48 protein-coding genes (2 of these 48 only partly in view) are annotated in these 57,671 nt (G+C 69.5%); 20 read left to right on the top strand and 28 right to left on the bottom strand.

What is annotated here, in order from left to right:
- Positions 1-12 carry the 5' portion of an adenylate/guanylate cyclase domain-containing protein gene (locus DAT35_RS02885; RefSeq protein ID WP_199242778.1) on the bottom strand. It extends 1,677 nt beyond the left edge of the window, so 12 of the gene's 1,689 nt are visible here — the first part of the coding sequence; its start codon is at positions 10-12; its stop codon lies beyond the left edge, outside the window.
- 66 nt (positions 13-78) lie between these two features.
- Positions 79-1,038, bottom strand: a complete 960-nt coding sequence (locus tag DAT35_RS02880; protein ID WP_108065316.1) for a hypothetical protein — start codon at positions 1,036-1,038, stop codon at positions 79-81.
- Between the two features lie 96 nt (positions 1,039-1,134).
- Here DAT35_RS02880 and truD point away from each other — a divergent pair, with 96 nt between their 5' ends.
- From truD to DAT35_RS02860, 4 genes are all read left to right on the top strand, one after another.
- A complete protein-coding gene (gene truD / locus DAT35_RS02875; RefSeq protein ID WP_108065315.1) occupies positions 1,135-2,637 on the top strand; it encodes a tRNA pseudouridine(13) synthase TruD in 1,503 nt (500 codons plus the stop codon).
- Positions 2,638-2,754: 117 nt separating this feature from the next.
- Complete coding sequence (locus DAT35_RS02870; protein WP_199242803.1) at positions 2,755-3,327, top strand: RNA polymerase sigma factor; 573 nt, start codon at positions 2,755-2,757, stop codon at positions 3,325-3,327.
- Complete coding sequence (locus DAT35_RS02865) at positions 3,324-3,833, top strand: hypothetical protein (protein WP_108065313.1); 510 nt, start codon at positions 3,324-3,326, stop codon at positions 3,831-3,833. Before DAT35_RS02870 ends, DAT35_RS02865 begins: the two co-directional genes overlap by 4 nt.
- 8 nt (positions 3,834-3,841) lie before the next feature.
- On the top strand, positions 3,842-5,281 hold the full coding sequence (locus DAT35_RS02860) for a hypothetical protein (protein WP_108065312.1): 1,440 nt from the start codon (positions 3,842-3,844) through the stop codon (positions 5,279-5,281).
- A 126-nt stretch (positions 5,282-5,407) separates the two neighbouring features.
- Here DAT35_RS02860 and DAT35_RS02855 read toward each other — a convergent pair whose 3' ends face one another.
- Positions 5,408-6,289 (bottom strand): SDR family oxidoreductase, encoded by an 882-nt coding sequence (locus DAT35_RS02855; protein WP_233261268.1) that lies wholly within the window; start codon positions 6,287-6,289, stop codon positions 5,408-5,410.
- A gap of 384 nt (positions 6,290-6,673) precedes the next feature.
- Here DAT35_RS02855 and DAT35_RS02850 point away from each other — a divergent pair, with 384 nt between their 5' ends.
- The gene (locus tag DAT35_RS02850) at positions 6,674-7,480 is read left to right on the top strand and encodes a serine protease (protein WP_108065311.1); all 807 of its coding nucleotides are present in this window, start codon (positions 6,674-6,676) and stop codon (positions 7,478-7,480) included.
- Positions 7,481-7,737: 257 nt separating this feature from the next.
- On the top strand, positions 7,738-8,196 hold the full coding sequence (locus DAT35_RS02845; RefSeq protein ID WP_108065310.1) for a universal stress protein: 459 nt from the start codon (positions 7,738-7,740) through the stop codon (positions 8,194-8,196).
- A 40-nt stretch (positions 8,197-8,236) separates the two neighbouring features.
- Here DAT35_RS02845 and DAT35_RS02840 read toward each other — a convergent pair whose 3' ends face one another.
- Positions 8,237-9,310 carry a hypothetical protein gene (locus tag DAT35_RS02840; protein ID WP_233261267.1) on the bottom strand — a complete coding sequence of 358 codons (1,074 nt, stop codon included), beginning with the start codon at positions 9,308-9,310 and terminating at the stop codon, positions 8,237-8,239.
- Positions 9,311-9,437: 127 nt separating this feature from the next.
- Between DAT35_RS02840 and DAT35_RS02835 the strand changes: the two genes are divergently transcribed.
- From DAT35_RS02835 to DAT35_RS02825, 3 genes are all read left to right on the top strand, one after another.
- Positions 9,438-13,112, top strand: coding sequence for a lipopolysaccharide assembly protein LapB (locus DAT35_RS02835; RefSeq protein WP_108065309.1), 3,675 nt, complete (start codon positions 9,438-9,440; stop codon positions 13,110-13,112).
- 109 nt (positions 13,113-13,221) lie between these two features.
- Positions 13,222-15,024 carry a phospholipase D-like domain-containing protein gene (locus tag DAT35_RS02830; RefSeq protein WP_158501522.1) on the top strand — a complete coding sequence of 601 codons (1,803 nt, stop codon included), beginning with the start codon at positions 13,222-13,224 and terminating at the stop codon, positions 15,022-15,024.
- A 103-nt stretch (positions 15,025-15,127) separates the two neighbouring features.
- Positions 15,128-16,162 (top strand): low specificity L-threonine aldolase, encoded by a 1,035-nt coding sequence (locus DAT35_RS02825; protein ID WP_108065307.1) that lies wholly within the window; start codon positions 15,128-15,130, stop codon positions 16,160-16,162.
- Positions 16,163-16,199: 37 nt separating this feature from the next.
- On the opposite strand, the gene DAT35_RS02820 is transcribed toward DAT35_RS02825, so the two are convergent.
- Positions 16,200-17,348, bottom strand: a complete 1,149-nt coding sequence (locus DAT35_RS02820; protein ID WP_108065306.1) for a cyclopropane-fatty-acyl-phospholipid synthase family protein — start codon at positions 17,346-17,348, stop codon at positions 16,200-16,202.
- Between the two features lie 236 nt (positions 17,349-17,584).
- On the opposite strand from DAT35_RS02820, the gene DAT35_RS02815 reads away from it, so the two are divergent.
- Positions 17,585-18,109, top strand: a complete 525-nt coding sequence (locus DAT35_RS02815; RefSeq protein ID WP_108065305.1) for a polymer-forming cytoskeletal protein — start codon at positions 17,585-17,587, stop codon at positions 18,107-18,109.
- Here the strand turns inward: DAT35_RS02815 and DAT35_RS02810 are convergent.
- Positions 18,096-18,875, bottom strand: coding sequence for a 1-acyl-sn-glycerol-3-phosphate acyltransferase (locus tag DAT35_RS02810; protein ID WP_108065304.1), 780 nt, complete (start codon positions 18,873-18,875; stop codon positions 18,096-18,098). The genes DAT35_RS02815 and DAT35_RS02810 overlap by 14 nt on opposite strands.
- Before the next feature lie 18 nt (positions 18,876-18,893).
- Complete coding sequence (locus tag DAT35_RS02805) at positions 18,894-19,682, bottom strand: exodeoxyribonuclease III (protein WP_108065303.1); 789 nt, start codon at positions 19,680-19,682, stop codon at positions 18,894-18,896.
- A 589-nt stretch (positions 19,683-20,271) separates the two neighbouring features.
- Between DAT35_RS02805 and DAT35_RS02800 the strand changes: the two genes are divergently transcribed.
- The 4 genes from DAT35_RS02800 (at position 20,272) to DAT35_RS02785 (ending at position 30,185) form a co-directional block, all read left to right on the top strand.
- Positions 20,272-25,416, top strand: a complete 5,145-nt coding sequence (locus tag DAT35_RS02800) for a copper oxidase (protein ID WP_108065620.1) — start codon at positions 20,272-20,274, stop codon at positions 25,414-25,416.
- 77 nt (positions 25,417-25,493) lie between these two features.
- A complete protein-coding gene (locus DAT35_RS02795) occupies positions 25,494-27,482 on the top strand; it encodes a hypothetical protein (RefSeq protein WP_108065302.1) in 1,989 nt (662 codons plus the stop codon).
- Positions 27,479-28,594 carry an SCO family protein gene (locus tag DAT35_RS02790; RefSeq protein ID WP_233261266.1) on the top strand — a complete coding sequence of 372 codons (1,116 nt, stop codon included), beginning with the start codon at positions 27,479-27,481 and terminating at the stop codon, positions 28,592-28,594. Before DAT35_RS02795 ends, DAT35_RS02790 begins: the two co-directional genes overlap by 4 nt.
- Complete coding sequence (locus DAT35_RS02785) at positions 28,581-30,185, top strand: ABC transporter substrate-binding protein (protein WP_108065301.1); 1,605 nt, start codon at positions 28,581-28,583, stop codon at positions 30,183-30,185. The genes DAT35_RS02790 and DAT35_RS02785 overlap by 14 nt, the downstream gene beginning before the upstream one ends.
- Here the strand turns inward: DAT35_RS02785 and DAT35_RS02780 are convergent.
- The 3 genes from DAT35_RS02780 to DAT35_RS02770 form a co-directional block, all read right to left on the bottom strand.
- On the bottom strand, positions 30,182-31,549 hold the full coding sequence (locus DAT35_RS02780) for a HAMP domain-containing sensor histidine kinase (RefSeq protein ID WP_108065300.1): 1,368 nt from the start codon (positions 31,547-31,549) through the stop codon (positions 30,182-30,184). The two genes, DAT35_RS02785 and DAT35_RS02780, sit on opposite strands and share 4 nt — an antisense overlap.
- Complete coding sequence (locus DAT35_RS02775) at positions 31,546-32,235, bottom strand: response regulator transcription factor (RefSeq protein ID WP_108065299.1); 690 nt, start codon at positions 32,233-32,235, stop codon at positions 31,546-31,548. The genes DAT35_RS02780 and DAT35_RS02775 overlap by 4 nt, the downstream gene beginning before the upstream one ends.
- Positions 32,236-32,317: 82 nt before the next feature.
- On the bottom strand, positions 32,318-33,280 hold the full coding sequence (locus tag DAT35_RS02770; RefSeq protein ID WP_108065298.1) for an alpha/beta fold hydrolase: 963 nt from the start codon (positions 33,278-33,280) through the stop codon (positions 32,318-32,320).
- Between the two features lie 131 nt (positions 33,281-33,411).
- Between DAT35_RS02770 and DAT35_RS02765 the strand changes: the two genes are divergently transcribed.
- Both DAT35_RS02765 and DAT35_RS02760 read left to right on the top strand, forming a co-directional pair.
- Positions 33,412-34,413, top strand: coding sequence for an aldo/keto reductase (locus tag DAT35_RS02765; protein WP_108065297.1), 1,002 nt, complete (start codon positions 33,412-33,414; stop codon positions 34,411-34,413).
- Between the two features lie 2 nt (positions 34,414-34,415).
- Positions 34,416-35,207: a phytanoyl-CoA dioxygenase family protein gene (locus DAT35_RS02760; RefSeq protein WP_108065296.1), complete on the top strand. Its 792-nt coding sequence runs from the start codon at positions 34,416-34,418 to the stop codon at positions 35,205-35,207.
- 6 nt (positions 35,208-35,213) lie between these two features.
- Here the strand turns inward: DAT35_RS02760 and DAT35_RS02755 are convergent, their stop codons facing one another.
- Together DAT35_RS02755 and DAT35_RS61750 are read right to left on the bottom strand one after the other, a co-directional pair.
- Positions 35,214-37,424 carry an ATP-binding protein gene (locus tag DAT35_RS02755; RefSeq protein ID WP_199242777.1) on the bottom strand — a complete coding sequence of 737 codons (2,211 nt, stop codon included), beginning with the start codon at positions 37,422-37,424 and terminating at the stop codon, positions 35,214-35,216.
- A 24-nt stretch (positions 37,425-37,448) separates the two neighbouring features.
- Positions 37,449-37,571, bottom strand: coding sequence for a hypothetical protein (locus DAT35_RS61750; RefSeq protein WP_255415134.1), 123 nt, complete (start codon positions 37,569-37,571; stop codon positions 37,449-37,451).
- Between the two features lie 436 nt (positions 37,572-38,007).
- Here DAT35_RS61750 and DAT35_RS02745 point away from each other — a divergent pair, with 436 nt between their 5' ends.
- From DAT35_RS02745 to DAT35_RS02730, 4 genes are all read left to right on the top strand, one after another.
- On the top strand, positions 38,008-39,129 hold the full coding sequence (locus DAT35_RS02745; protein WP_108065294.1) for an endonuclease/exonuclease/phosphatase family protein: 1,122 nt from the start codon (positions 38,008-38,010) through the stop codon (positions 39,127-39,129).
- A gap of 17 nt (positions 39,130-39,146) precedes the next feature.
- Positions 39,147-39,920 (top strand): WbqC family protein, encoded by a 774-nt coding sequence (locus DAT35_RS02740; RefSeq protein WP_108065293.1) that lies wholly within the window; start codon positions 39,147-39,149, stop codon positions 39,918-39,920.
- An 89-nt stretch (positions 39,921-40,009) separates the two neighbouring features.
- The gene (locus tag DAT35_RS02735; protein WP_108065292.1) at positions 40,010-41,044 is read left to right on the top strand and encodes an aldo/keto reductase; all 1,035 of its coding nucleotides are present in this window, start codon (positions 40,010-40,012) and stop codon (positions 41,042-41,044) included.
- Positions 41,045-41,280: 236 nt separating this feature from the next.
- The gene (locus tag DAT35_RS02730) at positions 41,281-42,726 is read left to right on the top strand and encodes an ammonium transporter (protein WP_233261265.1); all 1,446 of its coding nucleotides are present in this window, start codon (positions 41,281-41,283) and stop codon (positions 42,724-42,726) included.
- A 1-nt stretch (position 42,727) separates the two neighbouring features.
- Here the strand turns inward: DAT35_RS02730 and DAT35_RS02725 are convergent, their stop codons facing one another.
- The 16 genes from DAT35_RS02725 to cbiE form a co-directional block, all read right to left on the bottom strand.
- Positions 42,728-43,690: a hypothetical protein gene (locus DAT35_RS02725; RefSeq protein ID WP_108065290.1), complete on the bottom strand. Its 963-nt coding sequence runs from the start codon at positions 43,688-43,690 to the stop codon at positions 42,728-42,730.
- Between the two features lie 88 nt (positions 43,691-43,778).
- On the bottom strand, positions 43,779-44,849 hold the full coding sequence (gene cobT, locus DAT35_RS02720; RefSeq protein WP_108065289.1) for a nicotinate-nucleotide--dimethylbenzimidazole phosphoribosyltransferase: 1,071 nt from the start codon (positions 44,847-44,849) through the stop codon (positions 43,779-43,781).
- 17 nt (positions 44,850-44,866) lie between these two features.
- Entirely contained in the window at positions 44,867-46,345 is a 1,479-nt protein-coding gene (locus tag DAT35_RS02715) for a cobyric acid synthase (protein WP_108065288.1), read from the bottom strand.
- A complete protein-coding gene (locus tag DAT35_RS02710; protein WP_158501521.1) occupies positions 46,342-47,391 on the bottom strand; it encodes a histidinol-phosphate transaminase in 1,050 nt (349 codons plus the stop codon). Before DAT35_RS02710 ends, DAT35_RS02715 begins: the two co-directional genes overlap by 4 nt.
- A complete protein-coding gene (gene cbiB, locus DAT35_RS02705) occupies positions 47,372-48,325 on the bottom strand; it encodes an adenosylcobinamide-phosphate synthase CbiB (RefSeq protein ID WP_233261264.1) in 954 nt (317 codons plus the stop codon). The genes DAT35_RS02710 and cbiB overlap by 20 nt, the downstream gene beginning before the upstream one ends.
- Positions 48,322-48,867, bottom strand: a complete 546-nt coding sequence (cobU, locus tag DAT35_RS02700; RefSeq protein WP_108065285.1) for a bifunctional adenosylcobinamide kinase/adenosylcobinamide-phosphate guanylyltransferase — start codon at positions 48,865-48,867, stop codon at positions 48,322-48,324. The genes cbiB and cobU overlap by 4 nt, the downstream gene beginning before the upstream one ends.
- Positions 48,864-49,553 (bottom strand): adenosylcobinamide amidohydrolase, encoded by a 690-nt coding sequence (locus DAT35_RS02695; protein WP_108065284.1) that lies wholly within the window; start codon positions 49,551-49,553, stop codon positions 48,864-48,866. Before DAT35_RS02695 ends, cobU begins: the two co-directional genes overlap by 4 nt.
- The gene (locus tag DAT35_RS02690) at positions 49,550-50,941 is read right to left on the bottom strand and encodes a cobyrinate a,c-diamide synthase (protein WP_108065283.1); all 1,392 of its coding nucleotides are present in this window, start codon (positions 50,939-50,941) and stop codon (positions 49,550-49,552) included. Before DAT35_RS02690 ends, DAT35_RS02695 begins: the two co-directional genes overlap by 4 nt.
- The gene (gene cobO / locus DAT35_RS02685; protein WP_108065282.1) at positions 50,941-51,471 is read right to left on the bottom strand and encodes a cob(I)yrinic acid a,c-diamide adenosyltransferase; all 531 of its coding nucleotides are present in this window, start codon (positions 51,469-51,471) and stop codon (positions 50,941-50,943) included. Before cobO ends, DAT35_RS02690 begins: the two co-directional genes overlap by 1 nt.
- Positions 51,468-52,796, bottom strand: coding sequence for a uroporphyrinogen-III C-methyltransferase (gene cobA, locus DAT35_RS02680; protein WP_108065281.1), 1,329 nt, complete (start codon positions 52,794-52,796; stop codon positions 51,468-51,470). The genes cobO and cobA overlap by 4 nt, the downstream gene beginning before the upstream one ends.
- Entirely contained in the window at positions 52,786-53,553 is a 768-nt protein-coding gene (gene cobM, locus DAT35_RS02675) for a precorrin-4 C(11)-methyltransferase (RefSeq protein ID WP_108065280.1), read from the bottom strand. The genes cobA and cobM overlap by 11 nt, the downstream gene beginning before the upstream one ends.
- A gap of 10 nt (positions 53,554-53,563) precedes the next feature.
- On the bottom strand, positions 53,564-53,959 hold the full coding sequence (locus DAT35_RS02670) for a precorrin-3B C(17)-methyltransferase (RefSeq protein ID WP_108065279.1): 396 nt from the start codon (positions 53,957-53,959) through the stop codon (positions 53,564-53,566).
- Positions 53,960-53,961: 2 nt separating this feature from the next.
- Positions 53,962-54,789, bottom strand: coding sequence for a precorrin-3B C(17)-methyltransferase (gene cobJ / locus DAT35_RS02665; RefSeq protein WP_108065278.1), 828 nt, complete (start codon positions 54,787-54,789; stop codon positions 53,962-53,964).
- Positions 54,782-55,921 carry a cobalt-precorrin 5A hydrolase gene (locus tag DAT35_RS02660; protein WP_108065277.1) on the bottom strand — a complete coding sequence of 380 codons (1,140 nt, stop codon included), beginning with the start codon at positions 55,919-55,921 and terminating at the stop codon, positions 54,782-54,784. Before DAT35_RS02660 ends, cobJ begins: the two co-directional genes overlap by 8 nt.
- A complete protein-coding gene (gene cobI, locus DAT35_RS02655; protein ID WP_108065276.1) occupies positions 55,918-56,682 on the bottom strand; it encodes a precorrin-2 C(20)-methyltransferase in 765 nt (254 codons plus the stop codon). Before cobI ends, DAT35_RS02660 begins: the two co-directional genes overlap by 4 nt.
- Positions 56,679-57,671: the 3' portion of a precorrin-6y C5,15-methyltransferase (decarboxylating) subunit CbiE gene (cbiE, locus tag DAT35_RS02650; protein ID WP_108065275.1), read on the bottom strand. It continues 258 nt past the right edge of the window; only the last 993 of its 1,251 coding nucleotides appear in the window; the start codon falls outside the window, past its right edge — the gene reads right to left on this strand; it ends in the stop codon at positions 56,679-56,681. Before cbiE ends, cobI begins: the two co-directional genes overlap by 4 nt.

The following is a 57,671-nucleotide window of genomic DNA, read 5'->3' as shown; positions in this document are numbered from 1 at the left end:
GGGGGTAGACACTGCGCGGACACTACCAAAGGCGATGGGGTACCGGAACGGCCACGGACGTCTGCCTGGAGGACGGGCTCACGGGATGGACACCGGGCTTTCCGGGCTTACCGGAGAATCCGGCCGGAATCCACCGGTGCCCAGAGGCAGGGGGTTCTTGATGGCAATCCCGATCGATGGGTACAGGGTGACCCCACCCAGGTCGCGCTGCTGGCCGAAGATGACCGGGCGGCAGTAGGAGTACCCGGCGGTGATTTCGGCGTAGACGTGGACGTACTTGTACCCCAGGGCAAGACCCATGCTGGCGCCGTAGAAATGGCTGGACACGCTGGCGGGCAGCGTCAGGTCGAAGCCCGACACGTCCTTGCCGGCCAATGAGTAGTCCACCAGCTTCGCGTCCAGGGAGGTGTGGCTGAAGATGTACTTGGGGGCCGCGTAGACCTTGAAGATGTCCCCCAGGTCCATGCTCAGGTAGACGGGGACCTCGACGTCCCAGCGGGAGAACTCGTCGATCTTCACGATCTCCAGGGCGTCCAGCACGTAGCTGTTGAAGATGTGCCGGGCGACGCCCACGCCAATGGCCAGGTCGTAGGAGTGGCGCCGGTAATCGGGCAGGAGCGAGTCGTCGGGATCGCCCCCATGCGCCAGGCGCAGCTTGGTGTCGAGCCGGACGGAGGTGGAGCTCAGACGCAGGCCCGCGTCCAGGCGGTTGGACTCCAGCAGGCCGGCGCGGACCATCAGCTCGTTGGCCGTGCCCGGCGGAGCCACCGCCAGCGCCATGCCCACCCCGAGCAGCCGCTGGGCGTCCTGCTCGGACAGCTCATAGCGCTGATCGTTGTCGATGCTCTTCTTGATGGCCTTGCCCTGCTGGATGCCCTCGTCAACCAGGGTGACGATCTGGCTGGCCGGGACGAAGACGCCCATGGCGCCGGACACCTGGAACTGGCCCCGGGCCAGCGGCTTCGCCGTCTGCATGGAGGAGAGCGTGGAGGCACAACCGGTCCCCATCAGCAGGGCGAGCAGGAGGAGCGATCTCATGGTGGGACGGCACGTTACGCCGCCGGCTGTCCGGTTGTCAGGCCCCCGGCCATTCGTTCCTTCCTCTGAGGCCGCTCTGGCTGTTAAGGGAGCCCCGTGCGAATCAAGCAGAAACCCGAGGATTTCTCCGTCAAGGAGTCCTACCGCTTCGACGAGGTGGCCAGCGGCCGCCACCGCGTCTATCTGATGGACAAGCAGAAGCTGTCCACCTTCGACGCGGCGGACCGCATCCGCGACGCGTTCGGCCTCAAGCCGGGCTCCATCTCCTACTGCGGCCTGAAGGACAAGCAGGGCCGCACCGAGCAGCTCATCGCGGTGGATGGCGCGGACGTGGACATGCAGGAGCCCGACCTGCGCCTGAAGTACCTGGGGCGCACGGACCAGCCCCTGTCCGCCGCCAACATCACCTCCAACCGCTTCGCCGTCACCGTGCGCATGCTGACGGAGGAGGCCGTCGGCCCCCTCAACCTGGCCGCCGCGGAGATCAACCGGCTGGGCGTGGTGAACTACTTCGACAGCCAGCGCTTCGGCTCGCTCAAGCACGGCCAGGGCTTCATCGCCAAGGATCTCATCCGCGGCGACTTCGAGGCCGCGCTGCGCAACTACCTGGCGCGCCCCTCGGAGCTGGACCGGTCCGAGGACGCCAAGGTGAAGGCCTTCTGGCGCGACAACTGGGGCCGGTGGGATGCGCGCGTGCCCTTCGAGGGCACCAAGAAGTACCACCGCATCCTCAAGTCCCTGCGCGAGCACCCCAGCGACTACCTGCGTGCCTTCCTGCAGATCGACGCGTCCTACCGCGCCATGCTGCTCTTCACCTACCAGAGCTACCTCTGGAACGAGGGCGTGCGGCGCTACCTCCAGCTACTGCTGTCTCGCGAGAACCTCTTCCCCCTGAAGTACCAGGCGGGCACCCTGCTCTTCCACCGCGACGCGGACCCGGAGGTGCTCCACACCCTGCGCGAGTCCACCTTCCCCCTGCTCGCCCCGGACACCCGCATTGAGGATCCGAAGGTGAAGCAGGCCGTGGACTGGGTGCTCGGCCGCGAGAAGCTGGCCCTGGAGGACCTCCGCGTCCCCGAGGCCCCGCGGATGCTCTACTTCAAGCACGAGGAGCGCCCCACCGTCGTCGTCCCCCACAAGCTCGTCGTCGGCCGCGTCCAGAACGACGACCTGAACCGGGGCTTCCTCAAGGTCAACGTCGCCTTCACCCTGCCCCCGGGGGCCTACGCCACGCTCGTCATCAAGCGGCTCTTCCACTTCGCCTACCAGGAGGAGAGCGCCCAGCAGATCCGCGACTCCTGGCGCGCCCCCGTGGAAGACCGGGAGGAGACCGGGGACACAGCCTTCGCCCCCCGGGGTCCCCGCAAGGCCCCCGCCCCCACGCCTCCCCTGCCCGCCCCCAAGGCAGCCCGCCGCTCCCCGGCCACCCCTGCCGCCCCCTCCCCGGGCAGGCGTCCCCAGGCGCGGGAAGTCGTCGATACCCGGCCCTCCCAGCCCTCCCCCGGCTTCCGCGAGCGCCAGCGCCAGAAAAAGGACGCCAAGGAGCAGGCCCGGCGCGACCAGGCAGCCAAACGCCCGGAATCACGGAAGAAGAAATGACGTTGCCCGCCGATTTTTCCGGCGGTGCAATGGGGAGGACCATGTTCCGTAGACCTGGGCGTGAACGCTCTCGCTCTCGACGCAGCAAACGTCACGGATCTCGCCCGGGCCATCGGCATGCTGGTGGCCGATGACGCCGTCGCCCCGCCCTGGAAGGCCAATGTCGTGGCCGCCCGGCGGGGAGATCCCTCGGCCTTCGAGTCGCTCGTGCGCAGTGTGCAGCGCCCGGTGTACGGCCTGGCGCTGCGCCTGCTCGGCAACGAGGCCGAGGCGTCCGAGGTGTCCCAGGAAGCCTTCCTGCGCGCCTACCAGAACCTGCACAAGTACGACGAGTCGCGTCCCTTCGACCTGTGGGTGATGGCCATCACCCGCAACCTGTGCCTGGACCTGCTGCGCCGGCGCACCAAGGTGAAGACGGAGGAGCTCGAGTCCATGAAGGAGGTGCTCCCCAGCGGGGAGGCCTCGCTCGAAGAGGGCGCCATCGCCCGCCAGGAGCGCCAGTCCCTGGAAGCGGCACTCGCCACCCTGTCCGCGGACGACCGGGAGGTGCTCGCGCTCTACTACGTGCAGAAGCGCACCACGAAGGAGATCGCCCAGGTCCTGGGCTGCGCGCCCGGCACCATCATGGCGCGCCTGTTCCGGGCCCGGGAGAAGCTCCGCAAGAAGATGAGCCCGGAGGAGCCGACATGACCCCCAACATCATCGAGTGCCCGGACCTCGAGGTGCTCTTCACCGAGCTGGAGACCGGCGAAGGCCCCGCCCTGGAGCACGCGAAGCACTGCCCGCTGTGCACCGCCATCATCGAGGAGCACCGGCTGCTGGAGAAGGACCTGTCCCGGCTGGCGGATCCGCTCCCCCCTCCGGACCTGGTGCACAAGGTGATGGCGCGGGTCGCCGCCGAGCCCACGCCCCTGCGCCGCGAGCTGTGGACGGGCGTGTCCATCCTGGCCGCCTCGCTCGCGGTGGGACTCGGAGTGCTGCTCTCCAGCGACGCGGCCCTGAGCGGGGCCGGCACCGCGCTGGCCCGGTTCGTGGTGGACGGCAAGGCCTTCTTCGACGCGCTGCTGAGTGGTGGGCGCGCCCTGTGGAGCACCGCCGCGGCTCCCGTCGCCGGTCTGCTCGCCGCCCTCCTTCTCTCGTCCCTGTTCGGCATCAAGCGGCTGGCCGGTAGCGGCCCCACCCCCTCGGAAGCGTGAGTGTCACCATGAAGCTCTCCAAGCGCCTGTTGCTCCCCGCCGTCCTCCTCGCCTCGCCCCTCGCCCTGGCCCAGACGCAGGCCCCCACCCCCAAGGCCGAGGCCCGCGCCCAGGACACCGTCAACATCCAGTTCCGCGGCTCGCTCCGGGATGCCATCCAGAAGATCGCCGAGGAGGGAGGCCTCAACGTCGTCGTCACCGGCGACCTGGACTCCCCCACCGAGGTCCGCCTCAAGAACATCAGCGCCGAGCAGGCCCTGCGCCAGGTGGCTCGCGCCTACTCGCTGAAGTTCGAGCAGGACAACGGCATCTACACCCTGCGCCCGCTGACGCCTGAGGAGAAGGCCCAGGGGATGTCCGGCGCCAAGCCTCCCACGGCTGACGTCCCGGCGCCTCCGCAGCCCGCCATCGCACCGCCGACGCCGCCCGCGCCTCCGGAGGTGAACGACGAGGTCGCCGAGAGCGCCCTGGACGAGGACGAGGTGAAGGAGCGCGTGCGCGAGAAGCTGAAGGAGGTGCGCCGCTCCAAACGGGGCTCGCACGACGCGGTGGCCAGCGGCCGCTCGCTCGAGGTGAAGGAAGGCGAGACGGTGGACAACGCGGTCGTCTACGGCGGCAACCTGACGGTGAAGGGGCACGTGGAGGAGGACGCGGTCGTCTTCGGCGGCAACCTGGAGGTCTCCGGCCACGTGGAAGGTGACGCGCATGCCTTCGGCGGCAACGTGGTGCTAGCCCCGGGCGCGGTGGTGGAGGGCGACGTGTCGTCCTTCGGCGGCACCGTCCTCAAGCAGGACGGGGCGCAAGTGGAGGGCAGCACCCAGTCCTTCGGCGGCGCCAACATCGGCCGACTGGTGGCGGGGGAAATCAAGGAGAGCCTCAAGAAGGCGAAGAAGCAGCCCTCCTCCGACAACGACAATGACGACGACGCCGAGAAGCACGAGGATCGGGACGGCCCCGGGTTCGCGGGCTTCCTCCTGACGTTCGCCATGCTCTTCGGCGCGGGCTTCCTGGGACAGCTCTTCTTCCCGGCGCGGATGAAGGAGCTGGGCGCGGAGGTGCGGGCGCAGCCGGTGAAGAGCGGCGTGGTGGGCCTGCTGGGAGCGCTCGCGTTGATCCCCACCCTCGTGGTGCTCACGGTGACCATCATCGGCATCCCGCTGGTGCTCGCCCTGACGGTGGTGGTGCCCCTGGTGACGGCGCTGGGCTTCGCGGCGGTGGCGAGCGAGCTGGGCGCGAAGCTGCCCATCCCGAGCAGCCGCAAGACGCAGGCGATGGTGCTGGCCGTGGGGCTGCTGATCCTCCTGGTGTTGGGCCGCATCCCGGTGCTGGGGCCGCTCGTGCTGACGATGGCGACGATGGTGGCCCTGGGCGCGGTCATCCGCACCCGCTTCGGCTACCGCCCTCGGGGCATCCCGGAGCCCATCATCTCCGACCGCATGCCCACCTGAGCGGCGGGCGTCCCTAGAAGACACGCAGCACCCCTCCGGGGGGAGAAACGAGGCGCGGGGGCGCTTCGGGTCGCCCCCCGGAGTCTTTCATCCCCACCTCGTCCTCACCTCAGCCGCATCCGAGGCTCATGTCCCCTCGGGTCCCCCGGCGAGCAGCACCCGCCGACCCGTATCCGGGTGCGCGGGCTCCAGCAGCGAGGTGCCGTAACGGAGCTGCTTCGCGGCCGGCAGGCCCGAGGCCCTCAACACCCCGCGCGGCATGAGCGATGACAGCCGCATCATCCACCGGTAGGCGAGACCCGGGTACACGAGGGGCGCGCCGCGCTCGAACCCCTCGATGGCCTCGCGGGCGCACTGCGCCGCGGAGATGCGCATCCACTTCGGAGGCCTGCCAGCGCGCTCCCGCGAGCCCGCCACATCGCGGAACTCGGTGTCCACCGGTCCGGGCGCCACCTGCGTCACCACCACCCCCGTCCCGTGCAGCTCCAACCGCAGCGACTCCGTGAAGCCATCCAGGAAGTACTTGGTGGCCGCGTAGACGGACATCCCCGGCACGAACGTCCGTGCCACCCCGGAGCTGATGTTGAGGATGCCGCCGCGCCCGTGCTCCACCATCCTCCGCATCAGCCGGTGGATCAGCAGCAGGGGCGCCGTCACGTTCACCTGCAACATCTGATGGATGCGTGACCAGCTCTCCTGCTCATAGAGGCTGTAGTCCCCCAGGCCGGCGTTGTTCACCAGCACGTCCACCCTCACCAGGTGCCGGTGCAGCGAGTCCAGCAGCGAGTCCACCTCTTCCACGTGCGCCAGATCGCACCGCTCCACCATCACCCCCAGGGTCGGGTTGTGCTGGAGCAGCTCGTCGCGCACCGCCTCCAGGCGCTCCTCCCGGCGCGCCACCAGCACCAGCGTCCGGGCCCTCCGGGCGAGCTGCCGTGCGAGCTCCCGCCCAATCCCCGAGGAGGCCCCCGTGATGAGGATGGTTCCGGCATCGATGGGTGGACGCATGGGCTCCTCCTTGCCTCGACGAACAGGAAAGCTAGGCACGCGCACCACCTCACACATGGCGCGCCGGGCCGGACGCCCTCCGGGCCACCTTCACTCCATGTGAACGCCAATCACCGTCCAGTTTCGCTACGATTCCAAGGATTCCCCTGTTCTAATCCAGGACAGGGAAGCGGGCCGGGCAACCGCCGGAACCAGCTCGGGTTTTCTCTCGGTTTGTGCAGTCCGTTTACATCTGCAATCCGGAGGCGGGAGCGTTCGTGCTCCACTCGCGGCGCATGACGCGGACAGTTCCAGAGGGAGGACGGTGAGGGCGGACCACTGGCACGGCATGTGCCATCGGGCATGCCCCGCGCACTCCCGCGCGAGTGAGAAACCCCCCTCCCTATGAACCTGAAGATTGTTCGTGCGTTTCTGGTGGTCGGTCTGACGGGCTGCGGTGCCGCCGAGCTGCCGATGGACGTTCCGAACGCGGAGCCCTCGGATCTGGCCTCCACCAAGTCCCCCGTCATCGTGGGCTCGGTGAACTGGAGCAGCGCCACCTCGCTGAGCTCCACCAGCACCGAGCGCGCCCGCTCCAAGGCGGTGGGATATCTGTCCATCCCCGCCGCGGGCACCCGCTGCACCGCGTGGCTCGTGGCCGATGACAAGGTCATCACCAACAACCACTGCATCGGCAGCAGCGCGGACGCGGTGGGCGCCAAGGTGTCCTTCAACTACGAGGACGGCGTCGCCTCCGCCGACCGCATCTGGTACGACTGCTCCACCTTCGTGAAGACCTGGACGGCCGAGGACATGACGGTCATCCAGTGCAAGGCGCTCAACGGCTACCTCCCCGGCCAGGTGTACGGGAAGCTCACGGTGGCCAGCGGCAACGCCTCCAACAGCTCCGCGATGTACATCGTCCACCAGAACTGCGACTACAACGCGACCCCGAGCTGCGTGCCCACGAAGAAGTACTCGCCGGGCTCGGTGCTCAACACCAACTACAGCAGCAACGAGCTGTCGTACAACGCGGACACCCTGGGCGGCTCGTCCGGCTCGCCGGTGCTGGGCGCCGCGGGCTCCACCTACGCGCACCAGGTGATCGGCCTGCACCACGTGGGCGTCGGCTCCAACTACAGCAGCAGCTCCTACAACACGGGCGTCGAGGCCTCCGCCATCAAGGCGCGCCTGGCGACCATCGGCCTGTAGTCCCGGGCATTCCACCTGACACGGACTCCCGCCCTCTTCCCAGTGAGGCGCGGGAGGAAACGGCGGCTCCTCACGGGGCCGCCGTTTCTTTTTCCCCTCACGCGCAAGGCTTGCGCCTGCTTGCTCGACCCTCGGAAGAGTTTGCGCACGGACACTCCCCCGCGCCTGAAGCGCCCCTGGCACGCATCTTCCAGAGATAAGGGCCCACAGAGCCCGCGTCCCGCTCCAGGGTCCGGGCGACAACGGAGGGAGCAGCCATGCCCACGCCTTCTCGCATCCTCGTCCCCCTGGATCTGATGGAAGGATCCCGGAACATCGTCGACTACGCCATCCAGCTCGCCAGGCCGTTCAATGCCTCCATCGAGGTGATGCACGCCTGGGAGCCGCCCCAGTACGTGGCGCCGGACCTCCTGGTGGCCGCGCCTGGCTGGAACCCCCAGTCCTTGGAGAAGACGGCGCTCGATGCGGCGCGCAAGGAGCTGGAGACACTCATCGGCTCGTTCAAGGGCCCCGTCCCCATCACCCATCGGCTGGAGGTGGGCGAGCCGGCCGGGGCCATCCTCCGCGTCGCCGAGCTCGGCGGGTTCGAGCTGATCGTCATGGGTACGCATGGCCGCCGGGGCCTGCCGAGGCTGCTGCTGGGCAGCGTGGCCCAGAAGGTCATCACCCGCGCGAAGTGCCCCGTCCTCACCCTGCACGTGACCGAGGAGAAGTAGCCCGCGGGCGCGGTGACCGGAGACCACTCGCGCCGCGCCCTCACCTCTCCGGAGCACCCATCCCGGACTCCGGGCCCGGGGTCCGTGAGGCCAGCTTCGCCGCCCGGCGGGCCTTCAGCACGGTGGGCAGGCCGAGCACCAGCATGGCCCCCATCACGAGCGCGGCCCCCAGCAGCTCCCGCTTCCCCGCGCCCGGCAGGCCCAACAGGACCGAGAGGAGCCCGGTGGCGACCACGCCCGCGAGGATGCTGGAGGCGCGGTTCACCGGGACGCTGAAGGAATTCTCCCGGTGGTCCAGCAGGATGAGGCCGCCGAAGACGCCCGTCCCCTGCGACAGCACCCCCACGAGCAGCTCCTCGAGCACCCGCCCGCGCACGAGCAACTCCGTGAAGCCATGGCGGATGTCGGAGAGCACCGGCCCCTCGCCGATGAGCGCCGCCCCCACCAGGGCCACCACGAGCGCGGGCGTGGCCACCATCTGCTCCTCGACGAAGTAGCGGATGCTGGCCGAGGCGTCATGTCCCTTCGCCAGGTGGCTCATGAAGCGCAGCCGGAAGAAATAGCCGAGCAGGTACACCCCCAGGTCCACCAGCGCCGCGACGGAGACCCGGGCGTCCACGCCCGGCGCGGTGGCCACGCCCACGGCGGCGAAGCTCAACCCGAGCGCCACCCACGAAGGCCACGCCACCCGGCGCTGGCTCAGCACGTCCACCAACGGAGCGAGGATGAGCACCCCTCCGCGCATGAGCAGCATCATGAAGACGATGGACGTCCCGCTGAAGGTGTAGGCGAGCGTGGTGGTGGCGATGATGGCGGCGGAGCACAGTCCCGAGAGGAACGTCCACGGGCCAGGGAAGGGAACTCGCACGCCGAGCACCGTGCGGGTGCTCGCGTACCGCCACCAGCCCCGCGCGGTGAGGAAGAGGAACATGCCCACCCCGGACGCGAGCGTGCTCCAGGGCAGCAGCTCGAAGCCGGAGACACCGCGAGGCATGCCCTCCAGAGCTCCGAGTGAAAGCGCCTTGGTGAGCGCGCTGTACGGCGCATAGCAGGCGAAGTAGCCCAGGGCGTACCCCCAGATGGCCAGGTCCCGCCGGTGGTTCGTCAGCTCCAAAAGGGGTCCTCCTCGAAGTCCATCCGCATTGTCCTGCAAGAGCAGCGCCCGGGATACCAGGGCTCGCCGCCTCGACCGCGAATCGCCTATGGTCCGGCGCGCACCTATCTCCTGGAGGGGGGAAGCAATGGAACGGCTGAACGCACTGGCCGAGAACCTCAAACACGTGGCCGGGCTGCTCGCCGAGGACGTGCTGGAGCCGGATCCGGCTCGCACGGACTGGAATGGCATGAAGGTCCGCGTGGACATGGCGCGCGAGGGCATGGACAAGGTCCTCGAAGGCCTGGCCGGCGCGCTGGAGGAGGCCGACGAAGCCGAGCTCAAGACGCTCGTCCGCAAGCGCGTGGCGGACATGGCCGCCCGGACCGCGGCGCTCCTGCACGCCGCGGGCAGCACCGAGGGCGCCCGCCGCATGCTGGAGAAGGCCTTCCGGATCACCGAGGACGCCGCACAACGCGCGGAGCTCGAGGCGGGGCTCGGGGAGCCGGAGCTCTTCTGTCTCTATCAGCACGCGGTGTGGCTGCTGGGCCATGGCCGCTTCGAGGCGGCGGACGTGGTCCTCAAGCGCGTGGGGAAGGAGGCCCGCCAGAAGACACTGAAGGACGCCGCCCAGAAGGCGCTGCGGGGCTCGCGGCCCCTGACGGGCGCCCCCGCCCTCTTCCGCATCAACGGCTGCGGCGTGGGGCTGTACGGCAAGCGCGACGAGGCCCCCGATGGCACCTACGTGGCCACGTACTTCATCAGCCTGCTCTTCATCCCCGTGTTCCCGCTCACCGCCTACCGGGTGCGAGAGGTGGACGGCAACGCGTACCAGTTCTTCGCCAAGGAGTCGCTCGGCCCGGTGACGCGCGCATGGCAGAGGCTGGTGCTCGCCGGCATCGCGGGGGCAGTCCTCTGGTCCGGCGTGAATGGCTACCTGCACTCGCCGGAGCGTCTGGCCCGGCTGGCGCTGGAGGAGGCCCAGGCGGCGGAGGCCACGCTCTCGCGCGAGGATGCGCTCGAGCGCTACCGCTCCGTCATCGACGCGCATTTCAATGACTCCGTGCGGACCAGCGCGGCGGACGCCGTGGTGCGCCTGAGCCTCGCGGGCCTGCCCACGCCCTGCACTCGGGACACGGTGGACGCCGTGGGCCGTGTGGTGACCGGCATCGACTCCCTGCCCGCCGGGTCCTACAAGGAAGCGCCCGCGACCCGGCTGGGGGATCGGCTCGACGGCTGCGCTCGGGAGATCGGCCAGGAGACGATGGAGGATGCACGGGCAGCGCTCGCGGTGGTGGAGTCGGCGCTGCGCGTGGCCACGCAGCATCCGGCGCTGAAGGAGCGGCAGGTGGAGCTGAAACGCTCCCTGGCGGATCGGCTCGTGAAGGAGCAACCGCTGCAGGCACTCGCGCTCTACGTCGAGCTCCCCGCCAAGGAGGCCCTGGATGCGGCCCAGGCCCTCATCGACACCTTCGGCGAGGCGCCCTCGCTGTGGTTGGAGGCCTCCAGCTCGGTGGAGAAGTGGATGGGCCACAAGGCCCAGGACAAGTCCCGGAAGGACAAGGTCGCCCTCTACCGCTCGCGGCTGGCGGCGGCCCGTACCGCACATGCGAACGACGAGGCGCTCATCACGGAAGGAGACGAGGCGAAGCTCGTCAAGGCCCTGAAGGCGTCCCCGGGCAACCAGGAGCTGGCGGTGGCGGTGGCCAGCCTGGCGCGCGGCCGGGGTGACGCGAAGGGCGCGCTGGCCACCCTGACGGCGCTCGGGCCCGTGGGGCGCCTCACGGGTGAGACCCGGATGATGCTCGGCATCTGCCATCGCGACCTGGGCCAGCTGGCCGAGGCGGATGCGGTGCTGTCTTCCTTCGTCGCCGAGCGCCTGGCGCCCTTCCAGCGCGTGCAGCGCCAGTACGAGGAGGAGGCGCAGGCAGTGCAGGAACGGCTCGTCTCGCGGGCCCGCGCGGGCCAGCTCCCCAAGGCGGTGGAGACCCGGATCGAGCAGGCCTCCGGTCAGGAGGAGGAGCAGAGGAAGATCTTCCGCGAGTGGATGTCCGAGCAGATGGAGTCGGACCCCCGCCTGGAGAAACTGCGCGGCGAGTACCTGCGCCACGAGTCGGTGGTGCCCGCGACGCTCATGCTGGGCATGGTGAAGCTGCAGCGGGCCAACGACGCGGAGGGCGAGGCGCGCCGCACGCTGCTCGGCGAGGCCGAGCGGGTCTTCCTCTCCATCCGCCAGGAGGCCGAGGGCAATCCGCGCTTCCACCTGGGACTGGGGCAGGTGTACCACCGGCTCGGCCGCGCCAAGGAGGGTGACAAGGAGCTGCGCGGCGTGGTGGAGCGCAAGGATCCGGAGCTCACGCTGGAGGTCGCCCACGTCTACCGGGATCTGGATCGGATCGACCAGGCCACGCCCCTGTGCGAGGAGGTGTACGCCACCGCAACGGACGAGGCCTCCAAGCACACCGCGGCCTCCCTCCTGTCGCGCATGGCCACGGACCCGGACGAGGAAGAGAAGTGGCTGCGCAAGAGCGATCTGAGCTCGCCGAGCATCCAGAATGAGCTGCTGGAGCTGGAGGCGCACCGGGCCCTGCGCGAGGGCCGGCTGGAGGATGCCGATCGGGCCCTGGCCAAGAGTGTGGCCTACCGGTCCCGGGAGGCGAAACACAACGCGGTGGCCGCCAACAACACGGCCACGACACTGATGTCCCGGTTCCAGGTGACGGCGGACATGGCGCACCTGCGCTCGGCGGTGCGGTACCTGGAGGACGCGGTGCGGCTGGCGCCGGACAACGCCCTCGTGGTGGGCAACCTCGCGGACGCGCAGGAGTTCCTGGGCACCGTCACCGTACTGGAGCGCTGGATACGCACGAAGCCTCTGCACCTGAGCAACAGAGATGCGGAGGAGCTGCTCGGCGTGCTGAGCAAAGGTCCGCTGCGCGAGGAGGTGCTGCGAGCCATGGACGCGGAGCCCTCGCTGCGCCGGAGCCAGGAGTTGAGCCAGCAGGAGCAGACGCTGGCACCGGGGAAGGCCTCGGCCTGGGAGCGTCAGCTGCAGTGGCTGCGGCGGCACCGGGACGAGCGAGGCCTGGCGGCGCTGGCGAAGCGGCTCGAGACGCTGCCGCCCTTCGAGGGAGGAGGGAAGGCGGTGGCACGCCGCAAGTGGGAGTCCGGGGAGATGGATGCACAGCTCGGCAAGTGGGCGGTCCAGAACGTGGCCCTGGCCGAGGCGGCGCTGAAGCGGGCGAAGCAGACGAACCACGCTCCGACGATCGCGGCGGCGTGGCACCTGCTGGGCGAGACGCTGGTGAGCAAGGACTACTTCGAGCAGAAGCCGGAGCAGCTCGACACCATGCTGGATGCCTACCGCCAGGCAGGGAAGCTCTGGCCGCAGCTCGGCGCGAGCGGAGACCTGGAGCAGGTGCTGGCCATCGCGGCGGTGGAGCGCGCGATGGCGAAGTCCGAGGCACTGGCGAAGGTGTGGAAGGAGGAGCGGCGCACCCAGAGCACGACGGCGTTGGTCCACCATGCGCTGACGGGTCCCGCGGGCGCGGAGGTGGCGGCGGTGCTGCGGACGCAGCCGGAGCTGAAGGAGGCCGCCGAGCACGCACGGGAGCGCATCAAGGGAGCGCCCGAAATGGACGACTGGGTGCTCGCGAAGGCCGCGGGGGACGTGGTGCTGGAGCAGGCCGCGGCGGCGGTGTTCTCGCGGCCAGAGGTGGAGCTGGGGCTGGCCATCGACATGCGGCTGGCGGGAGGCCACCCCCGCGAGAAGGCGGATCAGGAGCTCTTCCAGAGCGGCAAGGCCCAGAAGGGCCATCCCTAGCGGCCATGGACCGAGCGTCTGGCGGGCGCCTCACGCTCCCGCCAGGCCCGCTCGTGAGATGTCACATCTACCCCCTTCCACACTCCCTCCGTTCACGGAGAGGTGGACCATGAGGGTAAGCAAGAGCAGCGGCGGCCTGACCGTTCGCGCCATCGCGGGGACACACAACATCCTCCTGGGCATCGATCTGGAGGAGGGTCTGCGGAAGGGTTGTCTCGGATTCTCCATCCAGCGAGCACGGCTGGATCCGAAACAGAAGACCCCCCCTCAGTGGACGTGGCTCCCCAACCGGCTCCGGTTCCCGAAGGACAAGAGCACCGGCCCCATCAGCACCGAGCGCTCCCCCGTCCAGAAGTTCCGTTGGGGGGACTACACCGTCACGCCAGGGACCGCATACCGCTACCGGGTGGTGGCGCGCTATGGAAGCTGGGATCGGCTGACCTCCGGCGCAACGGTGGAGCTCGACCTGAAGACGGAGGATCCCTCCCAAACGAGCACGGCCGTCTTCTTCAACCGCGGCGCGGCGGCCAGCCAGGCCTACAACGACAAGTTCGGCAACAAGGACCCGGACAAGATGGATCCCCAGACGCGGCAGACGGCGCTGACATGGCTGTCGCGCGGCCTCGAGGAGGCACTGCTGGCATTCCTGGCCCAGGCCCGTGGCAAGGGCTACGCCCTCCACGCCGCCATCTACGAGTTCCAGAAGCCAGAGCTGTTGGCGGGGCTGGTGGAGGCGGCGAAGCGCGGCGTCGAGGTGAAGGCCGTCTACCATGACCGCAAGGCCACGGCGAAAGACACCACCTGGCAGAAGAACGAGGCGGCGGCCGCCGCGAGCAAGCTCGCCCAGAGCGGGGCACAGGTCCATCAGCGCAAGGCGGACCCGCAGGGCGCCATCAGCCACAACAAGTTCGTGGTCCTCCTGCGGAACGGAACGCCGAAGGCCATCTGGACCGGCTCCACCAACTGGACGGAGGGCGCCATCTACGGACAGCTCAACGTGGGACACGCCGTGTACGACGAGGAGGTCGCGGACACCTACGAGAAGTACTTCCAGCTCCTCTTCGCGGATGCACAGGCCCGGCAACTCAAGGCCGCTGCCCGCAAGCTCTCTCCGGTGCTGGACCAGAAGACGCTGCCCCCGGGCCCTGGCGTGTGGCCCATCCTCTCGCCCCAGGCGAACTCCGACATGCTCTCGCTATACGCCTCGCTCTGCGAGCAGGCCAACCACCTGATGGTGTGCGCTCCGTTCGCTCTGGCCCCGGTCCTGCTGGACACCTTCTCCAGCGAGCACACTCAGCCGGGAACCCTGCACTACCTCCTGGTGGACAAGGAGAGCAGCCTGGGCAAGCCCGAACAGGTCCGGATCATCGAAGGAGACCCCTCCAACGAGGTGGGAGCCGCCACCACCCTCAGCTCACCGCTCCACGACTTCCAGAAGCGGATCCTCATGACGCCGGAGCACTTCCACCACGCCGGCATCCACATCCACTCGAAGATCATCGCCGTGAATCCGCTCGGGCCAGATCCGATCATCATCACCGGCTCGGCCAACTACTCCAACAACTCCACCCTGGCCAACGACGAGAACAGCCTGATGATCCGCGGCGACCTCGCGGTCGCGGACATCTACGTCACGGAGTTCATGCGGATGTTCGAGCACTACCACTTCCGCGGAGCCGTGACGAAAGAGAACGCCAAGCGGACCCTCCACGGGCTGGCCGCCACGGACACGCCCCTCAGCCTGCGAGAGGACGACACCTGGACCGATCGATTCTACGTCGAGAAGAGCGCTGACGCGCTCGGCCGCCAACTCTTCGCGGGCACCGAAGCGCCGTCCGCCCCCGCGCACCCAGAGGAGGCGCACGGTGGCCACGCCGCGAGCAACCACACCTGGAATGGAGCTCACCACTGAGAAGTGGAGCACGCGCCCATCTGGGATGACCCGTCGACAAGGCGGCTGGACCTGGGTACACGGAGCGCTCGAAAGCGCACCGACCCCCAGGAGCGAACCGCCCATGAATCCCAAGCGAGGCTTTGCCAGCGACAACAACGCGGGCATCCACCCCACCCTGCTCGAGGCCATCGCCCGAGCCAACGTGGGCCATGCCCTGGCCTACGGCGGCGACCCGTGGACCGAGCGCGCCGTGGCGAAGTTCCGCGAGCACCTGGGCTCGCACGTGGACGTCCACTTCGTCTTCAACGGCACCGGCGCCAACGTGCTGGGCTTGAGCGCGCTCCTGCGGCCTTACCACGCCGTCCTCTGCGCGGAGACGGCCCACATCAACGTGGACGAGTGCGGCGCCCCGGAGAAGCTCACCGGCTGCAAGCTCGTGGACATCCCCACCCCGGACGGCAAGCTGACCCCGGCGCTGGTGGAGCCGCGCATCCGAGGACTCGGAGACCAGCACCACGTCCAGCCGCGCGTCATCTCCATCTCCCAGTCCACCGAGCTGGGCACCGTCTACACGCCCGGGGAGATCCGCGCGCTGGCGGACCTGGCACACCGCCACGGCCTGTACCTGCACATGGACGGCGCCCGCATCTCCAACGCCGCCGCCGCGCTCGGGCTCCCGCTGCGCGCCCTCACCACCGACTGCGGCGTGGACGTGCTCTCGTTCGGCGGCACGAAGATCGGCCTCATGGTGGGCGAGGCCGTGGTCGTCTTCGAGCCCAAGCTGGCGCCCGACTTCCGGTTCCTCCGCAAGCAGGGCATGCAGCTCGCCTCGAAGATGCGCTTCGTGGCCGCCCAGTTCGAGGCGCTCCTCACCGACGAGCTCTGGCTGAAGAGCGCGCGCCACGCCAACGCCATGGCGGCACTGCTCGCCCGGGAGGTCTCCTCCATCCCCGGGGTGCGCCTCACCCGGCCCACCCAGGCCAACGGCGTCTTCGCCACCCTCCCGGCCGAGCTCATCCCCCGGCTGCAGGAACACACGTTCTTCTACGTCTGGGACGAGTCCACCTCCGAGGTGCGCTGGATGACGTCCTTCGACACCACCGAGGAGGACGTGCGCGGCTTCGCCACCCGGCTGCGAGAGCTGGCGGGCAGCTGAGCCACGCACGTCCTACCGGCCGCGACCTCGGACGGGCTTAGAGGTCGCGCTCGCCGAGGTTCGTGGCCCCGACCCAGCGCATGCGGTTGAACTGGTCGAGGTTCTTGTTGGCGACGATCTGGAAGCAGGTCGACGAGCCCTGGGCGGCGATCTCCACGGACCAGCCGAGGAACATCTGCCACAGGCGGAACCACCACTCACCGTAGGTCTTCACGACGTCGGCGCGGTTCGCCATCCAGTTGTCGTACCAGCGCGAGATGGTGAGCGAGTAGTGGATGCCCACGTTCTCCACGCTGTGGATCTCGAAGCCCGCGGCCTCCAGGTTGCTGACCACGAACGACAGCGGCATGGAGGCATCCGCGCCCGGGAAGATGTACTTGTTCATGAACAGGCCCCACACGAGATCCTCGAGGTGGAAGCCCAGCACGCCCTGCTTGGCACGCAGCCCGGCGATCTGCAGGTAGAAGAGACCGTCGTCGGCGAGCATGCCGTAGACCTGCTTCATGAAGGCCTGGAAGTTCTTCACGCCCACGTGCTCGGCCATCTCCAGACAGGAGATCTTGTCGTACGGGCCCTGCGGGATGTCGCGGTAGTCCAGGGTGAGGATGCGGGCACGATCGCTCACGCCCATGCGCGCGATCTGCTCCGTGGCGTACGCCGCCCCCTTCTCCGCGATGGTGACGCCCGTGGAGTCGACGCCGTAGTCCTTGGCGGCGGTCGCCACCAGCGTTCCCCAGCCACAGCCGATGTCCAGGTAGCGCTCGCCCTTCTTCAGATGCAGCTTCTCGCCGACCAGCCGCATCTTCTGGTCCTGCGCCTCCTCGAGCGTCTGGTTGGGCGAGGTGAAGAAGCCCGACGTGTAGATCATCCTCGGCCCGAGGAACCAGCCGAAGAAGTCGTTGCCGCGATCATAGTGCTCGCGGGCGATGCGGACGTCCTGCGCCTGCGAGTGGATCGCCACCTCGGGCAGGAAGCGGGTGAAGAGGAACTTGAAGTGCTCGGCCACCGGCCTGTAGTCGACGACCTTCTGCCGCTCGCGAATGAACGCCAGGAAGTCACCTTCGATGTCGAGCCGCTGATGGATGTAGTCCTCAATCAGGGTGGCCATGGGAACCTTGCCAGCGCCATAACGCGCGTTGACGGAAGGGTCCTTCGGGTTCAGACGGAACGACGTGACAGCGTCCATGAATCCTCCTTGGAAAGCTCGCGCCGGGCCGAGTTTCCGGCATGACGCGAGAGGCCAAGCACTCTACGTGGGGAGGCGAGACCTCGATACCTCTTCGAGTCAGCTAACTGCGTGGCACTGCGCCGACGAGAAAGCTCGACACCGGGCCCGGACCATGCCTCGCAATCGTTCCGGCGGACGTCCGTAGAACCCGGTACGCCGCCCAGAGCGGCTTCTCCCGCCGGAGCCCACACGCCATGTCCAGGTCCCTCCTGTCCGCCCTCGCCGCCGTCTCGCTGCTCGCCGTGCCCGTCTCCGCTCGCGCGGATGACGACGCCAAGAAAGCGGACAAGCCCAACAAGTGCACCATCAGCGTCAAGAAGGGAGACCTGGTCGCCCAGGGCAAGGACCTGATCGTCGAGGGCGACAATGCAGCCCACGACGCGGTCGCCATCGACGGAGACGTGGTGGTCCGCGCGGGCACCACCGTGCATGACGTGGTGGCCCTCCGCGGCAAGGTAACGATCGAGTCGGGAGCCCGGGTGTCGGGCGACGTCACGGCGCTCGGCGGGGACGTCCGCATCAGGAAGGACGCCACCATCGAGGGAGATGTGAGCGCCTTGGGCGGCCGGGTCAAGACCGACGACGGTGCCTCCATCGCCGGCAAGAAGAACCAGCTCTCCATCAACTTCAACGGCGAGGAGCTCGTCCGCAGCGTGGTGGGCCACCTCATCTCCGGCACGGGCACCACCCACTGCGAGCTGCGCTTCAGCGAGGACTGACCGCCCGCTCCTCCTCGGAGGGCGCCGAGCCCTCACCGCTCGTGTGAGGCATCAGCGAGGCCCGGAGCGCGAGGATCTGCTCGCGGGCCATGCTCTTGAGCCGCTCCAGGTCCTCGAGCGTCATGCCCTTGGTGGAGATGGGCGTACCCACCGTCACCAGCGCGCGCGAGGTGGCGAAGCGCCACGAGTGCTTGGGCAGCGCCCGGCGCGTCCCGCTCACCGCCACGGGCAGCACGTCCGCCCCCGCCTCGATGGCCAGCCGGAAGGCGCCGTCCTTGAAGGGGAGCAGCTCGTCCGTCTTCGAGCGCGTGCCCTCGGGGAAGATCATCACCGGCATGCCCTTGTCCAGCCAGCGGGCGCAGGTGGCCATGGCGGCCTGGGCCGAGTCCTTCTCACCCCGGCGCACGGGGATGTCCCCGGCCAGCCACATGCTCCAGCCCACCACGGGAATCTTGAAGAGCGAGGACTTGCCCAGCCACTTCATCTCCCACGGCAGGAAGGAGATGAGGAACGGGTCCGCGTTGGACTCGTGGTTGCTCACCACCACCGTGCGTCCCGCGGGGGGCACCGGCTTGCCGTGCACGCCGAACTTCCAGAAGGGGTTGAGTTTGGCCGCGGTGACGCCGATGAGCCGGAAGGCGCGCCCCGTCACCACCTTCCGCCGGTCGAAGGGCCAGGTGACGATCAGCGGGGCCTGCACGCAGAAGCCCGTCAGGGCCACCACGCCGGTTTCCAGCCACGCATACATGGAGAGCAGTGCGTTCATGAGGTTCTTCCCGGCCTATCAGCGGCGGACCTTCGGGTCCAGATCCACACTCACCGGGCAGTGGTCCGAACCGAGGATGTGGGGGTGGATGGCTGCTCGCTTGACGTAGGGCATGGCCCCGGGCGAGGCCAGGACGTAGTCCAGCCGCCAGCCCACGTTGCGCTCGCGCACCCCGAAGCGCTGGCTCCACCAGCTGTAGTGCCCCGTCCCCTTCTCGAAGTGGCGGAAGGAGTCCACCCAGCCGGCGCGGAGCCACCGGTCGAACTCCTCGCGCTCCTCGGGGAGGAAGCCGCTCGTCTCCCGGTTGTCCTTGGGACGCGCCAGGTCGATCTCCTGGTGCGCCGTGTTGAAGTCCCCCATCACGAGGATGCGCTCGCCGTCGCGAAATCCCTTCTCCAGCTTCTTGAAGAGGCGGCGGTAGAACGCCAGCTTGAAGGGCACTCGGCTGTTGTCCCGCTCCTTGCCGTTGCCATTGGGGAAGTAGCAGTTGACGACCGTGAGGCGGCCAAAGCGCGCCACCTGCAGTCGGCCCTCGGCGTCCATCTCCTTCACGCCCAGTGCCGTCTCCACGTCATCCGGGGCCTTGCGCGCGAAGAGCCCCACCCCGCTGTAGCCGGGACGTACCGCCGAGACGAAGTGGGTGGTGCGCCAGCCCTCGGGCGTCCGCACCTCGTCCGGGAGCTGCTCCTCGCGGGCCCGCACCTCCTGCACGCCCACCACGTCCGCCTTCTCGGCCGCCAGCCAGTCCAGGAAGCCCTTCTTGTGGACCGACCTCAGCCCGTTCACGTTCCACGAGACGATTCGCACGGTACTGTCCTCCTTGCCTGACGGGCGCGCGTGAGTCCAGTCCCTCCTTACCTCAAAGGTGAGGCCGGACGCCTCCTCGGCCAGGCACCGCGCGGCCTGTGGGCGGACGTGGGCTTCGCCACCCAGGGAGGGCCAGGCGTGCGTCCGGGGGAAGCCCCAGGGTGTCCCGGGTGCCCGACTCCCCGCGAGGGCCACTCCTCAGAGAATTCTCAGACATGCCCACGCGCCGCGTTTCCCCGCCAGTGAGTTCGCGAGGTTGCGCACTGGCTTTACTTTCACATCGCACTCCTTCCTATTGGCTCCTGGAACGCAGTGTTTCTGATTGAAGATGCAAGCATTTCCCCGATGCAACACATTCCTGAGAGGACTCTCAGCCTGAGAAACCTCTCAGAAATGACAGACAGCATGACCCTTCAGGGAGGGAGACGTGTTGGCACGAACAAGACATGAAAGAACGAGGACGCCCGCGCGAGCGTCGGCACCGCGCCGCGCGCTCCTGACGGCGTTGCTCGCTTCGGGAGTGGCCTGCCAGAGCGGCGACGCACAGAAATCACCCCCCGCCGGCTCACAGACCGTGGCCTCCCAGGAGATGCCCCTGGTGGAGCCATCCATCCAGGCCGGCCTGGCGGTGGAGTGCAAGCGCACCATCACCGCCGACGTGGTGGCCTTGGATCAGGTCTACACCTACAACCGGTTCGGCTCGTACAACCCCACGGGAATGATGTATGCCCTGAGACGGGACGTGGAGCCCATCGATGGCTCCCGGCCGATCGGTCCGGGCAATGTACGTCTGAGATTGGACAAGCGCCCGCGCCCCCTCACGCTGCGCGCCAACGTGGGCGACTGCCTGCAGATCCACTTCACCAACTGGCTGGCGCCCACGCGCTCGGACATCCCCAGCCCCCACCAATCCCAGCCCACCGTCACCCAGGTGGGGGAACCGGGCTCGGGCTACTCGATGGTGCGCAAGCTCCTGCCCACCTGGGTGTTCACCCCTTCCTGGAACCGGGTGGCCTCGTTCCTGGAGGGGAAGGCCGTGGGAGGGATCTGGTTCTTCGAGGGCCAGGACAAGGAATTCGACAACAACCACAAGGACGACTCCCCCTACACCCGCCGGGCCTCGGTGCACGTGCAGGGCCTGCAGTACTGGAATGTCGCGAATGATGATGGCGCGTTCGTGGGCCAGAACCCCAGCTCGCTCGTCAAGGTCGGCGACAGCCACACGTACAACTTCTACGCGGACCACGAAGGCGCCTTCTTCATGTACAGCATGGGCGCCTCCTTTGGTGGCGAGGGCGACGGCGGCTCCACCGCCCAGGGGCTCTTTGGCGCCGTCAATGTGGAGCCCGCGGGCTCGAGCTGGTACCGCTCCAAGGTGTCCGCCGCGGTGCTGCAAACGGCCACCCGCAAGGACTCCAAGGGCCTGCCCTTGTCCAATCCGGACGGCACCCCGCTCATCGACTACGAGGCCCGGGACTCCAAGGGTCGACCCCTGCTGAACATCCTCGACACGGGGACGAACGAGATCGTGCACGGGGACCTGGAGGCCATCGTCACGGGCTACACCCGCACCAGCGTGGGCACCTTCACTTCGAAGGATCAGGGCCACTTCCGGGAGATCACCGCCCTCTACCACGACGAGATCAAGGCGGTGCAAGCCTTCGACGAGCTGGACTGGAACCCCACCTTCCACGGCGTGCGCGACGGCTTCGGCATCAACTACGGCGTGGCCGGCGCGGGCGCGGAGCTGCTCGCCAACCGGGCGAAGATCGGCCCCACGAAGGACTGCGCCGACTGCATGTACGAGGAGTTCTTCCTCGAGTCCTGGGCCAATGGAGACCCCGCCCTCAACGTGGAGAAGGACTGGAAGGGGCAGGCGGTGCGCGCGCTCTACCCGGATGATCCCTCCAACGTGCACCACAGCTACCTGGGGGATCCGGTCCGCATCCGCAACATCCACGCGGGCCCGGCGGAGACGCACGTCTTCCACCTCCACGCCCACCAGTGGAAGCTCTCTCCGGGCGAGGAGAACTCCAACTACCTGGACTCGCAGACGATCGGACCGGGCTCGAGCTTCACCTACGACATCAACTACGGCGGCTCCGGCAACCGCAACCTCACCCCGGGCGACTCCATCCACCACTGCCACCTCTACCCCCACTTCGCCCAGGGCATGTGGGCGCTGTGGCGCGTGCATGACGTCTTCGAGGCCGGCACGAAGGATCGCCTCCTGCCGGACGCGGAGATCACCGGAGGCACGCCCAACCCCGCCGTCATCCCCATCCCGGCGCGGGCCATGCCGCCCATGCCCACCTACGTGGACACGTTGGTGACGGACGCGAGCGGCGCCAAGGTGCTGCGGCCCGCCTTCCCGGGCTACCCCTTCTATGTCGCCGGCAAGGCCGGCCACCGCGCGCCCCAGCCCCCGTTGGATATCGAGGAGGACGGTGGACTGCCCCGCCACATCATCACCAAGGCGATCGGGCCCTCCACATACGGGCTGCCCGGCAAGCGCTTCTACGTGGACCACCACGCGCTGGACGTGAAGCTGCTGCCCCAGGACGGCACGCCCATGGAGAAGAAGGCCATGTCCTTCCATGGCGGAGAGTTCCCCAGCGCCAGCTTCGTGCCGAGGCCCTACTACACGACGGACATCGTCGCGGCCTATCCGTCCTACACGGCGACCGGCGCACCGGGCTTCTTCTACGTCAACGGCCGCAAGCCGGTGGCGGGCGCGCCCTTCGCGGATCCCTGCCCCACTTCCGCACCGCGCCGCGAGTACCGCGCCGCCTATCTGCAGATCGATCTGCAGAACATGAACCGGGCCGGCTGGCATGACCGGCAGGCGCGCCTCATGGTGCTCAACGACGACGTGACCGCGACCCAGAGCGGTGCCCGGCCCCCGGAGCCCTTTTTCTTCCGGGCCGAGTCCGGGGAGTGCATCACCTTCTACCCCACCAACCTCATCCCCAACGAGCTCGAGGCGGACGACTACCAAGTGTACACACCCACGGACACCATCGGGCAGCACATCCACCTGGTGAAGTTCGACGTGATGGCCGCGGACGGCGCGGGCAACGGGTGGAACTACGAGGACGGCACGTTCTCCTTCCAGGAGGTGTTGCACCGCATCGACAAGATCACCACCGCGGGCGGCGCCTATGCGGCCGATGGCACGGTGGATCCCAGTGGGCCGCGAGTCCAGCTCACGGCGAAGGTGCACCCACGCCTGGGCGTGATGGGCGCGCAGACCACCACCCAGCGCTGGTGGGCGGACCCGCTCACGGACGCCAAGGGCCAGGAGCGCACCATCGAGACGGTCTTCTCGCATGATCACTTCGGGCCCTCCAGCCACCAGCAGCACGGCTTCTACGGCGCGCTCATCGTGGAGCCCAAGGGCTCGAAGTGGAGGCATCCGCAGACGGGCGTCTACTACGGCACGCGCCCGAGCGACGGTGGCCCCACGAGCTGGCAGGCGGACATCCTCACGAAGGATCCCGCCAACAGCTTCCGCGAGTTCGCGCTCGCCTTCGGCGACTACGCCATCGCCTATGACGAGTGTGGTCAGCCGGTGAACCCGCCCAACTACAAGGAGACGTCGCTCCCGTGGGCGGTGGACTTCGAGGCGACGCCCCTCCCCGAGGCCATCAGCGCCGCGGACCCGGGCACCATGCTCATCAACTACCGCAACGAGCCCATCCCCCTGCGTATCAGCCAGCGCCCCACGCGCTGCGCCAACCGCGTGCAGCGCACGGATACCCGCGGTGACATGGCCAACGTCTTCCGCTCGGACCTGCACGGCGATCCCTACACCCCGCTGCTGCGCGGCTACGAGGGCGACAAGGTGAAGATCCGCCTCATCCAGGGCTCCCAGGAGGAGCAACACTCCTTCACCCTGCACGGCAACAAGTGGCTGCGCGAGGGCGCCAATCCTCACAGCGGCTACTTCAACGCGCAGCCGATCGGCATGTCCGAGCACTTCGAGTTCAACCTGACCAACGGTCTGCCCCCCATCGGCGGTACCTACGAGACCGCCGACTACATGTACCAGAGCGCCTCCAGCGGCGACCTGTGGAATGGCATGTGGGGCCTGATGCGCACGTACAAGAAGAAGCAGTCGGGTCTGAAGACGCTCGGCCACCTGGCGCTCCAGGCCGCGGACTACGTCACGCTGGACTCCTCTGCCCTCTCCTACAAGGAGCTGCTGCGCGCCTGGGAGCCGGTGCCCCTGCTGGAGATGCCCGTGGAGTCCGTGCTCGTGAAGCTGGACCCGGACAAGGAGGAGACGATCCAGGTGTCCGACGAGGTGGATGACGAGGGAAAGAAGGTCGCGACACGCACGCTGGAGTACGCCATGGCGTACCCCGAGGAGATGAAGAAGCTCGACCCGCGGCTCGTGGAGGAAGCGGAGGCCCTGGGGTGGTTCGGCATCAAGCCCGCGAAGGTGGATGCGTGCCCCCGTGGCAGCGTGGTGCGCATCTACCGGGTGTCCGCGATCGACGCTGCCAACTGGTTGCCGGGAGGCCGGCTCGTCTACAACAGCGAGTACGGAATCTTCGATCCCGATGCCATCCTGTTCGCAAGGGACGAGTACCTGACGGACCTCCGCAGTGGAGCACGCAAGCCGGAGCCGCTCATCCTCCGCGCCCGGGCCGGCGAGTGCGTCCAGGTGGTGCTCACCAACCGCCTGCCCACCCAGCTCAAGAAGACGCCGCAGTGGGCACACCACTCGGCCATCACCCGGTACTTCAACGTCAACCAGGTGCGGCCCTCCAACCACGTCTCGCTGCATCCGCAGCTCGTCAACTACGACGTGAACACGGACGACGGCGCCAACGTGGGCCTCAACGCCCTCCAGACGGTGCCCCCCGGCGGCAAGCGGGTCTACCGCTGGTACACCGGCGACTTCCGCAGCTACACCTACGCGTCGCCCATCCGCCGCGGCATCTACACGCCGGTGGAGTTCGGCATCGTCAACCTGCGCAACATGGCGGACGTGGTGAACCACGGCATGCACGGCGGCATCGGCGCGCTCATCATCGAGCCGCCCGACGCCACCTGGACCACCGACTCGGGCACCGACGCCCAGGCCCGTGTGAGGCACACGAACGTGGCTGGCCAGTCGGAGACGTTCCGCGAGCTCGTCCTCCTCTACCAGGATGACCTTGGCCTGCACTCGACCCAGTCGCAGTTCTGGGACACGGACGGACTCAACAGCGGCACCGCCTTGCGCAACATCAGCGGCATCGACGACTCCCAGGATACCGGCCTGAAGGCGTTCAACTACCGCACCGAGCCCCTCTGGGCCCGCCTGGGTGTGCCACCGCAGACGGATCCCGAGGACATCAACGACATGGAGTTGGGTGACATCCTCAGCTCCGCGGCGTACGGAGATCCCGCCACGCCCCTGTTCACCGCGAACGCGGGCGAGCTGCTCCGGATGCGCGTGGGCCACCCCTCGGGTCATTCGCGCCAGCACGCCTTCGCGCTCCACGGCGCCGAGTGGTACGCCAATGCGTGGGCCAATGGTGCCTCGTCCCTGCGCATGGGTCCCAACCCCACCTCGTACGTCATCGCCACCCAGGGCGGCATGTCCGTCATGCAGTCCTGGAACTTCATCCCCGAGTACGGCGCGGGTGGCGTGACCCGCGCTCCGGGTGACTACCTCTACCGCGACATGCCCAGCTTCCAGTGGAGCGGTGGAGGACTCTGGGGCGTGCTGCGCGTGAAGTAGTCCCTTCATCCCGAGGGCGGCGCGAGGCCCCTGCGTCCGCCGCGCCGCCCTCCCCCGACACGGAATCACTCCTTCTCATGAGAAAGCGTCTCCTCCTCGCCGCGAGCGCCATGCTCGCGGGGCTCCTGGCCACCGCGGGATGGCTGTTCCTTCCTCGCGGCGCGCCGTCCTCCGAGCCGCAGCTCGAGCCCGTGGCCCTGCCCGCGCAACCGCCCGTGACGGTGACGCGTCCGGACGTGGCCGTGCGCTTCGATCTGCAACTGCGTGCCCGGATACCCGGCGCCGAACGTGGCACTCCCCTGGAGGGCCCGGCGCGCTTCGCCCTCACGAATCCCCGCACCGGCGAGCCCCTGCGCGGAGTCCGTCCGCTCGGGTGGATCAGCCGTCGCCCGGAAGGGCAGGCGGCGCCCGACGAGGTGGCCTGCAAGGAGCGCATCCAGACGTACCTGGGCGGTCTGCTGGCGGCCCGCGCCGACGCCAACCTCAACTCCTATCTCTTCCTCACCCTCAACCATGATCACACGCTGTCGGTGATCGATCCGCAGATCGCCCTGAACCGCACCAAGCTCCAGAACCTGGTGTCGCTGGGAGGCGCGCCCGCGGACTGGGTACTGCCACCGGACATGAAGGCCCTCTTCCTCTCCATCCCCGTGCACGGAACGGTGTCCGTGGTGGACCTGCGCCGCTTCGTGGTGGTGCGCAACGTGCGCGTGGGGAAGCAGCCGGGAGCACTGGCCGTCAGCCCGGACGGGCGCACCGTCTGGGTGGCCAATGAAGGAGACGGCACCGTCTCCGTCATCGACACCGGCACCTACGAGGTGTTGCGCACACTCGAGGTCGGCGCTGGCAAGCACGCCTTCGCCTTTGGCGACGGAGGCCGGACGGCGTGGGTCTCCAGCTCCGAGGATGATGCGCTGGTGGCGGTGGACGTGGCCTCGCTCGAGGAGCTGGGCCGCGTGGAGGTGGGCAGCGGCGTGGGCGCCATCGCCTACAGCGAGGTGGCCAAGGCCCTCTACGCCGTGCAGGAGCGCACCGGTGAGGCGCTGGTGGTGGACACCACCCGGCGCGAAGTAGCGCGCCGCATCCCCCTGGCCCCCGCCCCTGGCGAGCTGCGCTTCGACCCCTCTGGCCGTTGGGCCTTCGTCCTCTACCCGCGCGGCGACCGCGTGGACGTCCTCGATGCCGCCTCCAGCCAGGTGGCCCATACCCTCAGCGGCTTCTCCGCGCCGGATCGGCTCGTCTTCACCAGCGCCTTCGCCTACGTGCGCAACACCGAGGACGCCCGCGTGACCCTCGTCGAGCTGGCCTCGCTGGAGAAGGAAGGCAAGCCCTCCCTCGTCCAGGTGACCATGGGCCAGAAGCGACCGTCGGCGGCGAAGGAGCTGGGCCGCTCGGCCCCCATCGCCGTGATGCCCGAAGGCAACAGCGTCATCGTCGCGGGCACCGCGGATCGCGCCCTCTTCCTCTACACCGAGGGCATGATGGCGCCACGCGGCACCCACCTGAACTACGGCCGCGAGCCCAAGGCAGTGCTGGTGCTGGACCGCTCGCTGCGCGAGGTGGAGCCCGGCGTCTTCACCTCCGAGGCCGTGGTGCGCGAGAACGGCATCCACGACGTGTTCCTCCTCCTGGACTCCCCGCGCACGGTGGCCTGTCTGGAGTGGGACGTGCGGGGAGTCCCCGAGGACGCCTCCGCCTTCCGCAAGCTGCCCGTCACCGTCACCCCCGAGTTCGATACGACCGCGCCGCTCATCGCCGGAGCTCCGGCCACGCTGCGCTTCCGGCTGACGCCCACGCCGCACGGAAAGGACTCGCGCCCGGTGCAGCCCGAAGAGGTGCAGGTGCTGATGTTCCGCCCGCCCTCGGGCCATTGGTTGCAGCGGCCCACGCCCCGGCTCGTGGAGGAGGGGCTCTTCGAGGTCGAGGTCTCCCCACCCGAGCCTGGTCAGTACCAGTTCCTCGTGGGCGTGGAAGGCCGCGGCGCCAGGCTCGGCTCGCTCCCCCACTTCACCCTTGGCGTCCAGCCCGCGTTGGCCGCCCTCCCCTCTCCCGAGGCCCACCGATGATGAACGTGCTCACCCGGGCCCTGGCCCTGCTGCTCCTGCTCGCCTCGCCCGCAGTTGCTTCCGCGCAGGAGACGGCACGTGTTCCCGCCCCAGCCCCCGCCCCTGACTCCCTCCGCATCCAGGTGCCCGATGTCCCCCTCGTGGATCAGCACGGCAACCAGGTACGGCTCTGGTCCGATCTCGTCCGCGGCCAGGTCGTGGCCATCAACTTCATCTTCACCCGCTGCAAGACCATCTGTTCGCCGATGACGGCCACCCTGGCGCGCGTGCAGAAGGAGCTGGGGCCCAACAGCCCCGTGCGCTTCATCTCCATCACCCTGGACGTGGCCAACGACACTCCCGACCGCCTCGCCCGCTTCGCCGAGCCCTTCTCCCCAGGGCCCCGCTGGTCCTTCCTCACTGGCGAGCCGGACAAGGTGAAGGAGGCCCTGGTGGCGCTCGGCGGCTACACCCCGGACAAGGAGGCCCACCGCCCCCTCGTCCTCGTGGGCAACGCCACCGCCGACAAGTGGGTGCGCGTGGATGGTCTCGGCTCGGCCGCCTCCATCCACGAGGCCATTCGCGAGGTGCGTGCCGCCTCCGCGCCTCCCGCCGAGCTGGACACCTCCTCCACCGCCGCCCAGGACGCCGCCGCCTCTCGCTACTTCACCAACACCGAGCTGGTGGATCAGCATGGCAAGACGCACCGCTTCTACGAGGACCTCATCCGCGGCCGGAAGGTCCTCATCAACTTCGCCTTCACCTCGTGCAAGGGGGTCTGCTCGCCCATGACGAAACACCTCGCCGAGGTCCAGAAGAAGCTCGGTGGCCGCGTGGGCAAGGACATCACCATGATCACCCTCTCCGTGGACGCCGCCAACGACACTCCGGAGACCCTCGCCCGCTTCACGAAGAAGTTCGGCGTCGGGCCTGGCTGGTACTTCCTCACCGGAGCCCGCGAGAATATCTCCCTCGTCCTCAAGAAGCTCGGTGGCTACACGGACGATCCCAATACCCACAGCTCCACCCTGCTCATTGGTAACGCGGCCACCGGCATGTGGGTGAAGGCGCCTGCCATGTCTCTCGTGGACAACCTCGTGTACGCCGTGGAGCACCTCGATGATCCCCGGTAGGGGCGTGCTCCGGGTGGCCGTCGTCGGGTTGTTGCTGTTGGGCGCTTGCCGCAAGGAGACACCCGCGGCCCCCGTGGATCCGGAGGCGGCCAGGAAGGGGCGCAGTCTCTTCCAGCGCGGCGAGAGCGTCCGAGGCGCACCTCTGGTGGGACTGCTCGGCCCCGAGCGGATAGAGATGAGCGGCTCCGTGGCCGCGTGCGCGCGCTGTCACACGCCGTCCGGACGCGGCAGCCAGGAAGGCGGCGTGGAGGTGCCGGACATCCGCCCCGAGGCCCTGCGCCACCCGCGTCCGCGCGCCTCCGTGGACGTGGAGGATCGCTCGCGTCCCGCCTATGGACGCGACACCCTGCTGCGCGCCATCACCGAGGGCGTGTCCGCCAGTGGGCGCCCCCTGGGGACGACCATGCCGCGCTATGTGCTCGGGCAGGCGGAAGGCGAAGAGCTGCTCGCCTATCTGGGGAAGTTGGGTGAGACGCCGGATCCGGGCATCTCCCCCACCACGCTCACGGTGGGTGCGGCGCTGCCGCTCAGGGGACGGCTGGGCGAGGCCGGAGAGGACGTGGCGCAGGTGCTTCGAGCCGCCTTCTCGGAGGTGAACGCGGGCGGAGGCATCTTCCGGCGGAAGCTGGAGCTGGTGGTGGAGGACGACTCGGCGCTCTACGAGCCGGGGCCCGCGGTGGTGGGCCCGGATGCCACCACGCGTTTGCTGGAGCGGGGCGTGCTCGCCCTGGTGGGCAACCTGCGCAAGGGCACGCCCGCCTCGGACGCACGGCTGCGGCGCGAGGGTGCTCCGCTCGTGCTCCCCATCGCGCTCGGCGAGGGTGCCGGGGACAGCGACAGTCCCATCTTCTTCCTCTACCCCGAGGAGCCCGTGCAGGCCCGTCTGGTGGTGCAACATCTGGCGCGCGCCGACGAGGAGCGGCGGGTGCTGCGCCGCCAGCCCCTGGTGGTGGTGCGGGCGGAGGATGCCGGAGGCCTCGCCTGGGCCCGTGCCGCGCGCGAGGAAGCCCTGCGGCGGGAGCTGCCCGAACCGGTGGAGCTGCCACTGGTGGACGGTGCTCCGGTGCCCGAGGCGCTCCAGAGGCTGCGCCGGACGCCACCTCCCGCCATCCTCTACGCCGGCCCTCCCTCGGGCCTGAAGGCGCTGCTGGAGACGTTGGAGCCCTGGAAGCTGGAGACGAGCGTGTATGCCCCGGCCAGTCTGGCCGAGCCCTCGGTGGTGGCGGGCAGCTCGCTCCCCGTCCTCTTCGTCTACCCACCGGGAGTGGAGGGACGCGAGGCCCACCTGCGCGCCTTCTCCTCTTTCCTCGAGCGCCACGGCCTGCGCCCACGCCATGTGGCGTTCCAGCTCGGCGCGTATGCGGCGTCGCGTGTGCTGGTGGAAGCCTTGCGGCGCTCGGGCGCGGACGTGACGCGCGCGGATCTGATGCTGCGGCTGGAGGAGCTGCGAGACTTCGATACCGGGGTGACTCCACCCGTGACCTTCGGCGTCAACCGCCGCGTGGGTGTGCAGGGCGCTCAGTTGGTACGTCTGGACACGGCGAGCGGCCGGCTGGAGTCCGCCTCCGCCTGGATTCCGCTCTCTCCCTAGATGGGCAGCTCCAGCACCAGCTCCGCGCCCCTCACCGTTGCCGGCTCCACCCAGACGCGGCCCCCGTGACGCCGCGCCACCTCGCGGACGATCGCCAACCCGAGCCCCGCGCCAGGCTCGGAGCCGGGCAACCTCCGGAAGGGGGCGAATACCGCTTCCCGCTCCGAGGGCGGAATGCCAGGGCCCTCGTCCGCCACGCTGATGCGCAACCGCTCCCGCTCCCGCCACAAGCGCACGCGGATCTCCCCTCCCTTCGGGGAGAACTTGAGGGCGTTGGCCAGCAGGTTGTCCACCGCCTGTCGCACGCCGCACGGATCGATCCAGGCCTCCTCGCTCGCGGGAGCCTCCAGGTGGATGAGCAGCCCACGCACCTCCGCCTCGGCGCGCGCCGCCTCCACCGAGTGGCTCACCACCGCGGCCAGATCCCACTTCTTCCGATCCCACTCCCCGCGCCCCGCCGCGGCCAGGTCCAACAACTCGCCCGCAAGCACCGTCAGCCGCTCCACCTCGCTCCGGGCCTCACGGAAGGAGACACGCAGCTCCTCGGCGCTCCGCTCGCGCCGCAGCGCCAGATCCATCCGCGTCCGCATGAGCGAGAGCGGGGTACGCAGCTCGTGGGCGGCATCGGCGATGAGCCGCTCCTGCGCGTCTCGAGCACCACGCAGCTTGTCCGTGGCCTCGGCGAGCACCTCCCGCAGCTGGCCAATCTCATCCGAGCCCCCGTCCACGGAGGGCGCCTGGGAGAAATCCCCCTCGCGCAAGAGCGTCAGGTGGCGGGTGATGGCGCTCAACCTGCGGCCCAGACGCCGGGCGAGGAACGTCTGCAGCACCAGCAGCATCAGCCCCATGAGCGCGGCCATGGAGAACGCCCTCCGGTAGTAGCCGCGCACCGAGCCATCCACCTGCGCCAGCGACGCCTCCAGGCGCAGCGCGTACAGCTCCCCATGCGGCGAGCGCACGCTCACCACCACCTCGCGCACACGCGTGCCATCCGGCAGCGTGTGGGTGGACAGCCGGGGCGGCACCCGGGGATCTCCCGGCATCAGCAGACCGGTGGCGAGCTCGCCCTCCAGCAACGGTGGATAGTGCATCACCAGCCGCCCGTCCGGGCCGAAGAGCTGGCCCCGGGGAGCAAAGGGGCGCACCTGCTCGATGAGGGGCGACACGGCCATGTGCAGGTGCACCTTCTGTCCGGGGCCATCGAAGAGGCTGACGCTCTCCACCGCGGCCTGGGCCAGCAGGGCCCGATCCAGCGAAGCCTCCAGATCGTACCGGAAGAGCTGCCCGGCGATGACGAGCGCCCCCAACGTGGCCAGAGCCGGAACCAGGGCGCCCAGCAACCACAGACGCCGGGTGAGCGTCATGAAGCGCGGTTCCCCTGCTCGACGCGCAGCGTGTAGCCCACGCCCCGCACCGCGCGGATGGACACGTCCTCGGCGCCCAACCGCTCCAGCTTCGCGCGCAGATAGCCCACGTACACTTCCAGCACGTTGGGGCTGCCCTCGAAGTCCGGGCCCCAGATCTGCACCATCAGCCTCGCCCGCACCTGGGGCTCGCCCGGCTGGCGCGACAGCGCGGAGATCAGGGAGAACTCACGCGCGGTGAGCGATTCCTCCCGGAGCCCCCGGCGCAGGACTCGGCGGCGAGGATCCAACAGCACCGAGCCCAGCCGCACCGGTCCGCCCTGCTGCTCGCCCCGGCGGTGCAGGGCCTCCAGACGCGCCAGCAGCTCGTCGAAGTCGAAGGGCTTCACCAGGTAGTCGTCCGCCCCGGCGCGCAGCCCCATCACCTTCTCCCCGGTGGTCCCCCGGGCCGTCAGCATCAGCACCGGCGTCTGCGTTCCCGCCTCGCGCCACTGGCGCAGCACCGAGACCCCGTCCATGTCCGGCAGGGTCCAGTCCAGGATGATGACGTCGTAGTCCTCGGGAGGCTCCTGACCCAGAGCGGCCCGGCCATTGGTGCAGACATGGACCTGGTGCCCCTCCTCCCCCAGGCCCTGCCGCAACAGGCTCACCATCTTCTCTTCATCCTCGACGAGCAGGCACTTCACGGTCGCCCCCTCTTCATGCTTCGGCGCCGCTCGCAATGATGAAGTGAATCGACGTTCTTAATCCATCAAATTGAATCAGCTACTAGGTTGAATGAGCCCGTGGGGACCCCTCTTGCTCCGCCAGGCCACAGCTCCGGCGGAAGAGGCGCACCGCCTCTGCGATCTCCGTGCCCGCCTCCACCATGCCCGCGTGACCCGCGTCCTCCACCAGCACCCACTCCGCGGAGGGCAGCCGCTCGCGCATCCGCGTCATCTCGCGCAGCGGCACCAGGAGATCGTTCTTCGCGGCGATGATCTGCGTGGGCACCCGCACTCCGGGCAGCACGTCCCAGCTCGGCGGAGCCTCCACCAGGCCGCGCATCATCATCCAGAAGGCCTGCGGATCCATCCGGCGCAAGGCCAGCAGGAACTCCACGATGTCCGCACGTGGGGCGCGGGCTCGTAGCAGGCCCGTGGCGCGCCCGAGCGGATAGGCCAGCCGCGAGGCGAGCAGCTCATGAACGAACGGCGCCACCCGGGGCACCAGCGGTGTCAGGGCTTGGAAGGAGCGGGCCAGGGTGTCGTGCCCACCCGGCAGAGGGATGAGCCAGGCGCTCGGATCCGGGGAGGAGGGACTGCCCGCGATGAGCGTCATGGCCGGCACCAGTTCCGGCCGGCGCCGGTATAGCTCCAGCACCACCCGGACGCCCATGGAGAAACCCACCTGGTGCGGAGGACGGCCGTTACCCCGGGCCATCATCAACTCGGTGACGCGCTCGAGGTCGTCCACGTGGGTGCGCAGCGAGTAGTTACCACTGGCGGACAGCTCGCTCCGGCCGTGGCCCCGGTAGTCCCAGTGCACGACCCGGTGGTCCTGCTCCAGGTCCGCGACGATGTACCGCCAGAAGTTCTCCGACGTGCCGATGCCGTTGGTGAGCAGCACCGCCGGGCGGGAGGCGAGCGTCGGTTCCGCCTCGCCCTCTGGAGCATTTCCCACATGCGTGTGGTACGCGACGCGGGTGCCATCGGGAGCGGTGACGAAGCGGGTGAGGCGGCGGAAGGGCATACGCGCCCACCATTCGGACGCCCCCCCGGCGGTGCAAGGTCTGACGTTCACTATTCGGTGGCGGCGGAGGTCGCGCCGCCCCTGTTGTTCCACGGAATGCACCCCCTGGCCCAAGCGTCCTCCCCTCTCTCATGACCCTCGCTGATTCCGCCCCTTCCCTCGCTCGCTGGCTCGAGCCCCGCCCCTCGGGCCCTGGAGCGCCCCCCGCGGCAGTGGCCGTGGGCACGATGAACTTCGGTGCACGCACCCCGGCCCCCGGGGCGCAGCGAATCGTGGCCCGAGCCCTGGAGCGCGGCGCGTCCTTCTTCGACACGGCCAACTCGTACGGCAACGGAGAGGCCGAGCGCCTCCTCGGCCAGGCGCTGCGCGGCCGGCGGGCGGACGTGGGCATCGCCACCAAGGTGGGGCTGGCGCGCGTCCGGGGGAAACCCGAGGGCCTCTCCGGAGGGCAGGTGACGCGTGCGGTGGAGGACAGCTTGAAGCGGCTCGGGACGGACTTCGTGGACGTGCTCTACCTCCACGCGCCGGATCCCTCCACGCCGGTGGAGGAGACGCTGGAGGCCGTGCACGGGCTGCTGCGCGCAGGCAAGGCTCGGCACTGGGGCGTGTCCAACCACGCGGCCTGGCAGCTGCTGGAGCTCCGGGGCCTATGTGATGCGCGCGGCCTGCCGCACCCGAAGGTGTCCCAGGTGCTCTACAACCCGCTGGTGCGGCAGCTGGAGGTGGAGTACCTGCCCTTCACGAGGCGCTACCCCATCCACACCACCGTCTACAACCCACTGGCCGGAGGGCTGCTCTCCGGACGTCACGTGCCGGGCGGACCCATTCCCCCGGGCTCGCGCTTCGACGGCAACCGCCTCTACCAGCGCCGCTACTGGTCCGATCGCCTCTTCGAGCTGGCCGGGCGGCTGCGCGACGTGGCCGGAGAAGCGGGCCTCTCGCTGGTGGAGCTCGCCTATGCCTGGCTGGCGAACCGGCCCGGAGTGGACTCGGTGCTGGCGGGCCCCGGGACGGTGGAGCACCTGGACGCGGCGCTGGACGCCTGTGCGAAGCCACTGCCTCCCGAGGTGGTCACGCGCGTGGACGAGGTGTACCGGGAGTGGCTCGGCACGGACGCCACATACGCGAGGTGAGCATGCTGGCGGTGGACGCGGAGACCTTCGATATCGCCGGCCCCCTGGCGCACTACGCCGAGCACGGCTACGCGCGCCTGGGCCCCTTGCTCAGCGCGGAGGGCCTGGAGTCCCTGCGCGAGCGCGCGGATGATCTGATGCTGGGCCGGGTGAGCTACCCGGGCTTCTTCTGGCAGATGGACGCGCCCACGGGCCGCTACGAGGACGCGCCCCTGGGGCTCGGCTGGCAGGGTCCGTCGCTGGACTACCGCAAGCTGGAGAAGCTGGAGAAGGATCCGCGCTTCCTCGCGTGGATGGAGAACCCGCTCTTCGAGCGCATCGCTCGCTCGTGCATCACCGGCGACATCACCCTCTACCGGGCCATCCTCTTCCACAAGGGCCAGCGCGGCGGGAGCGAGCTGCCCTGGCACCAGGACGGAGGCCGGCTATGGGGCCTCACCCGGGATCCCGAGCTGCAACTGTGGACCGCGCTGGATGACGCGCCGCTGGACGGAGGCTGTGTGCAGGTGGTGCCGGGGAGCCACCGCTGGGGGCTGGCCACAGCGCTCGGGGGCGTGGTGCCGCCGGACCAGGTGGCGGCGCGCGAAGCGGATCGGCTGGCGGTGCCGCTGCCCGTGAAGGCCGGTGAGGTGCTGCTGCTCCACAACTACGTGTGGCACCGCTCGGAGCCGAGCCGCACGGGCCAGCGCCGTCGGGGCTTCTCCGCCTGCTACATGAGCGCGGACATCCGCTGCGTGCGCAAGAAGAAGGCCCCGCGCGACTTCTTCCCGCTCTTCCGCCGCGCCTCGCGCTGAGACGCCCTAACCCGCCTTCAGCTTGCTCTTGCGGATGGCGGGCAGGCTGATGCGGAAGGTGCTGCCCCGGCCCATCTCGCTGGTGGCGGTGATCTCCCCGCCGAAGCCGGTGATGATGCCGTGGCAGATGGACAGGCCGAGCCCCGTTCCCACGCCCACCGGCTTGGTGGTGAAGAACGGATCGAAGATGCGGCTGAGCACCTCGGGCGGCATGCCGCACCCGGTGTCCTTCACCTCGATGATGGCGTGGTTGCTCTCCGCGCGCAGCACCACGCGGATCTCATTCTTGTCAGGCTGGCCGGCGGCGATCGCATGGGCGGCGTTGATGAGCAGGTTGAGGACCACCTGGCCGAACCGGGCCTCACTGCCCTCCACGAGCGGCACCTCGGACACTTCCTTCACCACCGTGGCGCGGTGGCGCAGCTCACCGCGCGCCAGCGCCAGCGCCGAGTCGATGACGCGCCGCAGATCCACCGCCGAGGGCTGCTCCTCGTCGCCTCGCGAGAACGTCTTGAGATCCTGGACGATGAGCCGCACGCGGTTGACGCCCTCGTTCGTCTCCTCCAGCACCTCCTCCAGCTCGTCCAGGCGCCCGGGCGGCAGCAGCCCGGTGATGGCGTGCAGCTCCTCTGTGAGGAAGGACAGGTTGGAGATGACGAACGCGAGCGGGTTGTTGATCTCGTGCGCCACACCCGCGGCGAGCGTACCCACCGAGGCCAGCCGGTCGGCCACGACGAGCCGCGCTTGAATCTGCCGGCGCTCGGTCAGGTCGCGCGCGCTCACCAGCGTGGCGGGCTGGCCGGCGAAGACGAGCCGCAGGCTGCTGATCTCCGCCGTCAGCACGCCGCCGTCCGGAGGCTGGAAGCGGATCTCCCGGACACGGTGGGCGCCCCGGCCCGGCAGGGCCCCACGGCCGGGCAGACCATCGAGCATGCCAGCGGCCTCGGCGCGATCCTCCAAGTGGACGAAGTCCAGCAGCGAGCGGCCCACCAGCTCGCTGGCCTTCAGGCGCAAGAAGGAGCACGCCGACGGGTTGACGTAGAGCAGCGGCCCGCCGCGGTGCACGAAGATGGCCTCGGGCGAGCCCTCGATGAGGGCGCGGAAGCTCTCCTCGGAGCGGCGCAGCGCCTCCTCGGCGGCCTTGCGCTCGGTGATGTCGAAGGACACGCCTCCCAGGAAGCGCCGGCCCGAGCTGTCCCGGGCGATGAACCGGTAGGTGAGGAACTGGCGCGGCTCACCGTCCGGCGTGGGAATCATGCTCTCGGACACCGAGGGCTGGCCGGACTTGAAGGCCTGGTCATCCTGCTCCTGCAGGTGGGCGACCGTCTCCGCGGGCATGAGCTGCTCGTCGGGGATGGTGCTCACGTCCACGCCGGGCGACAGCCCGAAGAAGCGCCGGAAGGGCTCGTTGACGAAGACGCGCCGGCCCGACTCGTCCTTCATGTACGCCAGGGCCGGGTTGTTGTTGAGGAACGAGTCGAAGAGGTGCTGGCTCTCCTGGAGCGCGGTGACGATGGAGGCCACCTCCGTCATCAGCGCCTGCTTCGCCGCGTGCTCGGCGGCGTTGCCCATGGCGGCTCCGAGCAGCCCCGCCATCAGCTCCAGCGTACGCTCGTCCGAATCCACGAACGCGAACGGCACCTGCGAGGCGATGCTCAGCACGCCCACCGTCTGGTTGTCGCGCTTGAGAGGCACGTTCAACATCGAGCGGACCTTCAGCCGGCGCGCCGCATCCACGTTGGCACGCGGATCCCGCTCGGTGTCGTCGGTGCGCATCACCTCGCCGCGCAGCACGCTCGTACCGGCCATGGTGCTGGCGATGGCCAGACGCGCGCCCTCGAACTGCTTCGAGTAGCCCGTGCAGACGCGGTAGTACATCTCCTCGCCCTCGATGATGCCCACCGCCGCGCCGCCCGCGCCGCAGAGGATCATCGCCCGCTCGGCGATGAGCCGCATCACCACGTCCAGATCCAACCCCGCCAGCGCGATGTCGTTCTGCGTCTGGATGATGGCCGCCAGGCGCTCGATCTCCCCGCGGGCCGACTCCTCGTGCGACTGCCGGCGCATGAAGGCGTAGCAGCGGCGCTCGAAGAGGGCGATCCGGGCGCGCACGTCCGAGGGGTGGAAGGGCGCCACCAGATAGTCGTCCACGCCGATCTCCATCAGCGGGGCGAGCTCCTCCTCGGCGAGGCTGGCCGCCATGCCGAGCACGGACACCTCGGCGGCTCGAATCTGCGCGCGCTACCGGTTGAACCACTCGGACTTCTCACGGACCTGATCAGCCCCGACGACGAGCACGTCCACCAGGGAGATGGTGGCGGCCGTGACCTCGGGCCCCGAGGCAACCACGACCTCATGGCCCATTCGGGTGAGCTCCGACCCGATGGGGTGGTCACCGTCGCGACTGAGAAGGAGGAAGCGCATGAAAGCTGGAGCGGATTCTTGGAAAACAGCAGATTGCTAGATCGAGGCCCTTCCGGTCCACCCGAAGCACCCGATCCCGGAAGAACCGCTCTCCATTTGATGGAAGCCTACTCTCGTTCACTCCTCCTGGGGGAGAGGTGGGAGGGGCGAAGGGGGAACCCCGACCGCTCGGGGAACCGCCGAGCGGCCCGCATTATTGCCATGTGTTCAACGTTTGTGCGACCTCGGCGTGCTCAATGGTGGTCGCCCGGAGCAGAGGGGAAACCCGGACCCCTGGCATCCGAGCGGGGGAGCCCTATCTCTCCGCGGCTGTCCGCGGCCGGCAGGCGGGCGGGCGGATTGCTCAGGGCGGGGTCGGTCCGGGGGGAAGTCACAGATGAAGTCCTGCATCGCGGTGGGATTGTGGATGGTGGCGCTCGGCGCCTGTCAGGTGGTGGCGCTGCCCCAGGTGGTGGAGGAGCGGAAGGAAGTCTCCGCGTCCGAGCTCTTCGACCGGGGAACACTGGCGGTGATGACGCGCGGCCTGTCCCCGGGAATGGGCGTGGAGCGGGTGCTGGAAGCACCCACCGCGGCGGAGCTGCCGGCACGCGCCGCGGAGATGTTTGGTGCGCTGAGTCACGAAGCGCTCTCCGCGCGGGCGCGCAAGCTGGCGGATGAAATCCAGTATGCCCGTCCGCACCTCATCGGGCTGCAGCAGGTGACCCAGGTGCGGCTGCAGAGCCCGGGGGACTCGCTCTTCGGCGGCACGCAGCCGGCGGAGGCGGTGTACCTGGACGCACTGCCCGTGCTGCTGGGCGAGTTGGAGGCGCGCGGGCTGCACTACCGGGAGGTGGCGAGGGTGCGCAACGCGGACGTGGAGGTGCCCCTGCTCAGCGGCCCCGGGCCCACGTTCGACGATGTGCGGCTGACGGACTTCGACGTCATCCTCGCGCGGGCGGACGTGGACGTGAGCGAAGTCCGTACGGGCAACTACGGAGCGCGGCGGGAAGTGTCCCGCCCCGGACTCGAGCCGGTGACGCTGCCGCGTGGCTGGGCCTCGGTGGCGGCGAAGGTGGAGGGACGGAAGTACCGGTTCGTCAGCACGCACCTGGAGCCGGCGCCGGACGAGGAGGGGCTGCGCGTGCAGCTGGCGCAGGCTCGGGAGCTGATCAGCACCCTGCGCGGCGAGCCGCTGCCGGTGGTGCTGGTGGGGGACTTCAACACGCCGGCCAACCTGGGGCGGATGGGGGCGCCCACCTACCGGGAGCTGCTGCTGGCCGACTACGTGGACGTGTGGACGCGCCGCCTGGGAGAGGTGCCGCTCGAGATGTCCGCACTGGCCGAGCGCCTCCACCTGGTGCTGGTGCGCACGCCGGTGACTCCGGGGCTCCGGCGGATGGGCCCGGTGCTGGCGTACGCGGTGGGCGGCACTCGGGAGGAGCGCCGGTTCGGACCCTGGCGCTCGGACCAGGACGGGGTGGTGGCACGCTTGCGGATGCCCACGTGCACGAGGAATTGACGCTACAGTGAAGGACCGTGAGTGAGCTGTCCGGAGTCCTGATCGCCGAGCAACCCCACTACCTGCCGTGGCTGGACTTCTACGAGCAGGTGGCGAGGGCGGACACACTGCTGGTGCTCGACAATGTGCAGTGGCTGAGGCGGGGCTGGCAGCGGAGGGCGCGGGTGGCGCTGCCGCCGGGCACTCCCCTTCCCCCTCCCGCCGAGCCCGCCTTCCAATGGTTGACGATTCCCCTGGAGGGAGCGCACCGGGACACGCGGATCTCCGAGCTGGCGGTGGACACGGGGCAGCCGTGGACGCGCAAGCACCTGGCCACGCTGACGATGCTGTACGGCCGGAGGCCCTACTTCCGGAGCCAGGTGCTGCCGAGGCTGGAGGAGTTCTACGCGCAGGCGGCGAAGGAGCGAGGACCCGGCTCCCTGCTGCGCACGCTGCTGGCGAGCATGGCGCTCTTCCACGAGCCACTGGGGCTGAAGCCCCGGGTGGTGCTGGCGTCGACGCTGGACCGCTCGCACCCGGACAAGACGGGGCGGCTGGCGTCGTACTGCACGCAACTGGGGATGGACACGTACTACTCGGCGGTGGGCTCGCTGTACCTGAAGCCGGGGCCCTTCCGGGACGCGGGCGTGCGGCTGTTGTGGCAGAAGTTCCGCTATCCCTCCTACGACCAGGGCCGCAAGGGCGAGCGCTTCGTGGTGGGCCTGTCCATCGTGGACGTCCTGTCGAACGTCCCGGTGGACGAGGTCCGCAAGTGGCTCGAGCCCAACCCCTGGGGCCCCTTCGCGAAGTAGGCCGCGAGTACCGCTGCGCCCTGAAATCGTCCCCGTTAGCTTGGCGGCCGCTCCGCGCGAACGCGGGCCCCTACAAGAAGGTCTACTCCATGGAATTCAGACAACTCGGCGCTTCGGGCTTCAAGGTTCCCGTCCTCAGCCTCGGCACGGGGACGTTCGGTGGCGCCAACGAGTTCTTCAAGGGCTTTGGCAGCAGCGACGTGAAAGAGGCCACCCGGCTCGTCGACATCTCCCTCGACACCGGGCTGAACATGTTCGACTCGGCCGACGTGTACTCCAACGGAATGGCCGAGGAGATCCTCGGCCAGGCGATCAAAGGCCGCCGCGAGCGGGTCATCATCTCCACCAAGGCCACCTTCCGCGCGGGCCCCGGTCCCAACGACGTGGGCTCGTCGCGCTACCACCTGATCCGCGCGGTCGAGGCGAGCCTGCGCCGCCTGGGCACCGACTACATCGATCTCTTCCAGCTCCATGGCTTCGACGCCACCACTCCCGTGGAGGAAACCCTCAACACGCTCGATGACCTCGTGCGCAGCGGGAAGATCCGCTACATCGGCTGCTCGAACTTCTCGGGCTGGCACCTGATGAAGTCGCTGGCCGTGTCCGAGCGCCACAACCTCGCTCGCTACGTGGCCCACCAGGCGTACTACTCGCTCGTTGGGCGCGACTACGAGTGGGAGCTGATGCCGCTGGGGCTCGACCAGAAGGTCAGCGCGGTCGTCTGGAGCCCGCTGGGTTGGGGCCGGTTGACGGGGAAGATCCGCCGTGGCCAGCCCCTGCCCGAGGGCACCCGGCTCCAGAACTCCGCGGCAGCCGCGGGCGGCCCCCAGGTCGCCGAGGAGCATCTCTACCGGGTCGTGGATGCGCTCGACGAGGTGGCAGCGGAGACTGGCAAGACGGTGCCGCAGGTGGCCATCAACTGGCTGCTGCAGCGGCCGACGGTCGCCAACGTCATCATCGGCGCACGCAACGAGGAGCAGCTGCGCCAGAACCTGGGCGCGATCGGCTGGAACCTCACCCCGAAGCAGGTGGCGAAGCTCGACGCGGCCAGCGCCACGCCCTCGGCCTACCCCTACTGGCACCAGCGGCAGTTCGTCGAGCGCAACCCCTTCCCGACCCCTTGATGCCCGAGAGGAAATGAAGCCCGGAATGGCTTCCTACGTTTTTGTAGGAAATCAGCGAGCGAGCGACAAAAACGTAGGACAGCGCCGCTTCCTTCCGTTCCCGGGTTGCAGATGCAGCACCGCGGTCCCCACCCTGGCGCCCTCCCGAGGTCCTACGAATTTGTCGGTTCTGAGGACTCGACCGACAAATTTGTAGGATCGGGGGCAGCCAGGCGGTTTCGTCCGGTACGCCCCTCGTGCTCGAAATCCTCCAAGGATTTCGCCGGGATGCGTCATCACTCCAGGTATTGGCGGCGCTGGCCCTCGAGTTGCAGTGGCCCAGCGGTGTGCGGGCCCGAGGGCCCATTCCATGTGAGGTGATGATGTCGGGCGGAATCGTCGGAGCCGATGTGGCGTGGGTGCTGGTGGCGAGCGCACTGGTGATGTTGATGGTACCGGGGCTGGCGCTCTTCTACGGGGGCATGGTGCAGGGCAAGAACGTGCTCTCCACCCTCATGCACAGCTTCGGCGCTCTGGCGGTGGTGACGGTGGTGTGGGCGCTGTGGGGCTACTCGCTCGCCTTCGGAGAGAGCCATGGAGGCCTCATCGGTGGCGCCACGCACCTGTTCATGAAGGGAGTGGGCACGGAGGCCCATGGCACGCTGCCGCACCTGATCTTCTTCCTCTTCCAGGGCACCTTCGCCGCCATCACGCCCGCGCTCATCAGCGGCGCGTACGCCGAGCGGCTCAAGTTCTCCGCCTTCCTCCTCTTCACGGTGCTCTGGGCGACGTTCGTGTACGCGCCCGTGGCCCACTGGGTCTGGGCTCCGGATGGTTGGCTGCTGAAGCTGGGCGCGCTCGACTTCGCCGGTGGCGCCGTGGTGCACCTCACCAGCGGTGTCTCGGCGCTCGTGGTGGCGCTCGTGGTGGGCCGCCGCCAGGGCGCGCGTCAGCCCCCGCATAACCTCACCTTCACCCTGCTGGGGGCCGGACTGCTGTGGTTCGGCTGGTTCGGCTTCAACGCCGGCAGCGCGCTCGCCGCCAATGAGCTGGCCGCGCTCGCCGCGACCAACACCCACCTGGCCGCCGCGTCCGGCGCGGTGGCGTGGGGCCTCGTGGATCTGATCCGGCTGAAGAAGGTGACGGCGCTGGGTGCCGCCAGCGGACTCGTGGCCGGCCTCGTGGGCATCACCCCGGCGGCGGGCTTCGTCTCGCCCATGGGCGCGCTGGGCATTGGCCTCCTCGCCGGCTCGGTCTGCTACGGAGGCGTCCTCCTCAAGGAGCGCTTCCACTACGACGACGCCCTGGATGTGGTCGGCGTGCACGGCGTGGGTGGTGCGCTCGGCGCCCTGCTCACCGGCGTGCTCTCCACCGTTGCCGTCAATCCGGCCGGCGCCGATGGCCTGATCGCCAGCGGCAACTGGTCCCTCGTCGGCAAGCAGGCGCTCAGCGTGCTGGCGGTGGGGGCCTTCTCCGCGCTCCTCACCTTCGTCATCCTCAAGGTGGTGCAGGCGGTGGTGGGTCTGCGCGTGGACGCCGAGGCCGAGTACGAGGGGTTGGATCCCCACGTCCACGGCGAGCGCGCCTACCACACCGGTATCTCCCTGGGCAGCCCCGCCGTGGCGCCTCGCGAGGCGCCCGCCGCGGAGGCCAGCGAGCCCGGCAAGGCGCCGATCGGTGCCGAGCCCGTGATGGAGGGTTGAGCTACTTCGGCGCCTGCTTCACAAAGACGAAGCGGGCGCCGCCGTTCTCCAGCTTCATTCGCAGCCGCTTGTCCGGGCCCTCCTGGAACGAGGCCTTGAAGCTGCCTTCCCCCGCCGCGATCGGAGAGACGCCGTCCTTGTCCGGATGGCAGCTCTCCTGAACCGTGATCTTCCCGGGGCCGTTCTTCAGCGTCAGCACGTCCTTGTCCTTGCTGACGGTGCCCGACTGTTCCGCCGTCTCGATGCGGGCACATTCGTTGTCATCGAAGGTGTCGGTCGGCGAGTACCAGGTGAAGGACCTGTCCTTGTTGATCGTCAGGACGACGGCATCGCGGGTCCACTTGCTCCGGAGCGTCGTCGAGCTCATGCCGCCCTTGATCTGGACGGACTGCCACGCCGGACCGGTCCCCGCCGCCATCCCCGTCTGGACGCCGCTCGTCTCGTGGACCCAGGTGCCCACCGCCTGCTCCAGGTCCGACAGCGGCGTCCCCTTCCCGTCGAAGGGCTCCGCCAAGGCATCATGGTTGCCCAACCGGGAGAAGGGCACCAACGGGATGAGCCCGAAGCCCCGGTTCGTCGAGACGGGCCGCAGCTTGCTCCGATCGTTCGGCCTGTTCATGAAGGTGCCGATCCAATCGCCCTCGCCCATCTTGCCATCGCCGTTGTCCTTCCAGAGGACGACGGTGTAGCTGCGCCCGGAATCCACTCCCGACACGGAGAAGGACGCGACCCGGCTGTCCTCGGAAATGGGCGCCGAGACGATGCACGCCTTGGGATTGGAATCACCATAGGGGCAGACCGTCGCCACCGTGCCCTTCGCCTTCTGGCCCGCGGGCGCAACGACGACTCCCTTGATGACGTTACCGCCCGCGGCGTGAGCAACGTGGGGAACCGCGCACAGGAGAACAAGGACCGGGAGCCGGTGGAGGCTTCGTCCCGCCGTCCGTACCAGGAATGTATTCATTTCTGCTCCTCTTCAGGCGACGCCGTGCTCGCATACCCCGTCTTCAACGGGGCGCCGTGCCGTTCCATTTCGGGCGCCGCCCCCCACCCTAGCCCTGATCCGGGACGCCAGCCTCCTCGAAGGTGGCCATGCCCGTGTGGAGCGCGCACGCGGCGTCCACCAGCGGCAGTGCCGTGAGAGCGCCACTCCCCTCGCCCAACCGCAGCCCCAGGTCGAGCATCGGCCTCGCGCCGAGTGCCTCCAGCACGTGCCGGTGGCCCGACTCGGCCGAGCGGTGCGAGAACAGCATCCACTCCCGCGCTCCCGGGACCATCCGCTCCAGCGCCAGCATCGCCACCGAGACGATGAAGCCATCCACCAGCACGCCCTTGCGCCGCTCGATGGCTCTCGCCGCCGCACCGACCAGGGCCGCGATGTCCCTGCCCCCGGCGGACTGGACGGCTCGCTGGGGACTTGCTCCCCCGAGCCGCTGAACCGCATCGCGCACCACCGCCACCTTGCGCGCCAGCCCCGCGTCGTCCACTCCCGTGCCTCGGCCCACCACGTCCTCCGCCGCCCGCCCAAGCAGCACCGCCGCCACCGCCGCCGCCGCCGTGGTGTTGCCGATGCCCATTTCGCCCAGCACCACCAGGCGAACGTCGTCCGGAAGCGTGTCCACCTCCGCGGCCCCCGCTTCCAGCGCGCGCCGGAAGGTGGCCTCGCTCATCGCATCCTCCACACGCAGGTCGCCTCCCGGCTCGTCCGCCACCGGGTCGCGCCGGAAGAAGACGCCCTCGGCGGGAGGATGCGCGGGCGGCCGCATCACGCCCACGTCCACCACGTGCAATGGCACTCCCAGTTGCCGGCACAGGACGCTGGACGCCGCGCCACCCCGCAGGAAGTTCTCCACCATGGCCGCGGTCACGGCCGAGGGATAGGGCGAGACGCCGTGACGGGTGACGGCATGATCGGCCGCGAAGAGGAGCGCCGCCGCGGGCCGGCTCCGGGGCAGCGGTGTACCCTGCCAGGCCGCCAGCTTCACCGCCACCTCCTCCAGCACCCCCAGGCTCCCCGGAGGCTTGGTGAGGCGGGACTGCCTTTGTCGCGCACGCTCGGCCGCCGCCGTGTCCAGCTCAGGAATGACCCATCGTCCCCGCTGCGTCTCCACTTCAGCCGTCATCGCGTTCTCCTGTCCGCTCACAGTCCCGCTATCCGGTCGAGATAGGCCAGATCCAGGGCACTCGCGAAATGATCCGCGAGCACCTCGTACGGATCAGCCCTTTGCGCATCCGCCGTGACGCCGAGCTCCGACAGCAACGCCCGCCGCACCGCCTCGTTCTCGAAGAGGCCATGCACGAGCGTGCCCGCCACCCTCCCTCCCAGTGCGACACACCCCTCGAGCAGCCGGCACGCCTCGCTCCCGCGCCGCACCCACGTACCGAAGGGCTGCGCGCCCGGTGCCACCGTCACCCGGCCACAATGGATTTCGTACCCCCGCACCTCGAGCCCTCCAGCGGTCTGCATCCCCGGCAGCCCCTCTCCGAGCCGCATCGACACCGGCGCGGTCGCCTTCTCCTTCTCGAAGCGCGTCACCACCGGCAGCAGGCCCAACCCCGCCACGTCCGGCTCCGGTGATTCCACTCCCAAGGGATCGAGGATGCGCTCGCCCAGCATCTGGTAGCCACCGCAGATGCCCAGCACCGGCTGGCCCGCGTGCACCCGCCGCACCAGCGCCCCCGCCAGCCCCGTGCGCCGCAGCCACGCCAGATCGTTCGCCGTGCACTTGGTGCCCGGGATGATGACGAGCCGCGCTCCCTCCAGTTCCTCGGGCCGCTCGCACCAGCGCACCTCCACCCCGGGCTCGCGCGCCAGTGGCTCGAACTCATCGAAGTTGGACAGGCGCGGCAGCTTCACGATGCACACGAGCGCCCCGCCGCTCGACTCTCCGGGCCGCAAGTCCAACGAGTCCTCGCTGGCGATGCCCGTGTCTCCCAGGTGCGGAATCACCCCCGCCACCCGGATGCCGCACCGCTGCTCGAGAAAGCCCACCCCTCCCTGGAAGAGCGATGGATCGCCTCGGAACTTGTTCACCACCAGGGCCCGCACCCGCGCTCGCTCGGGAGGCTCGAGCAGTTCCAGTGTGCCCACCAGCGCCGCCATCGCCCCGCCCCGCTCGATGTCCGTCACCAGCACCACCGGAGCGTCCGCGCGCTCGGCTACCCACATGTTCACGAGATCGCGATCCTTGAGGTTCACCTCCGCCGGACTGCCCGCGCCCTCGATGATGACCAGCTCATGACGAGCGCGGAGGGTGTCCAGCGCCTGCCCCACCACCTCGCGCAACTCCGGCTTGCGCCGGTGGTAGTCCCGGAAGTGCATGCTCCCCAGCACCCGGCCCATCACCACCACCTGCGAGCCCGACGTCGTCTCGGGCTTGAGGAGGATGGGGTTCATCTCCGCGCAAGGCACCGCCCTCGCCGCCTCGGCCTGGGCATACTGGGCCCGGCCAATCTCCGCTCCGTCCGGCGTCACCGCCGAGTTGAGCGCCATGTTCTGTGACTTGAACGGCGCCACCTTGAAACCCCGCCGCGCGTAGATGCGGCAGAGCGCCGTCACCAGCAGGCTCTTGCCCACGCTGGAGGCAGTGCCTTGGACCATCAGGGTTCGGGCCGTCATTCAAGCGTCTCCCGGACGCGCCTCCAGGCGGCGCGCAGAAGGGGATGATCCGCCTCGGGCCGCACCCCGACGCGGATGTGATGGGGAAGGCCAAGGCTGGTGCAGTCCCTGACCCGGATGCCGGCGTGGACGGCGGCGGCGGCGAAGGTGCGGGCGCTCGACACCCGGCACAGGAGGAACGTGCCTCCCGTGGCGTCCACCCGGGCACCGGCCTCGACCAGGGCCGACTCCTGCGCGGCTCGCAGCCGGGCCACCTCCGCCCTCACCGCGTCCACCTGGCCGAGACACTCGAGTGCCACCCGGCCCGCGGCCAGCGCCGGAGCCGACACGTTCCAGGGAGGCAGGGACGCTTGCACCGCGCGCAGCAGTTGTGGCTCTCCCAGCAGGTAGCCGAGCCGCAGCCCCGGCAGGGCGAAGACCTTCGTGAGCGAGCGCAGCACGACGACATTGCCTCCCGGGTGCACCGGCTGCACGCCCTCGAAGAGCGGCAGATAGGCTTCGTCCACCACCACCAGCGTCTCGGGCGAGGCAGCCGCCGCGGCCCGCACCGCCTCCATCGGGAGGACGGCGAGGCAGGGATTGCTCGGCCTGCACACGAAGAGGAGCGAGGGCCTCTGGCGGCGGAGCGTGGCGAGCAACACTTCGAGGCTCCACTCGAAAGGGGGCCCCTGGGCCGCCAGCACTTCCACCGAGGCGCCGCTGGCGCGCACCGCCTGCGCGTACTCCCCGAAAGCGGGAGCGAGCACCACCGCGCTGCGCCCCGGACCAGCGAAGGCGCGGGCCAGGGCCCAGATGAGCTCCACCGAGCCATTGCCCACCACCACTCCATCGAGTGGCATCCCGTGCAGCCCCGCCAGTGGATCCCGCAGGGGAAGCGCGGTGGGGTGCGGGTAGCGCCGCACGTCGGCGGCCCGGAAGGCCTCGAGCACCCCTTCCGGAGGAGGCAGCGGCGAGACGCCCGTGCTGAAGTCCACGCACCCGGGCGCCGCATCGCCTCCGTGAGGCGTGAGCTCCAGGTGCTGCAACTCAGGGCGAGGCGTGGGCAACACGGAATCCATCCCCCGCGACATAGGCGGCCGTCAACGCCGCGGCCAGGAGCGAGGCCGCCAGCATCAGGAAGACCGCGCGGCGGATGTCCTCCGCTCCAGGCTGGCGCCCTCCCGCGCCCAGACGGTAGTGCCCCACCTTCTCCAGCTCCACGCCCAGCCCCCCAGCCACCGCCGCCATGGGACGGCCGGCGTTGGGGCTCTCGGTGGCGGACCCATCGCGCCACCACGAGAGCACCGCCCGGGCCGGCGACGCACCACACAGCGCGCACGCCAGCACCAGGAGCGCGGCCGACAGACGCGCCGGTACCAGGTTGAGGACGTCATCCAACCGGGCGGCGGCCTTGCCCAGCCATTCCAGCTCTCCGCGGTATCCAATCATCGCGTCCAGGGTGTTGGCCGCCCGGTAGGCCAGTGCTCCGGGCACTCCCGCCACCGCGTAGAAGAGCAGCGGCGCCACCACCGAGTCCGACGTGTTCTCCGCCACCGACTCCACCGCCGCGGCCGCGAGCAGCGGGGGCTCGAGGCCCGAGGTGTCGCGCGACACGAGGCTGCGCAAGGCCAGGCGCGCCCCCGGCACATCCTCCTTCCGCAGGGCGTGGAAGACAGCCAGGCCCGCCTCGGCCAGGGCCCGCACCGCGAAGGCGCTCTTGAGGAGGTACACCTCGAGCACTCCCTGCAAGAGGGGCCAGGGAGAGACGACATGGAGCAGCGCCCAGCTTCCCAGTCCGAAGAGGGCGGGTCCGGCCACCGCCATTCCCAGCCCGTGGAGGAACGCGGGAGCGGGCGCACGAGGGGCCCACCGCCGCAAGCGCCGCTGCAGTCGCCCCATCCACACCACGGGGTGCACGGCCGCGGGGGGCTCGCCCCAGGCGAGGTCCACCACGAGCGCGGTCCCCAGCACCAGGAGCGCGTACGTTCCACCATCCATCATCCGCCCGCCCCCACCACCAGGTTCCCCGGCTTCAGCCGCAGCAGCAGGCCGAGCGCGCCGAAGTACACCTCATCCGCCGCGGCCGCCAGGCGCTGGTGGGCCCCGCCACTCACGTCGCGGAAGGTGCGTCCCAGAGGGGACTCGGGGACGAGGCCCATGCCCACCTCGTTCGTCACGAGAATGGTGGCGCCCCGCCGCCGCTGAAGCACTCCCACGAGCCGCTCCACCTCTCCGAGAATCTCCTCCGGCGCATCCCCTCGGAGCAGGAGGTTGGACAGCCACAGCGTCACGCAGTCCACCACCGCCACGTCCGCCGAGTCCTCTTCCAGCACCTCGCACAGCCGGCGCGGCTCCTCCACCGTGTCGAAGCGATCCGCCCGCTCCTCGCGGTGGCGCCGGGCACGCTCGCGCATCTCCTCGTCAAAGGGCTCGGCGGTGGCGATGAAGGTGCGCCGCGGTCCCATTGCCTGCGCCAGCTCGAGCGCGAAGCGGCTCTTGCCACAGCGCACGCCGCCTCCCACCAGGATGATCTTTCCCCTCACCGGAGACCTCGCTCTTCCAGCCAGCGGCGCACTCCGCGCGTGGTGGCCTCTCGCACCGCGCCCCCCAGCAGGCTGCCGAGCCGGGTGTGCTTGCCCATGTATGTCTCGCCTCCGGGCCCCTCCGGAGCCGCCACCACGATGCAGTCCGTGCCCGTCCCCGTGGCCACTCGCAGCGAGCGCCGGCTGGGCACTCGCGCCTCCACGAGGGCCGCCGTCCGGGCCTCGGCCGCCAGCGCCACCGCCTCCACCAGCGCACCCTCCGAGAGAGGGCGGGACAGCTGGCACAGGAGGTTGATGGTGCCCACGCTCCGCAGCGGCCCGGGCTCATCTCCCGCCGCCAGCGCGTTGCCCAACCCCACCGTGGCCACACAGCGCGCCCACAGCGCACCGGAAGTGAGGCGCACGTCGTCGAAGGTGGACACGTCTCGCGAGGTGAGCAGGCCCACGGTCTCCTCCGGCGGCTCCTCCCTGAGACTGGCCGCGAGCAGTTCCACCGGGTCCACCCCCGGAACGAGCTCGTCGTCGCGCACCTGCCGCCACACCACCGCCCGAGCGCGCCGGCGGCCCCCGTTGAGCACGGCCCAGGACAAGACGGCGTGCGGACGAGCGAAGCGCACCACCAGCAGCCGTCCGCCTCCCTCCAGCGAGGGCGCTTCCAGCTCTGGTGCGGCGAGCGCGACCCTCATGGACAGCGCTCCTTGAAGGCGCGAGCGGAAGCCACGAATCCCTCGGCGACCAGGGGGTTGGAGGCCCAGTGGGCGTGGACGTAGGAGGCCAGCACGTTGGGCGGGCCGAAGCCCTCGGTATGGGTGGTGCCACCGCGACGCCGGCGGATGCGCAGAGCCCCACCCTGGGCGGGGACGTCTTCCAGGGTGGAGTAACGGAACTGGTGTCCGCGGAAGCGCAGCCCCGCTCCGCCGAGCACGGTGCGCACCGTCGTCTCCACCTCCACGTAGCCGAGCGCCTGGAGCTTGGGAGCCATCACCGCGATTCCAGGCACCAGCCCGACCATGGGGAAGTCCTGGCCGTCGAGGGTGCGCAGAGCCTGGCTGAGGTACATCATCCCGCCGCACTCGGCGTAGATGGGGCCACCACGTGCGCAGAAGGCGGAGATGGCGCGCCGCAGGGAGTGGTTGTCGGCGAGCTGCCGCGCATGGAGCTCCGGATAGCCGCCTCCCAGGTAGATGGCGTGCACATCTGGAGGCAGGGCCACATCCACGAGCGGCGAGAAGGGCACGCACTGAGCCCCCAGCCGCTCGAGCCGCCGCAGGTTGTCCGCGTAATAGAAGTGGAACGCGGCATCCTGGGCCACCGCGATGCGGCAGGTGATGGGGGCTGCGCGGGTCTCCTCCTCCGGGGCCTCCGGCAAGGCAGGGGCCTCCCCCGCGAGGCGCAGCAAGACGGACACGTCATTCCACTCGGCGAGGAGCGCGCCCCAGGCATCCAGGTTCCGCGTGGGAATGCTCTCCTCGGAGGCGGTGAGGAGGCCCAGGTGGCGCGAGGGAAACGCGAGTGCTTCCTGATTGGGCAGCCCCCCCATCACCGGCACCGCTGTGCCGCGAGCCGCGCGCTGGAGCAGCTCCAGGTGGCCCTGGCTGCCCACCTGATTGGCGAAGAGGCCCGCCACCTTCAGCTCCGGATCGAAGGCCGCGAGCCCCGTGCCCACCGCGGCGATGGTGCGCGCCATGCCCGAGGCATCCACCACCGCGAGCACGGGCGCCGCCAGCCACTTCGCCACCTGTGCCGCGGAGCCCTCGTCCGAGTCCGGCGAGGCTCCGTCATAGAGCCCCATCACGCCCTCGATGAGCGCCACGTCGCAACCCTGACTGGCGTGGCGGAAGGTGGAGACGACGGCGTCACGGCCCATCAACCAGCCGTCGAGGTTGTGGCACGGCGCGCCGGTGGTACGCGCGTGGTAGCTCGGGTCGAGGTAGTCCGGCCCGCACTTGAAGGTGGCCACCTTCAGGCCACGTGACTGGAGCGCCCGGGTGAGGGCCACCATGACGGTCGTCTTGCCCACGCCGCTGGCGGTGCCCGCCACCACCAACCGGGGAATGAGAGGAGTGTCTTCCATCAGAAGTCGAGCCCCACCTGGGCGGGAAAGCCCTTCTCGAAGGGATGGCGCACACAGCGCATCTCGGTGACGAGCTCCGCCGCTGCCAGCAGGGGCTCCGGAGCGGAGCGGCCCGTGACAATCACATGCACGTGCGAGGGGCGCGCCGCCAGCGCCTCCAACACCTCCTCCACCGGGACGAAACCGTAGTTGATGACGTACGTCAGCTCATCGAGCACCACCACCTCGTGCTCACCGCTCGACATCAACTTCCGGGCCTCGGCCCACGCCTCCTGGGCGGCCCGCTTGTCCCGGGAGAGGTCCTCGCTCTCCCAGGTGAAGCCCCGGCCCATGGTGAGGAAGACGAGTCCGGGCAGGGTCTCCGCGAAGGTGCGCTCGCCCGTCTTCCACTTGCCCTTGATGAACTGCACCACCGCGGGCCGCATGCCCCGCCCGAGCGCGCGGAACACCACTCCGAGCGCGGCGGTGGTCTTCCCCTTGCCATCCCCCGTGTAGACGACCAGCAAGCCCTTCGACGGCCTCGTGCTCATGTCCCACTCCCCTGCTGCTCGAACCAGGCGAGGTGCTCGCGCAGCCGCACCACCTCGCCCACCACCACCAGGGCCGGAGGCCCCAGCACGTTGCGCTCCCGCACCCGCGCGGCGAGCGTCTCCAGGGTTCCCACCACCACCACCTGCTCGGGCGTGGTGGCCGAGGCGATATAGGCCGCGGGCGTCTGGGGACCTCGCCCGCACGCCACCAGCCGGGCCAGGTTGGCCTCCAGCTTCCGGGTGGCCATGAAGAACACCAGCGTGCCTCCGGCCGCGCCCAGCTTCTCCCAGTCGGTGTGGCTCCGGGGCCCCTCGATGTCGTGCCCGGTGACGAAGGACACGTCGGAGGCGTGCTGCCGGTGCGTGAGCGGGATGCCGGCATAGGCCGCGGCCCCGAGCGCCGCCGAGACGCCTGGAACCACCTCGTAGGCAATGCCCGCCTCGCGCAGCTCCTCCGCCTCCTCGCCTCCCCGGCCGAAGATGAACGGATCACCCTGCTTCAACCGCACCACGTGCCGCCCGGCGCGGGCCTGCTCGAGCACCGCCGGATGCAGCCGGTAACCCGCCTGGGTGGCGCCCTGGTGACGGTGGCCCACGAGGATGCGCTCCGCCTGGGGGCCGATCTCCGCGAGGACCGCCGGAGGAATGAGGGCGTCATAGGCCACCACCTCCGCCTGTTGCAGCAGCGCTCGGGCGCGCACGGTGAGCAGCCCCGGATCTCCCGGACCCGCTCCCACCAGGGACACGAAGCCGCCCCGGCGCTCCTCTCGCGGACGCCTGAGCACTTCCAGGCAGAAGCGCACCCGCTCCTCCAGCGTGACACACGTGTCCGGAACGAAGTGCAACCGCGAGGCGGGGACGGAGCGGCGCAGGAGCGACTCGAGGACGAGCTGGTAGCGCAGCTCATCCATGGGACTGTCACCGCGGACGCCGTCCCGCTCGTAGGGAATGACGCCCCAGGGAAGGACGAAGACGGCGTCGTAGAGCGCCGCGAGCGCCGGGGTCTCGAAGAAGTCCGGGACGAGCTCCGCACACCCATGCTGGAGCGCATAGGCGGCGAAGTCCACGGTACCGTTATCCGCCACGAAGCCCTCGCGCCGCTCCTGCTCGCGCAGCCGGCGCACGGTCCACAGCTCCCGGAGCGCCTTCGCACGCTCGGGCACGGGCAGCTCCACCAGGCGCTTCCCGGTGCGCACGACGAGCTCCCGCATCTCCTCGGGGACGAGGGGCAGTCCGAGGTGGAGTCCCAGCGCGTGCGCCAGCGTCGTCTTCCCCACTCCGGCCGAACCGGTGATGGCAATGCGCAATGGACTGTCAGCGCGCATCGTCCGTCCCTCTTCGGAAGCGGTGAGTGAAGGACGGGTCGTACAGGCGCGAGTTGGCGAAGTCCTTCGACTCCAGCACCTCGCCCACGAGGATCATCGCGGTGGCATTGATGCGCTCGGCGCGAACCTTGTCGCCGATGTCCGCCAGGGTGCCACGCACGACCTTCTGGTCCGGCCAGGTGGCCTTCTGCACCACCGCCACCGGGCAGTCCGGCCCATAGGAGGGCAACAGCCGCTCCACTACGTCGCGGATGAGGCCCGCGCTGAGGAAGAGCGCCAGGGTGGCACGGTGGCGCGCCAGGTCCTCCAGCTTCTCCCCTTCCGGCATGAGGGTGCGCCCCTCGGCACGGGTGACGATGACCGTCTGCGACAGCTCCGGCAACGTCAGCTCCTTGCCCAGCACCGCGGCCGCGGCGGTGAACGAGGAGACTCCCGGGATGATCTCGTAGGCAATGCCGAGCTCCTCGAGCCTGCGGATCTGTTCGGCGGTGGAGCCGAAGATGGACGGGTCCCCCGTGTGCACGCGAGCCACGTCGTGGTCCGCCGCCTGCGCCTCCTTGAAGACGTCGATGATCTGCTCGAGCGTCATCGACGAGGAGTCGAGCACCCGTGCCCCCGGACGCGCCCGGGCGATGACCGCCTGCGGAACGAGCGAGCCGGTGTAGAGCACCACGGGACACTGCTCGACGAGCTCCGCCCCGCGCACGGTGATGAGCTTCGGATCTCCAGGTCCGGCACCGATGATGTAGACCTTCATTGTCATCTCCTCACGAGCAGCGCAGGACCGAGTCGCGAACCAACTCCCAGACGTGCCCGGGCACCTGTGCCAACCAGCGCGCGTCCGTCTCCGGCCGGGCCTCGTGCTCGGTGACGAGCCGCCACAGCCGCTCCGAGACCGAGCCATTGCGGCGGATGACCAGACGCTCGGAGAGCACTCGTGCCAGGGCCTCGCCCTCGAGCTCCATCACCAACAGCGGAGGAGCCACCTCCACCGTGCGCACCGGCGAGAGGCGCACGAAGGGCAGTTCCACGCCCGGAAGCTGAGCAGGCGGCTCGAAGCCGGCCGCTGCCCAGTCACACGGCTCCTTGAGGTCTCCCACCAGATAGAAGGCCCCCTCTGTCGAGGCGAGCAGCGCGCCCGCGAGACGTCCCACGCGTGCCATGACTAGACCTCCTCTCCACGGATGACGAGGGAGCGGCCCGGCTGCTGTCCCGGCAGCACGTCGCCCTCGAGGGTGTACTTCCGCGTGTAGCCTCGTGGCGTCACCATGTAGCCCTCGAAGAGGAAGGTGTGCGAGTTGCCCACGATGACGGTGGTGAGCATGCCGATCTCGTAGTCCAGGAAGTGATCGAGGTCGCTCATCACCACCTTCTCCGCCTCGCGGTAGGCGCCCTTCACCAGCGCCACCGGGGTGGTGCCCTCGCGGTAGCGGCGGATGATGGAGTGGGCCTCGACGATCTGCCGGGTGCGCCGCCCGCTCGCGGGGTTGTAGAGCGAAATGACGAAGTCGGCCGACGCCGCCGCCTCGATGCGCTTCGCGATGACGGGCCAGGGGGTGAGCAGGTCCGACAGGGAGATGGTGCAGCTGTCGTGGACCAGCGGCGCTCCCACGCGCGAGGCGCACGAGTTGGCCGCGGTGATGCCGGGCACCAGGTTGAGGGTGGGCGCCTGCCCGCGCGTCCAGCCGATGTCCCGCAACACCTCGAAGACGAGCCCCGCCATGCCATAGACGCCGGCATCTCCGGAGGAGATGAGCGCCACGTTGGCACCGGCGCGGGCACGCTCCACCGCCGAGCGGGCCCGGCCAATCTCCTCGGTCATGCCGGTCTGCACCACCTCCTTGCCCTCGAGCAGGTGGCGCACGAGCTTGACGTAGGTGCGGTAGCCCACCACCACCTGCGCCTGACGGATGGCCTCGAGGGCCGCGGGCGTGGCGTGGGCCCCATCACCCGGCCCGATTCCGACGACGGACAGCACTCCGCCGCTAGACATGAACGAGCTCCTTTCGAGGGGAATGAGGAATGCGCGCGGCGGCGAACGTCATGGAGCGTCCGGCACCGGGCTCGGTGTAGATCTGCTTGCGGACGAGCAGCTCGGCCGCTCCAGAGGCGAGCAGCGCCGCCGGCTCGGCCACGCCACGGGTGCCCACGTGCCGCTTCACGGTCTCCGACGGCGTGGGGACGGGCACCGCGTCCAGCTCGGCGGCCGGGTACGTCTGGAGTGCCCAACCGTGCTTCTGGCACAGCGCGAGCAGAGCGGGTTCATCCGCCTTCAGGTCCACGGTGGCCACCGCCTTCACCGACGCGGGTGACAGCAGGGCCTGTGCGAGCAGTTGGGCCACGCCCCGCTCGACCAGCTCTTCCGGAGTGCCGCGATCGCAACCAATCCCCAGCACCAGGCTGCGAGGCCGGTAGATGACCGCATTCTCCCAGTGGGTGCGGTGGGTCTCGCGGATGTCCCGGTCGGTGGCGATGAGGAGCATCTCCCACGCGGCCGGATCCACCCCTTCGAGGGTGCGCGAGTACCGCACGCCCGGAGGCAACGGCTTGTCCTCGGGCCACCAGGAGGGCTCGCCCGCCTCCTGGACGAAGAGCACCGGGGTCTCGTTCACCACCGCGGCGCAGCCGCGCGTGACGTTGCGCTCCAGGTCATCCAACCGCCAGCCGAGCTCCCGGCCGAGGATGTCCACCGTGAGGGTGCCCCGCACATCCGAGGCGGTGGTGACCACCGAGGTGGCCCCGAGCACTCCGGCGATGCGATCCGTGAAGACATTGCCCCGGCCCACGTGTCCGGACAGCACGCAGATGGAGAAGCGCGCGGCGTCGTCGACACACACCACCGCCGGGTCCACCTTCTTGTCCTCGAGGAGCGGGGCGATCATCCGCACCACCGCGCCCACGCTGATGATGAAGACGTGGCAGTCGTAGGCGGTGAAGGTGCGAGACAGGGTGGGCCCCATGGGCAACGGCATGGGCAGGGCGCTCGAGGGAGCCCGGGCCATGAGCTTCTCGGAGACGTAGAGGTCCGCATCGGGCAGCCCCGCGAGGAGCCGCTCGGCGATGCCCAGCCCGTGCAGGGTGATGGCGTAGACGGCGTAGGGTTTGCGAGCCGCGGGGAGACTCACGAGGCCACCCCCGCCGCCACGGGAACGCGGCCAGCGAGCACGCCACTGCGATCCTTCTTCGCCACCACCACCATGGAGAAGTAGTCGCACTTGTCGTTGCGGATGCTGCGCAGATCGCGCACCACCTTCTCCTGCCCGGTGGAGGCACGAGACACATAGACGGCGCGCTCGAGCAGCCCCTCGCGCTCGAGCGCCTCCACCACCTGCGCCATGACCGAGCTCACCTTCATCAGCAGCACGGTGTCGAAGTCGCGCAGCACGCGGGTGAGGTCCTCCACCCCGTAGGTGGCCGGCAGGACGGCGATGCGCTCCTGTCCATCGGCCACGGGTACCTGCACCGCCGCGGGCACGGCGGTGATCGATGAGACCGCGGGTACCACCTCGGTGCGGACTCCGGGGAAGCGCTGAGGTGCCTCGGCCAGGAGGTAGATGAAGGTGCTGTAGATGAGCGGGTCTCCCTCCGTGATGAAGGCCACCCGCTTGCCCGCCGCCAGGCGCGGGGCCAGCTGCGCGTAGGCCTCCTCCCAGGCGGGACGCAGCCGCTCCGGATCCTTCGTCATCGGGAAGGTGAGGAAGAGACGCTCCTGCCCGGGCACCTCGCCCACATTGTCCTTGGCGATGCGCCAGGCGAACGACTCGTCATAGGCCGAGCGCCGGGGAATCGCGATCACGTCCGCTGCCCGGAGCGTGTTCACCGCCCGGAGCGTCATCAGATCGGGCGCCCCCGGACCCACCCCCACGCCAATCAACACGCCACTCATGCCTCGTCTCCCAGTGCTGCGGGCGGCCGGGTGGCCGCGAAGATGTGGATGGGGTTCTGCGCCTCGTAACGGAGGTAATGCGCGAGCGGCTCGCCGCGAGACACGTTGAGCAGCATCACCTCCGGTGTCACGCCATGTGCCCGGAAGGCCGCGTAGGCCTCGGCCACGTTGTCCAGGGTGATGGCGTTGACCACCAACCGGCCTCCCTCGCGCAGACGCGTGAAGGCCACGTCGATGATGTCGCGCATGCTGCCCTTGCTGCCGCCGACGAAGACGGCGTCCGGCGCCTCCAGTCCCTCGAGCGCCTCCGGGGCACGCCCCTCGATGACGCGCAGGTTATCCACCCCGTGGGCGATCGCATTCTCCCGGCACAGGGCCACGCCCTCCGGGTCCACCTCGATGGCGTGGACCCGCCCCCTCGGAGCGAGCAGCGCCGCCTCGATGCCCACCGAGCCCGAACCCGCGCCGATGTCCCACACCACGCTGTCGGCCCGGAGCTCCATCTGAGCGAGGGACAGCAGACGCACCTCGCGCTTGGTGATGAGGCCCTTCTTGGGCATGCGCTTGGCGAAGGCGTCCTCGTGGAGGAAGGACAGGCGCGGTGGTGGGCGCCAGCTCGGATCCGTCCGCAAAAGGACGAGCACGTTGAGAGGCCCGATGTCCGTGCACTCCGAGAGTGCCTCCAGCGAGAAGCAGCGGACCCGCTCCTCCGGGTTGCCGAGGCTCTCGCAGACCCAGGCGGTGAAACCGCGCTCGCCATACTCCAGGAGGTGGCGAGCCAGCACCGGGGGCGAGTTCTCGGCGTCGGTGAGCAGCGCCACCTTGGCCAGGGGGCGCAGCCGCGTGCACAGTCCCTCGCGAGGACGGCCGTGGAGGGAGATGACCTCGGCATCGTCCCAGGCCACGCCGATGCGGCCGAAGGCCAGCTGTATCGACGAGGGATGGGGAATGAACTCCACGTGCTCGGCGCCCACCTTGCGAGCAACCTG

The sequence above is a fragment of the Vitiosangium sp. GDMCC 1.1324 genome, assembly GCF_003044305.1.
GTDB lineage: Bacteria > Myxococcota > Myxococcia > Myxococcales > Myxococcaceae > Archangium.
The sequence above is the reverse complement of the archived record's forward strand: the minus strand, read 5'-3'. Positions and strand labels throughout refer to the sequence as shown.

Coding starts and splice junctions, on each gene's coding strand:
- DAT35_RS02760 (WP_108065296.1), top strand. CDS start 34,416: ATGCTGGCGGTGGACGCGGAGACCTTCGATATCGCCGGCCCCCTGGCG.
- DAT35_RS02820 (WP_108065306.1), bottom strand. CDS start 17,348: ATGGACGCTGTCACGTCGTTCCGTCTGAACCCGAAGGACCCTTCCGTC.
- DAT35_RS02880 (WP_108065316.1), bottom strand. CDS start 1,038: ATGAGATCGCTCCTCCTGCTCGCCCTGCTGATGGGGACCGGTTGTGCC.
- cobO (WP_108065282.1), bottom strand. CDS start 51,471: ATGAGCACGAGGCCGTCGAAGGGCTTGCTGGTCGTCTACACGGGGGAT.
- DAT35_RS02800 (WP_108065620.1), top strand. CDS start 20,272: ATGCCCCTGGTGGAGCCATCCATCCAGGCCGGCCTGGCGGTGGAGTGC.
- cobJ (WP_108065278.1), bottom strand. CDS start 54,789: ATGTCTAGCGGCGGAGTGCTGTCCGTCGTCGGAATCGGGCCGGGTGAT.
- DAT35_RS02790 (WP_233261266.1), top strand. CDS start 27,479: ATGATGAACGTGCTCACCCGGGCCCTGGCCCTGCTGCTCCTGCTCGCC.
- DAT35_RS02860 (WP_108065312.1), top strand. CDS start 3,842: ATGAAGCTCTCCAAGCGCCTGTTGCTCCCCGCCGTCCTCCTCGCCTCG.
- DAT35_RS02690 (WP_108065283.1), bottom strand. CDS start 50,941: ATGGAAGACACTCCTCTCATTCCCCGGTTGGTGGTGGCGGGCACCGCC.
- DAT35_RS02865 (WP_108065313.1), top strand. CDS start 3,324: ATGACCCCCAACATCATCGAGTGCCCGGACCTCGAGGTGCTCTTCACC.
- DAT35_RS02810 (WP_108065304.1), bottom strand. CDS start 18,875: ATGAACGCACTGCTCTCCATGTATGCGTGGCTGGAAACCGGCGTGGTG.
- DAT35_RS61750 (WP_255415134.1), bottom strand. CDS start 37,571: ATGGGCCATGAGGTCGTGGTTGCCTCGGGGCCCGAGGTCACGGCCGCC.
- DAT35_RS02735 (WP_108065292.1), top strand. CDS start 40,010: ATGGAATTCAGACAACTCGGCGCTTCGGGCTTCAAGGTTCCCGTCCTC.
- DAT35_RS02815 (WP_108065305.1), top strand. CDS start 17,585: ATGTCCAGGTCCCTCCTGTCCGCCCTCGCCGCCGTCTCGCTGCTCGCC.
- DAT35_RS02780 (WP_108065300.1), bottom strand. CDS start 31,549: ATGACGCTCACCCGGCGTCTGTGGTTGCTGGGCGCCCTGGTTCCGGCT.
- DAT35_RS02795 (WP_108065302.1), top strand. CDS start 25,494: ATGAGAAAGCGTCTCCTCCTCGCCGCGAGCGCCATGCTCGCGGGGCTC.
- DAT35_RS02695 (WP_108065284.1), bottom strand. CDS start 49,553: ATGAGGGTCGCGCTCGCCGCACCAGAGCTGGAAGCGCCCTCGCTGGAG.
- DAT35_RS02825 (WP_108065307.1), top strand. CDS start 15,128: ATGAATCCCAAGCGAGGCTTTGCCAGCGACAACAACGCGGGCATCCAC.
- DAT35_RS02670 (WP_108065279.1), bottom strand. CDS start 53,959: ATGGCACGCGTGGGACGTCTCGCGGGCGCGCTGCTCGCCTCGACAGAG.
- DAT35_RS02745 (WP_108065294.1), top strand. CDS start 38,008: ATGAAGTCCTGCATCGCGGTGGGATTGTGGATGGTGGCGCTCGGCGCC.
- DAT35_RS02830 (WP_158501522.1), top strand. CDS start 13,222: ATGAGGGTAAGCAAGAGCAGCGGCGGCCTGACCGTTCGCGCCATCGCG.
- DAT35_RS02725 (WP_108065290.1), bottom strand. CDS start 43,690: ATGAATACATTCCTGGTACGGACGGCGGGACGAAGCCTCCACCGGCTC.
- DAT35_RS02870 (WP_199242803.1), top strand. CDS start 2,755: ATGCTGGTGGCCGATGACGCCGTCGCCCCGCCCTGGAAGGCCAATGTC.
- cobI (WP_108065276.1), bottom strand. CDS start 56,682: ATGAGTGGCGTGTTGATTGGCGTGGGGGTGGGTCCGGGGGCGCCCGAT.
- DAT35_RS02845 (WP_108065310.1), top strand. CDS start 7,738: ATGCCCACGCCTTCTCGCATCCTCGTCCCCCTGGATCTGATGGAAGGA.
- DAT35_RS02850 (WP_108065311.1), top strand. CDS start 6,674: ATGAACCTGAAGATTGTTCGTGCGTTTCTGGTGGTCGGTCTGACGGGC.
- DAT35_RS02770 (WP_108065298.1), bottom strand. CDS start 33,280: ATGCCCTTCCGCCGCCTCACCCGCTTCGTCACCGCTCCCGATGGCACC.
- DAT35_RS02785 (WP_108065301.1), top strand. CDS start 28,581: ATGATCCCCGGTAGGGGCGTGCTCCGGGTGGCCGTCGTCGGGTTGTTG.
- DAT35_RS02855 (WP_233261268.1), bottom strand. CDS start 6,289: ATGCGTCCACCCATCGATGCCGGAACCATCCTCATCACGGGGGCCTCC.
- DAT35_RS02765 (WP_108065297.1), top strand. CDS start 33,412: ATGACCCTCGCTGATTCCGCCCCTTCCCTCGCTCGCTGGCTCGAGCCC.
- cobA (WP_108065281.1), bottom strand. CDS start 52,796: ATGCGCGCTGACAGTCCATTGCGCATTGCCATCACCGGTTCGGCCGGA.
- DAT35_RS02835 (WP_108065309.1), top strand. CDS start 9,438: ATGGAACGGCTGAACGCACTGGCCGAGAACCTCAAACACGTGGCCGGG.
- cbiB (WP_233261264.1), bottom strand. CDS start 48,325: ATGATGGATGGTGGAACGTACGCGCTCCTGGTGCTGGGGACCGCGCTC.
- cobM (WP_108065280.1), bottom strand. CDS start 53,553: ATGAAGGTCTACATCATCGGTGCCGGACCTGGAGATCCGAAGCTCATC.
- DAT35_RS02715 (WP_108065288.1), bottom strand. CDS start 46,345: ATGACGGCCCGAACCCTGATGGTCCAAGGCACTGCCTCCAGCGTGGGC.
- cobT (WP_108065289.1), bottom strand. CDS start 44,849: ATGACGGCTGAAGTGGAGACGCAGCGGGGACGATGGGTCATTCCTGAG.